We start from the raw sequence: 57,671 nt of genomic DNA, 5'->3' as shown, positions 1-57,671 counted from the left end.
CTCGTTTCGGCTCCGGCTGGGCGTGGCTGGTGCTGAAAGGCGACAAACTGGCTGTGGTTTCTACCGCAAACCAGGATTCCCCGCTGATGGGTGAAGCTGTTTCTGGTGCGTCCGGTTTCCCAATCGTGGGCTTGGATGTGTGGGAGCACGCTTACTACCTGAAATTCCAGAACCGTCGTCCGGACTACATCAAAGAGTTCTGGAACGTGGTGAACTGGGACGAAGCAGCGGCGCGTTTCGCAGCTAAAAAATAATTTGCATTGCCGGTCTGTAGAAGCGAGTCTGATGACTCGCTTTTTTTGTATCCGCCTAAGGAGCAGCAGATGCATTATCCGGTTGACGTGTTCATTGGCAAAATCCGCGATTACGACGGTAGCCGCCCAAGTGCTATCGCTAAAGTGCAGATAGACGGCGAGCTGGAGCTCACCGATTTAGGACTGCTGGGCGATGAACAGGCGGAAAAAAAGATTCACGGCGGCCCTGACCGCGCGCTATGCCACTACCCTCGCGAGCATTACGCCGAGTGGGCACGAGACTTCCCTGAACAGGCCTCTTTATTTTACGCCCCGGCATTTGGGGAAAACTTATCGACAGAAGGCATGACCGAACACAACGTGTTTATCGGTGATATTTATCGCTGGGGTGAAACGTTAATCCAGGTCACTCAGCCGCGCTCTCCCTGCTTTAAGCTCAATTATCACTTTGCCATTAGCGACATGGCCTCGGTAATGCAAAACAGCGGTAAAACGGGCTGGCTGTATCGGGTGATTGCGCCGGGTAAGGTATCCAGCGATGCACCACTGGAACTGGTATCGCGGCTGAGCGATGTGTCGGTGCATGAGGCGGGCGTTATCGCCTGGTCTATGCCGTTTGATGACGAGCAGTACCACCGGCTGCTGGCTGCCGCCGGGCTGTCGGTGAGCTGGAGCAGAACGATGCAAAAGCGCCGCTTAAGCGGCAAGATTGAAGATAATTCCCGAAGATTATGGGGTAAATAGCCGGGGATAGCTCAGCGCTTATTCTGGCTGAAGACAACGCTAAAAAAATCGGCCTGCTTGCGCAGGCCGATATTGTTTTTAGGTTCGCTTATACAGCGGTAGCCAGAGCGTTAATCGCAAACCACCCAGCGGGCTGTCGTCGGCTTTGACCCAACCACGGTGCTGCTGAATGGCGCTTTCAACAATCGCCAGGCCAAGCCCCGTCCCGCCAGACTCGCGATCGCGTGCCTCGTCGGTACGGTAGAACGGTCGGAAAATCTGCTCTCTGTCGTCCGGGCTGACGCCTGGGCCGTCATCATCGACATGGACGGTGATACCGTCTTTATCGACCGAGAAGCTCACCGCAATTTTGGTATGCGAATAGCGCAGCGCATTGCGGACGATGTTCTCCAGCGCACTTTCCAGAGCGTTCGGGTTGCCGTACAGCGGCCATGGCCCTGGCGGATAATCGACGCTAAACGATTTACCCATCTGCTCCGCTTCAAACGCTGCATTGTCCAGCACTTCGCCCCACAGCTGATTGGCTTTTAGCGTCTCGCTCAGTAGCGCATTTTTCTGCTGATTACGCGACATGACCAGCATGTCGTTAATCATGCTGTCGAGGCGCTGCGCTTCCGTTTCGATACGCTCCAGCTCCTTGCTTTCACCACTACGGCGACGCAGCAGGGCGGTACCCAACTGTAGACGCGTCAGCGGTGTACGCAGCTCGTGAGAGATATCGGAGAGCAGACGCTGCTGTGCGGTCATCATTTGCTCCAGCGCCATCACCATCTGGTTAAAGCTCGCGCCCGCCGCTAAAAACTCCTGCGGCCCGGCTTCCAGCTCTGGATGCTGACGCAGGTTGCCCTGGGCCACTTCATCGGCGGCGTTTTTCAGCTTACGCGCCGGTTTCGCCAGACTCCACGCCAGCCATAGCAATAGCGGCGCGCTGACCAGCATCGTGACAATCAGCAATAACAGCGGCCTGTCGAACAACAGGTTGATAAAATCGGACTGTGAGCTGCTGGCTGGGCGAATGAGGTATAACTGGTAGTTATCTTCACCGTCGCGGATAGAAAATGGCCCGACCAACTCTACGCGGCCGTATTTTTTCTTCTGCGGATGATCGGAATTGTCAGATTGGCCGATAAAGTTACGGATAATCTGCATCTCGTTGCGTTCAGCGCCGATCACGCGGCCTTCACTGGTGACCAGCAGTAGACGCTGGCCCGGCGGGGCCCATTTATCAATTGCGCGAAACAGCCGACGCCACCACATCAAATCATTGGGGGGATCGTTCGCCAGCTCTTCTTCAACGTGCTGCTCGATCATCAGACCCTGGCGCTGCTCGCTATCCAGCAGCTCCGTCATCTGGCGTGAATCAAGTTTTGGCAACATTAAAACCAGCATCAACACCAGCGCTAGCGTGAGCCAGAAGATGGCGAAGATGCGTGCGGTTAAACTTCCAATCATGAAGCGGAGACCATCAGGTAGCCACGACCACGCAGGGTTTTAAACCATGGATGACCGTCTTTACGCTCCGGCAGCTTCCGGCGCAGGTTGGAAATGTGCATATCAATAGCGCGGTCGAACGGCGTTAAGCGTTTACCCAGCACTTCCTGACTTAAGTGTTCGCGAGATACCACCTGGCCCAGATGCTGTGCGAGCAGATAAAGCAGGGTAAATTCGGTGCCGGTCAACTCCAGCGTCTGGCCATCAAAGCTGGCTTCCTGGCGGCCTGGGTTCAGGCTCAGGGAATCCACTTCGACAGTTGGCGAACTGGTATCGCTATTTTGCTGCTGTTCGCTCCAGTGTGAACGGCGCAAAATAGCGCGAATACGCGCGACCAGCTCGCGATCGTTAAATGGCTTAGGCAAATAGTCATCTGCGCCCAGTTCGAGGCCCAGAACGCGATCTAGCTCGCTTCCGCGCGCGGTCAACATAATGACGGGTGTCTGGTGTGTCTGTCGTAATTCTTTAAGCGTGTCGATACCGTTCTTTTTCGGCATCATCACGTCGAGTAAAAGTAGGTCGATGCTGTCATCAATCAGCGCTAACGCCTGTTCGCCGTCGTGGGCAACCAGAACGTTAAAGCCTTCCATATCAAGGAGTTCCTTGAGCAGCGAAGTCAATTCCCGGTCATCATCAACTAACAAAATTTTATTCATATTTTAATCCCTCCGAGGCAGAAATTACGTCATCAGGGCTTGCTAATCCATGACTTTACGTTGTTTTACACCCCCTGACGCATGTTTGCAGCCTGAATCGTAAACTGTCTCTCGTTGATTCGCGACACAAAAGTTTTTGGGAGCATGTGATGCGCAATGTTATCGCTGCCGTCATGGCCTCAACGCTGGCATTCAGTGCACTAAGCCAGGCAGATGAAGTCGTCACCAGCGTTAACTGGCACCCGGCGGAAGCTAACCCGCTAAGTAGTGGCCAGGGCCATATGTTCGACGGTATTAGTTTAACCGAACATCAGCGCCAACAAATGCGCGATCTGATGCACCGGGCACGACACGAACGTCCACCCGTTAATGTTAGCGAAATGGAGACAATGCATCGCCTTGTCACCGCAGAAAAATTTGATGAAGCCGCTGTGCGTACTCAAGCCGAAAAAATGGCTGAGGAGCAGGTGAACCGCCAGGTTGAACTGGCGAAAGTTCGCAACCAGATGTATCGCTTGCTTACATCTGAGCAGCAAGCGGCTTTAAACGAGAAGCACCAGCAGCGCATGGAGCAGCTGCGTGATGTTGCACGGATGCAGCAAGGTTCGAGTAAGACCCTGTTTAGTAGCAATACCCGTAGCAACCAGTAACAACCCTGTTTTTCCTTGCCATAGACACCATCCCTGTCTTCCCCCACATGATGTGGGGGTTTTTTTTGTCTTAAATTCGTCACCGCGCACCCCCCATACATTCCGCTATAATACGCAGATCTGAAGGTGGGAGCGTTTATGAATCAATCTTATGGCCGACTGGTCAGTCGCGCGGCGATAGCGGCAACGGTGATGGCGTCGCTGTTGCTGGTGATTAAAATTTTTGCGTGGTGGTACACCGGGTCGGTGAGTATTTTAGCGGCTCTGGTGGATTCGCTGGTGGATATTGCCGCCTCGCTGACCAACCTGCTGGTGGTGCGCTATTCGCTGCAACCGGCAGATGAAGAACATACTTTTGGCCACGGAAAAGCGGAGTCGCTGGCGGCGCTGGCGCAAAGTATGTTTATTTCAGGATCGGCGCTGTTTCTGTTTTTAACCGGTTTTCAGCATCTGGCGCGTCCCACGCCGATGAGTCAGCCGGGTATTGGCGTCATCGTGACGGTGATTGCACTCATCAGTACCTTAATTCTGGTGACGTTTCAGCGCTGGGTCGTGAGAAGAACACAAAGTCAGGCTGTACGCGCAGATATGCTTCATTATCAGTCTGATGTTATGATGAACGGTGCGATTCTTATCGCACTCGGCCTCTCCTGGTACGGCTGGCATCGTGCAGATGCGCTGTTTGCATTAGGAATTGGCATCTATATTCTATATAGCGCGTTACGCATGGGATACGAAGCGGTTCAGTCTCTACTGGATCGTGCTCTACCCGATGAAGAACGACAGGAAATTTTCGACATCGTGACCGCCTGGCCTGGCGTGAGCGGTGCTCACGATCTCCGAACGCGGCAGTCAGGGCCGACCCGCTTTATTCAGATCCATCTGGAAATGGAAGATGACCTGCCTCTGGTTCAGGCACATTACGTTGCCGACCAGGTAGAGCAGGCGATTTTGCGTCGTTTCCCCGGATCCGATGTGATTATTCATCAGGATCCCTGCTCTGTTGTCCCATAGGGCAGCAGAGGAATTTGAACTTTCGCAGTGGTTGTACAAAACGTGAGCTACAGTGGCATTATTTGTATAAATAACCGCCGTTTAGCCTGACCTGAATCAATTCAGCAAGAAGCGCTTGATATACTATCTCTAGATAGAGTCGTTCTCTCCCTCGAGATTGATGGGAGCGCTTCGGGCAGAAGAATTAATTTTTAGCATTCCTAAGTTCAGAGGTAGTCATGATTAAGAAAATCGGTGTGTTGACAAGTGGCGGTGATGCGCCGGGTATGAACGCCGCCATTCGCGGTGTTGTGCGCGCAGCGTTGACGGAAGGTATAGAAGTCATGGGTGTCTATGACGGTTACCTCGGCCTGTACGAAGACCGTATGGTTCCGCTCGACCGCTACAGCGTGTCCGACATGATTAACCGTGGCGGCACATTCCTGGGCTCCGCGCGCTTCCCGGAATTCCGCGACGAAAATATTCGTGCAGTGGCTATCGAAAACCTGAAAAAACGCGGTATTGATGCGCTGGTTGTTATCGGCGGCGATGGTTCTTACATGGGTGCTGTGCGCCTGACTGAAATGGGCTTCCCATGCATCGGTCTGCCAGGCACCATTGATAACGACATCAAAGGTACTGACTACACCATCGGTTTCTTCACTGCGCTGAGCACCGTCGTTGAAGCGATTGACCGTCTGCGTGACACCTCTTCTTCCCACCAACGTATTTCCGTTGTTGAAGTGATGGGCCGCTACTGTGGCGATCTGACTCTGGCGGCGGCAATTGCGGGCGGCTGCGAATTTATCGTGGTTCCGGAAGTTGAATTCAAACGTGACGATCTGGTTGCTGAAATCAAAGCCGGTATTGCCAAAGGTAAGAAGCACGCGATTGTGGCGATTACCGAGCACATGTGTGATATCGACGAACTGGCGCAGTTTATCGAAACAGAAACTGGCCGTGAGACACGTGCTACCGTTCTGGGCCACATTCAGCGCGGCGGCTCCCCGGTTCCTTACGATCGTATCCTGGCGTCCCGTATGGGCGCGTACGCGATTGAACTGCTGCAGCAAGGCTTTGGCGGTCGTTGCGTAGGTATCCAGAACGAAAAACTAGTTCACCATGACATCATCGACGCTATCGAAAGCATGAAGCGCCCGTTCAAGGGTGACTGGCTGGAATGCGCTAAAATGCTGTACTAACTCGCCGCTTGCCCGGTACTGGGCAACGTATGGACGAAAAAAAAGCCTTCTCATTGAGAAGGCTTTTTTATGCCGAACTTACTCGATATCCAGCGGGTCTTCCGACAGGATAATACCGGTGTTATCGGCATAGAGATGGTCGCCGGAGAAGAAGGTCACGCCGCCGAAGTTGACGCGGACGTCGCTTTCGCCAATACCTTCGCCTGCGGAGCCTACCGGAATCGCGGCAATCGCCTGGATGCCGATATCCAGCTCTTCTAAATCATCGACCTGACGTACTGCGCCGTAAACCACAATGCCTTCCCACTCGTTTTGCGTGGCCAGGCGGGCGAGGTCGGCATCAATCAGTGCGCGACGGACAGAACCGCCGCCGTCGACCAGCAGAATGCGGCCCCGGCCGTTCTGTTCGAGCAGATCGTACAGCAACCCGTTATCCTCGAAACATTTTACGGTGATAATTTGTCCACCAAACGACAACCGTCCGCCAAAGTTGGAGAACAGGGGTTCCACGACGTTGACATCTTCCTGGTAGATGTCGCAAAGCTCGGAAGTATCGTATTTCATAGGATTAACGCTCAGTTGCTGCGAGTGATTTTAGTATATCGCGCTCTATGCATTGTTGGCAAAATCATCAATTGTTAATTGATATTTGTCAGTTAAGCCAACGTCTTGCTCAGCACGATCCCGATGACGAACAGCAGGTTAGTTAATAGCGCACCTTTTACCGTCCGCTCGAGCATCGGCGGCATCGCCTGTGGCGAGAGTTCGCGCATCACGTAGCGCGCCTGTTTCACCAGCAGTGGCGCTGCCAGCACGAACAGCCAGCCCCACAGACTGTGCAGGGTGAAAAGGTTAAACAACGCCAGACAGACCAGAGTCCCCATCAGCAGACAAACGTGATACCGGCGGGCATTAATCGGCCCCAAGCGAACGGCCAGCGTGTTTTTACCGTTCTCACGGTCGCTGTCGATATCGCGCAGATTGTTGATATTGAGCACCGCCGTTGCCAGCAGGCCGCAGGCGGTAGCGGGCAGGATAATCGCGCTGCTCAGGCTGTGCGCCTGCAGATACCAACTGCCAATGACGCTCAGCCAACCGAAGAAAATCAGCACTGACACATCGCCCAGGCCAATGTAGCCGTAAGGGCGGGTACCGACGGTGTAGGTAATGGCTGCGATAATCGCCAGCAGTCCGAGCACCAGGAAGCCGATAAAATCGCCCAACGTCTGATAGGCCGTAAACAGCAAAGCCAGGCCAAAGAGGCAGATAAGCGCTACGGTAATCATCAGCGCCCGTTTCATCTGCTCCTGGGTAATCACCCCTTTTTGCATTCCGCGCAATGGGCCGATGCGGTCCGGTTTATCACTGCCTTTCACCGCATCGCCGTAGTCATTGGCGAGGTTAGAGAGGATTTGCAGCAGGCTGGCGGTAATCAACGACAGCACGGCGACGGCGGGATCAAAGTGTCCCTGCCACCAGGCGAGGGCGGTGCCCACGATTATCGCGGCACAGGCCAGAGGTAATGTTTTCGGGCGCAGACTTTCCAGCCAGGCCTGAGTGCGGCTTACAGGTGTATTTGTCATTAGTTATCAGCCAATAAAAATGGGGCTTTTCAGCCCCATCAATTTAAAGATGAAAATGCAGTGTCCGCGATTATAGGATAAAACGGCTCAGATCTTCATCTGCGACTAATGCATCCAGATGTTTGCTCACGTATTCCGCATCAATTGTGATGCTTTGGCCGTTCAGGTCGCTGGCGTCATAGGAGATATCTTCCATCAAACGCTCCAGAACGGTATGCAGACGACGAGCACCGATGTTCTCGGTGGTTTCGTTAACCTGCCACGCCGCTTCGGCGATACGCTTGATACCGGACTCAGTGAATTCGATATTCACCCCTTCGGTTGCCATCAGCGCTTTGTACTGCACGGTAATGGACGCGTTTGGCTCGGTCAGGATACGCTCGAAGTCGCTGGTGGTCAGCGCCTGCAGTTCAACGCGAATTGGCAGACGACCCTGAAGTTCTGGGATCAGGTCAGACGGTTTTGCCACCTGGAATGCGCCAGAAGCGATAAACAGGATGTGGTCGGTTTTAACCATACCGTGCTTAGTGGAAACGGTGCAGCCTTCAACCAGCGGCAGCAGGTCGCGCTGTACGCCTTCACGAGAGACGTCTGGACCGGAAGATTCACCGCGCTTACAGATTTTATCGATCTCATCGATGAACACGATACCGTGCTGCTCAACCGCCTCGATAGCGTCTTGCTTGAGCTCTTCTGGATTCACCAGCTTCGCCGCTTCTTCTTCAACCAGCAGTTTCATCGCATCTTTGATTTTCAGCTTGCGAGGTTTCTGCTTTTGACCGCCCAGGTTCTGGAACATGGACTGCAGCTGGCTGGTCATCTCTTCCATTCCTGGAGGCGACATGATTTCTACGCCCATCGGAGCGGCAGCAAGATCGATCTCAATCTCTTTGTCGTCCAACTGGCCTTCGCGCAGTTTTTTGCGGAATGCCTGACGTGCAGCAGAAGGTTCAGACGGCTGTTCAGACTGGCCCCAGTTGTTTTTAGCCGGTGGGATCAGCACGTCGAGAATACGCTCTTCGGCCATCTCTTCGGCGCGATAGCGATTTTTCTCGATGGAGTGTACACGCACCATTTTGATCGCCGAATCGGTCAGATCGCGGATGATGGAGTCGACTTCTTTACCCACATAGCCCACTTCGGTGAACTTGGTGGCTTCAACTTTGATGAACGGCGCGTTGGCAAGCTTGGCCAGACGACGGGCGATTTCGGTTTTACCGACGCCGGTTGGGCCGATCATCAGAATGTTTTTCGGTGTAACTTCGTGGCGCAGCTCTTCATCAAGCTGCATACGGCGCCAGCGGTTACGTAAGGCGATAGCAACGGAGCGCTTGGCCGCGTCCTGACCGATGATGTGTTTGTTCAGTTCGCTGACAATTTCGCGTGGGGTCATTTCAGACATGGGAGATCCTTACGCCTTAGACGGTAATTCTTCGATGGTGTGGAAATGGTTGGTATAAATGCAGATATCACCTGCAATATTCAACGCTTTTTCAGCAATTTCACGCGCGCTAAGCTCGGTGTTTTCCAGCAGAGCACGGGCTGCGGCCTGGGCGTACGGGCCGCCAGAACCGATAGCAATCAGGTCATTTTCCGGCTGCACGACGTCACCGTTACCGGTGATGATGAGCGAGGCGGTTTCATCCGCGACCGCCAGCAGGGCTTCCAGCTTGCGCAGCATACGGTCGGTACGCCAGTCTTTAGCCAGCTCAACGGCGGCTTTAACCAGATGCCCCTGGTGCATTTCCAGTTTACGTTCGAACAGTTCGAACAGCGTGAAGGCGTCCGCAGTACCGCCCGCAAAACCGGCGATTACTTTGTCGTTATACAGACGACGAACTTTTTTCACGTTGCCCTTCATGACGGTATTGCCCAGCGTGGCCTGGCCATCACCGGCAATTACAACGTGGCCGTTACGGCGAACACTTACTATTGTTGTCACGAGCAGACCCCTTTGTTGCAAATACGGAAATAGAGGCCCCGTACCGTGTACGGGGCAGAATGTAATTATAGATGGGGGGGATTTTGGGGGTTTCAACCCCCTGAAGCGAGCCTAATGCAGTTTGCGTGACCCGCCATCTTCAGGCGAGCAATGGTGCTATCGGCGTTATCCTTGCCTTTGACCGGGCCGATAACCACACGATTCCAGCCGTTATTGGTGGTGATTTTGGAATCAAAGCCTTCAAAGGCCAGCTGTGCGCGGACGGTTTCTGCCTGTTCGGCACCTTTAAATGAACCGCACTGCACCATCCAGCGGCGCTCATCTTTTTTCTCGGTCGCTTTTGGCGGCGTAGTTTCACGCACAACCGGCGCAGCGGCCTGTGTTTTTGGCTGTGTGGCTGCGGTGTGCGCAGGCGTTTGCAGCAGATCCTGATACGCCGAGTTTGCCGCCGTGGATTTTGGCGGCTGCTGAGTTTGCGTTTGACGCGGTTGCTGAACCGGCTGAGGAGCACGCGTTTGCGGCTGTTGCACCGGTTGCGTTTGCGTCCACTGCTGTTGCTGAACCTGCTGTTGCGCCAGGCGTTGGCGCTGTAGCGTCTGCTGACGCTGGGCAGCCGTTTGCTCGTTCCACGGCACTTCAGTCAATTGTGTAGGCTGCTGGCGCATATCTGCCTGCATTTGTGCCAACAGCTGACGCTGTTCGTCGGTGAGCTGATTGGGGTTGATCACTTCCCCGCCAGCAGACGGTTCGGTTGGCGCACGGACGCCCGGCTGGCGGCTTTCCAGCTCTTTAATGTAACGCCAGCGTTCTTCCGGTTTCGGTGGCAGCCCATTCCCCGCGATCTGGCGGTTCTGCAGCGATTCGGACTCTTCTTTTTTGTGATGCGTGATGAAGTATAAACCGCCGATAAAAGCGACCACTACCGCCGCCGCAATCGCCACCATGGCAGGAGAGACCGCCGGAAAATTACTCTGCTTTTTCCGTGTATTCCGTGAAGCGCCGTTCTTTCGCCGCGAAGGTGCCTGCTGGCTGCGGCGTACATAGTCTCGTTGTGCCACTATCGTTTCGCTGTCTTTTTCCGTTAGTTAGCCCGACATGTTACTTAAGCGGCGGGGCTTTGACCAGACGAGCAAGTCCTAAAGCGCCCGGCTTTGTATCATATTTTGCTTGTACTGCCGCGAATAATCAGTTCGCAATCCAGAAGACGCGAACCGCTATCAACAACCTGACCGCTCATCTGGTTCAACAGCAGCAACATCGCTTCCCGGCCGATATCAAAACGTGGCTGGGAAACGGTGGTCAGCGGCGGGTCGCAAAACTCTGCCAGCGAAATGTTATCGAATCCGATAATGGACAGATCGTCAGGGACTTTTAGCCCCCGGCGTTTTGCATAGGAGAGTGCGCCCAGTGCCATGATATCGCTGTGGCAGAAGACGGCAGTTGGTGGCTGCGGTAAGGCGAGCAGCTGTTCCAGCGCCGTGGCTCCGGCTTCAAAGGTGAAGTTGCCGCGAGCGATGTAGTGAGGGTCGACGGTAATACCGCAGCGGCGCAGCGCCTGAACGTATCCCTGCAGGCGATAGTGGCACAGCGGCATCTCCTCGGGGCCGGCGATACAGCCGATGCGCTGATGTCCCAGTTCATGCAGATAGTTTACGGCATCGAATGAGGCGGTGAGGTTGTCGATATGTACCGTGGGTAGCCCCAGCTCGGGAGCAAATTCGTTAGCCATGACCATCGGCGGCAGGTTGCGCTGTTCTTCGATGCTGGCGTCAAATGGGAGACGAGAGCCCAGCAGCAGCATGCCATCAATCTGCTTGGTGATGATTAAATCAATGAAGGTTTTTTCTTGCTGATTCTGATGCGCACAGTCGCCAATCAGCACCAGATAACCCTGGGCTGCTGCGGTGACTTCGATCCCCCGGATCACTTCGCTAAAGAAGGGATCGCAAATATCCGGGACGATAACCAGAATAGTTCGTGATTCATTGCGCTTCATGTTTCGACCCTGCAGCTGCGGGAGATAGCCTACCTCCAGCGCCGCCTGCTCAACGCGGTTGCGCGTGGCTTGCGAAACTTTTTCGGGATTCATTAATGCACGAGATACGGTTGCCGTAGAGACATTCGCTTGTAGGGCAACATCTTTCATGGTTGCGGCAACAACCGGTTTTTTAGCCTTCACCTGATTCTCTCCTCACTTACTGGCGCAGGCACGTCCTGTGTGACCTGACATCTGACACACTTTTATCAGATAGTTAGGGGGATCTGTTACAGAATTTTCATCAAAAGTGTGATGATTGTTTTATTTCACGATCCCGCTCTCAACTCTGCGTTAACCTTCGATAGGGTCAACGTCGAGAACCCACTTCACCTTACGAGATTCCGGGAGCGTATTGATGAGCGCCAGCGTGCCGGTAACAATGTGCTGCAAGCGCACACGTGAGGGATGTTGTAGCAGAATCTGCCAGCGGTAACGGCCGCCGCGCTTTGGCGCAAGAGCCGGAACCGGGCCAAGTACCCACAGCTTATCGTCCGCGAGTGGACTTGCCTGAATCAGGTTACGTAGCTGCTGTAAGAATAGCGGCGCCTGCTGATTGTTATGGTCTTCGGCACGAATCAGTACGTGGCTGGTGTACGGCGGCAGCTGCATGGTCTGGCGTTCCGCCAGCGCCTGCTCGGCAAAAGCGTCATAGCCTTTGTACAGCAGCGTTTGCAGCAGCGGATGGTCGGGATGGTGAGTTTGTAGGACTACCTCACCCTGTTTGCCCGCGCGTCCGGCACGGCCGGAGACCTGGGTATACAGCTGGGCAAAGCGTTCCGCCGAACGGAAATCAGCGGAGAAGAGCGCGCCGTCGACGTCCAGCAGTGCGACCAGCGTGACGTCGGGGAAATGGTGCCCCTTCGCTAGCATCTGGGTGCCAATCAGAATGCGCGCGCCGCCGCGATGCACTTCCGCCAGATGCTGCTCTAATGCTCCTTTACGACTGGTGGTGTCACGGTCGATACGCGACAGCGGTACGCCGGGGAACATCGGCGCCAGCGCCTGTTCAAGCTGTTCTGTCCCCAGGCCAATCGGCACCATATGCGTCGAGCCACAGGATGGGCACTGGCGTGGAATAGGGCGCTGGCTATCGCAGTGGTGGCAGCGCAGATGGTGCTGAGCCTGGTGCAGCGTGTAGTAGCTGTCGCAGCGTGGACATTCCGCAATCCAGCCGCAGTCGTGGCACAAGAGCGTCGGTGCAAAGCCTCGGCGGTTCAGGAATAGAATGACCTGATTATCGGCCTGCAGGTGCTGACGCATGCGGTTAATCAGCGCCGGGGAAAGCCCGGCCTGCAAATGCTGGCCTTTCAGATCGAGCACATGCTGGGTCGCCGGGCGCGCATTGCCCGCTCGGCGGGTTAAACGCAGCATACGGTACTTATGTTGACGCGCGTTGAGCAATGTCTCCAGCGCGGGCGTGGCCGAGCCGAGAATAATCGGGATTTGTTCACTGTGGGCGCGCCACACGGCGAGGTCGCGTGCGTGATAGCGCCAGCCTTCCTGCTGCTTATAAGAGCTGTCGTGCTCTTCATCAATGACGATGACGCCGAGATTTTTAAACGGCGTAAACAGCGACGAGCGGGTGCCGATAACAATCGCCGCTTCGCCATTTTTGGCTTTTAGCCAGGCGGCAAGGCGCTCGCTGTCGTTCAGCCCGGAGTGCAGCACTTCCACCGGGGCGTTAAAACGTTCGCGAAAGCGCGCGATGGTCTGCGGCGTCAGGCCGATTTCCGGCACCATCACCAGCGCCTGTTTGCCCTGTGCCAGCACGTTCTCCAGCACGCTAAGATAGACCTCGGTTTTACCCGAACCGGTGATGCCCTCCAGCAGCCAGGCAGAGAATTCATCGGAGGCGCTGTGGATAGCGCCCACTGCCGTCGCCTGTTCGGTGTTCAGCCGCAGTCGTTCGCCCGGCACGGAATAGGTGGTCCGCCAATCGATGGCTTCCGGTGCAAGGCTGCCCAGCTCACAGTATCCTTTCGTACGCAGCGCCTGCATGGCACTTTCGTTGAACTCCATTTCCGCGACCTGATGACGCCAGATTTTCCCCTGGCGCAGCGCCGCCAGCGCTTGCTGTTGCTTTGGCGAACGCTTCAGGGTGTTGATATCGACCGCCTGCCCCTGTTCGGTGGCAAACCAGAACCATTGCGGCGTGGCGCTGGCGGGTTTCCCCTGACGCAGCAAAATCGGCAGCGCGTGGAACAACACGTCGCCAATCGGATGGTGATAATAGTCCGCCGCCCACAGCAGCAGGCGCCAGACGGCGGAGGAAAATACCGGTTCATCGTCCAGCACTTCGATAACGGCTTTCAGCTCATCGCGCGGCAGTTCGCTTTTTTCGCTGACCGCCACCACAATACCCACGCGCTCCTGGTGTTTGCCAAACGGCACGCGCACGCGGCAGCCTGCTTTGGCGCTGAGGCTATCAGGCAGCAGGTAGTCGAACGTACGGGGCAGTGGAACAGGCAGGGCAACGTGAGCAACGGGCATGTTTTCTTCCTGACTTGAAATCTGGCGAGACAGTATACACATTGTAGGAGTGCGGATCAGTTTGCATCTACTGGTCAAATTCTGTATGATTCGCCGCCTTTGATGCATTTTGGCATCAGGAAATATACTACATTAACATCGCGTGGTGTCTGGCGTTAGGGCTGGAAGAGCGACGCGGCCTTAACCGAGGTTTTCCCCATGAAAAAAGATATCCATCCTAAATACGAAGAAATTACTGCATCTTGCTCTTGCGGTAACATCATGAAAATCCGCTCTACCGTAGGTCACGACCTGAACCTGGACGTGTGCGGTAAATGCCACCCGTTCTACACTGGCAAGCAGCGTGACGTTGCTACCGGTGGCCGTGTTGACCGCTTCAACAAGCGTTTCAGCATCCCAGGCAGCAAGTAAGTTGCCAAGCGAAAAAAGCGCCTCAGGGCGCTTTTTTTGTATCTGAATTTTGTCTCACCAACTATTTTTCGTGATCTTCATCACAAAAATATTGCGCAGTTTCCCAGATAAGCTTATTATTTGCCCATCAAATGACCTTAAAGTAATCATGGGTAAAGGTGTGACTATGCTGACTGCAATCAAAAATGTTTTTGTTTCCTACCTGATCTCTATGTCTGAGCTGCATCCAGAAGTAACGCGTTTCTAATACGCTGAAAAATTTCAAAAAAACCGCTTAACCAAGCGGTTTTTTTATATCGATTCTCCGGGCAGCCACGGGCTGTTAACGCGAATAGTATCCCGATGGCTGTCACCGTTGATGATGTGCAGGGCGCTCAGTCGGCCAATCTCATAGTGAGGGAGCTGCACCGTAGACAGCGGCGGCAGGAATAGATTGCCAATTCCCACCATATTGTCGTAGCCGAGCACGGCCACGTCCTCGGGGATCCTTAGCCCCTGTGCCAGCAGCGTCTGATAAACCATAAACGCGATGCGATCGTTGCCGCAGATAATCGAGTCAAACAGCGGTTTACCCTGAACGATTTGTTCCAGAACACGGGCGGGAATATCGCGATAGTGTTCGTCACCATATTCCATATAGACATGCGTCAGTGCATCAGGGTTAATGCCTGCTTGCCGACAGGCGCGTTCCAGGCCACGGCGGCGGCGGATGGTCGCCAGATGATTTTGTGGTAAATGCAGACACAGCGGGCGAGTGTATCCCGCTGCCAGCAGGCCAGTAACCGCCTCATACTGCCCTTGTTCATCGTCCGGGATATAGCTCGCAATCGGGTGGTGCAGACTTTCACAGTTTGCCAAAACGCACGGCAGAGTCAGGAGTTTGGCTGGCACCGGTACTTGCCGAAGCCCCATGGTGGTATAAATAATCCCGCCGGGACGGTGCGACAGCAGCAGGTCGACAATCGCTTCCGGGCTATCGTCAGAAAACATGTTCACTACGAAGCTGTTCCAGCCGTGGGCCCGCGCCGTTTCCTCTATGGAAAGCGTAATCTCGACCGAGAAAGGCGTAGTCACCGTATCTAACGCCAGCACACCGATGGTTTTTGCCGTGTCGTGCGCGCCGCGAATTTTTTTTGCCGATAGATCGGGGACGTAATTAGTTTGGGCAATGGCAGACTGAACGCGCGCCAGCGTTTCCGGCTTAAGCTGCTCCGGGCTGTTCAGGGCGCGGGAAACCGTCATCAGGGAGACGTTTGCCAACTTTGCCACATCTTTCAAGGATGCCATTTTTTTACTCCACCGTTGCCGCTAAACAACTAACTCACTGATGTTAAAGGATAGCGCGCTATTCTAGCGCACTCTATGCCGTTGGCATGGTATCAAATAGTTGATCATGATCTTACTTTTATTATGTTAACGTTAACTTTTGTGATTAACATCGGATATCGCAGCAAAATCGCATGAGTTATGTTTTTTGTTAACGTTACCATTGTGGCGTTAATCCACGATGAGATAGCCATGATGAAAGAACATCAACCCCGCAGTTACCTGATACTCAGTGCTTTGCTGTTTTTCTTTTTTGTCACCTGGTCCTCTTCCGGCTCGCTGCTGTCTATCTGGCTTCATCAGGAGGTAGGGCTGAAACCCGGCGATACCGGGATTATTTATGCCGTGTTGTCGGTGTCAGCGCTGTTTGCCCAAATTTGTTACGGCTTCATCCAGGACCGGCTGGGCCTGCGTAAAAATCTGCTCTGGTACATCACCGTTTTGCTGATTCTCTCGGGGCCTGCGTTTCTGCTCTTTGGCTATCTGCTCAAACAAAATATCCTGCTCGGCAGTATTTTTGGCGGCATCTATATCGGGTTGACCTTCAACGGCGGGATCGGCGTGCTGGAGTCGTACACCGAGCGCGTTGCGCGACAGACCCACTTTGAGTTTGGTAAAGCGCGGATGTGGGGCTCGCTGGGGTGGGCCGTCGCTACCTTTTTTGCCGGCCTGCTCTTCAATATCAACCCCAAGCTTAACTTCGCGGTAGCGACCTGCTCAGGGCTGGTTTTCTTCTTGTTGATGGTGCGCTTGCGCGTGACAAGCGATGAACAAAGTCGGGTCGCCGAAGAGTCTGGCGGCAAAGTGAAGCTGGAAGACGCGCTGCGTCTGCTGGTGTTGCCGCGTTTTTGGGCGCTGGTATTTTTCGTGGTCGGTACCTGTATTTATAGCGTTTACGATCAGCAATTCCCCGTTTATTTCTCCTCTCAGTTCCCGACGCTGCAGGAAGGCAATGCCATGTATGGCTACCTCAACTCATTCCAGGTATTCCTGGAAGCGGCGGGAATGTTCTGTGCGCCGTGGCTGGTTAATCGGATTGGCGCCAAAAATGGGCTGATTTTCGCCGGCATGGTGATGGCGCTGCGGATGGTGGCCTCCGGGCTGGTGGAAGGGCCGGTGCTTATCTCGATAACCAAACTGCTGCACGGCGTTGAACTGCCGGTGCTGCTGGTTTCCATTTTCAAATACAACAGCGCCCATTTCGATAAGCGACTCTCTTCCACGCTGTATCTGGTGGGGTTTGCCTGCACCAGTTCGGTGATTGCCACCGTGCTGTCGCCGCTTGCGGGCTATAGCTATGAAAAATATGGCTTTGCCGAATCCTATCTGTTCATGGGGGCGCTGGTGTTCTGCACCACCTTTATCTCCATTTTCCTCTTACGCGCCAGCAAGCCAGCCTCCGGCTCGCTCCTGCCGCAATCTTCGGTTGTCTGAATAAAGAGTAATGACTATGACCTTCTCAATTGCCAAAGCTGAACAGGAACTGCAGACCCGACGTGAGGCGCTGAATCCGCGGTGGTATCCGCGCTATCACCTCGCGCCCCGGGCCGGATGGATGAATGATCCCAATGGTCTGGTCTGGTTCGATGGCTGGTATCACGCGTTTTATCAGCATCATCCCTACTCAACAAAATGGGGGCCGATGCACTGGGGGCATGCCCGCAGCCAGGATCTGGTGCACTGGGAACATCTGCCGGTGGCGCTCGCGCCGGAAGGGCCTGAGGATAAAGACGGCTGCTTTTCCGGTTCAGCGGTCGTGGATGGCGATACGCTCGCGCTAATCTACACCGGGCATAAATTTCATGGCGATCCCAGCAGTGATGACAACCTCTATCAGGTGCAGTGCCTGGCGACCAGCCGGGACGGCATTCACTTTGAACGCCAGGGGCAGATCATTGATACCCCGGCGGGTTTGCACCACTTCCGCGATCCGAAGGTCTGGCACGAGGGGGATGATTGGTACCTGGTTGTCGGTTCACGAGTTGGCGATACCGGCCAGGTCCGTCTGTATCGTTCGCACGATCTCCGGGAGTGGCGGGATGAAGGGATCCTCGCCGAAGCAAAAGAGGGAATGGGCTTTATGTGGGAATGCCCGGACTTCTTCATGCTCGACGGCAAACGGGTGTTGATGTTCTCGCCGCAGGGAATGGCGGCGGAGGGCTACCGCAATCGCAATCTTTTCCAGAGCGGCTATTTGGTTGGCGACTGGCAGCCAGGGCAGCCGTTTGTGCCTGACGGTGAATTTATCGAAATGGATCACGGCCATGATTTCTATGCGCCGCAGAGTTTCCTGACGCCGGATGGTCGACGGATTGTTATAGGTTGGCTGGATATGTGGGAATCGCCGATGCCGGAGCAACGCGATGGCTGGGCGGGAATGCTCTCTTTGCCGCGTGAAATTCGCCTGGGGACCGACAACCGTTTGAGAATGACGCCCGCGGAAGAAGTGGCGGCGCTACGCGGCAGCTACTATCCGTTACTGGCGCAGCATTTAAAGAACCAATCTGCGCCGATTCTCGACGATGCAGAGGCCATTGAGCTGGAACTGGTATGGGATACCGGCAACGCAAGCGCTGAATGCTACGGTATCGCGCTGGGGGATGGCTTACGAATCTATGTTGATGCACAGGCGCAACGACTGGTTCTGGATCGCCGCTACGCTCAACTGATGCTGGAGGGGAGCCGCAGCGTGCCGCTGCCTGCCGCCGATCGTCTTTCATTGCGGATTTTTATCGACCGCTCTTCCGTTGAGGTCTTTGTTAATGACGGTGATGCTTGCTTGAGCAGCCGTATCTATCCGCAAGACGATCAGCGTCAGCTCTGCGTATTTGCCAACAATGGCGTCGCAACGTTGAATTCTGGCGGCTACTGGCCTTTGGATAAATAACGAGGAACAACAGCGATGAATATTTGGGTATTGGGTGATGTGGTGGCGCAGTCCAGTTGCTACCGGAATATGAGATAAAAATAAACTCACCCTGAAAACGAAAAAGCCGGGAAACGCAGGCGCTTCCCGGCTTTTATGGGATTAATATTCCCACGTCTCCGGGTCAATCCCCAGCTCACGCATAATCAATTTCGCTGCTTCTGGAATTTCATCGCTGCGCTCTTTACGCAGGTCTTCATCGTTAGGCAACGGTTGACCGGTAAAAGCATGCAGGAACGCTTCACACAGCAATTCGCTGTTGGTGGCGTGGCGCAGGTTGTTGACCTGACGACGCGTGCGTTCATCGGTGAGGATCTTCAACACCTTCAGAGGAATGGAAACCGTAATTTTTTTTACTTGCTCACTCTTCTTACCGTGCTCAGCGTATGGGCTGATATATTCGCCGCTCCATTCAGCCATGAGATACCTTTAATCCTCTAGTCATTAGTTAACAGGCCGGTTCACGACCATGATCGCGCGCAGTTTACCGTACAGGCCCCGTTCTGGCACGAGTTAAGCCTTCGCAGATGTGCGCTAATGCATATAATTTTAACGGCTATTTGCCAATAGCTCAATCTATACGCAAAGAAGTTTAGAAGTCTAGATGTATTGACGGCTATGTAAACTATGTTTACTCTGGGGTCTGACTTTTCACAGACCTTGCCAGGAACGAATCCTCATGACCCGTAAACAGGCCACCATAGCAGTGCGTAGCGGTTTAAATGACGACGAGCAGTATGGTTGTGTTGTCCCGCCTATCCACCTTTCCAGCACCTACAATTTTACCGGTTTTAATGAACCGCGTGCGCATGATTACTCTCGTCGCGGGAACCCGACGCGCGATGTCGTTCAGCGGGCGCTGGCCGAGCTGGAAGGGGGCGCAGGCGCCGTGATGACCAATACGGGGATGTCGGCGATTCATCTGGTGACTACCGTATTCCTGAAACCGGGCGACCTGCTGGTGGCACCGCATGACTGCTACGGCGGCAGCTACCGTCTGTTTGACAGCCTGGCAAAACGTGGCTGCTATCGCGTGCTGTTTGTCGATCAGGGCAACGACGCGGCGCTGAAAGCGGCACTGGCGGAAAAACCAAAGCTGGTGTTAGTCGAAAGTCCAAGCAACCCGCTGCTGCGCGTGGTCGATATCGCTAAAATCTGCGGGCTGGCACGCGAGGCCGGTGCGGTGAGCGTGGTGGATAACACCTTCCTGAGTCCGGCGCTGCAAAATCCGCTGGCGTTAGGCGCTGACCTGGTGCTGCACTCCTGCACCAAATATCTGAACGGCCACTCCGACGTGGTCGCAGGCGTGGTGATTGCAAAAGATCCGGATACCGTCACAGAACTGGCATGGTGGGCGAATAATATCGGCGTCACCGGCAGCGCGTTCGACAGCTACCTGTTGCTGCGCGGCCTGCGTACGCTCTCTCCACGTATGGAAGTGGCGCAACGTAACGCTTATGCGATTGTCGACTTCCTGAAAACACAGCCGCTGGTGAAAAAGCTGTATCATCCTTCTCTGCCGGAAAACCAGGGGCATGAAATTGCCGCGCGTCAGCAGAAGGGTTTTGGTGCGATGTTGAGCTTTGAGCTGGGTGGCGATGAGCAAACATTGCGTCGTTTCCTGAGCGGGCTGTCGCTGTTCACGCTGGCAGAATCGCTGGGCGGCGTTGAGAGCCTGATCTCTCATGCGGCCACCATGACGCATGCCGGTATGGCGCCAGAAGCGCGCGCCGCCGCAGGTATTTCTGAGACGCTATTGCGTATCTCAACCGGTATTGAAGATAGTGAAGACTTAATTGCCGATCTGGAAAATGGATTCCGGATCGCAGCCGAGGGGTAAACATGAGTGTGATTGCGCAGGCAGGGGCGAAAGAGCGTCAGCTGCATAAATTTGGTGGGAGTAGTCTGGCGGATGTGAAGTGTTACCTGCGCGTTGCCGGTATTATGGCCGAGTACTCGCAGCCCGGCGATATGATGGTGGTTTCCGCCGCCGGTAGCACCACCAACCAGCTGATCAACTGGCTGAAGCTCAGCCAGACCGATCGCCTCTCTGCGCATCAGGTTCAGCAGGCGCTGCGCCGCTATCAGTCGGATCTGATTAGCGGCCTGTTACCGGCAGACATTGCTGACGGCATGATTGCCGATTTTATCCACGACCTGGAGCGTTTGGCCGGGCTGTTGGATGCGGGCGTCAATGATGCGGTATATGCGGAAGTCGTCGGCCACGGTGAAGTGTGGTCGGCGCGTCTGATGGCGGAAGTCCTGAAGCTGCAAAATATTGACGCCGCCTGGCTCGACGCGCGCGCCTTCTTACGCGCAGAACGCAGCGCCCAGCCGCAGGTCGACGAAGGTTTGTCTTACCCGCTGTTGCAACAACTGCTGGCTCAACATCCGGGTAAACGTCTGGTGGTCACCGGTTTTATCAGCCGCAGTAACGCGGGTGAGACCGTACTGCTGGGGCGTAACGGTTCTGACTATTCGGCAACGCAAATCGGTGCGCTGGCGGGTGTTTCCCGCGTGACCATCTGGAGCGACGTCGCCGGTGTCTACAGCGCCGACCCGCGTAAAGTGAAAGATGCCTGTCTGCTGCCGTTGCTGCGTCTGGACGAGGCCAGCGAGCTGGCACGTCTGGCGGCACCGGTACTGCACACCCGTACGCTGCAGCCGGTTTCCGGTAGCGACATCGACCTGCAATTACGCTGTAGCTACACGCCGGATCAAGGTTCAACGCGCATTGAACGCGTGCTGGCCTCCGGTACCGGCGCACGCATCGTCACCAGCCATGACGACGTCTGCCTGATTGAGTTTCGTGTTCCCGCCAGCCAGGACTTTAAGCTGGCGTACAAAGAAATTGACCAGTTACTTAAGCGTGCGCAGATCCGCCCGCTGGCGGTGGGCGTTCATGCCGATCACCAGTTGCTGCAGTTCTGCTACACCTCGGAAGTTGCCGACAGCGCGCTGAAAATTCTTGATGAAGCCGGTCTACCGGGCGAACTACGCCTGCGTCAGGGGCTGGCGCTGGTGGCGATGGTTGGGGCGGGCGTCACCCGTAACCCGCTGCACTGCCACCGTTTCTGGCAGCAGCTGAAAGGTCAACCGGTTGAGTTCACCTGGCAGTCGGAAGAGGGCATCAGCCTGGTCGCCGTGTTGCGCGCTGGCCCAACCGAAAGCCTGATTCAGGGGCTGCACCAGTCGCTGTTCCGCGCGGAAAAACGTATTGGTCTGGTGCTGTTTGGCAAAGGCAATATCGGTTCCCGCTGGCTGGAACTGTTTGCTCGCGAGCAGGGCACGCTCTCTGCCCGCACCGGATTTGAGTTTGTGCTGGCAGGCGTGGTGGATAGCCGCCGCAGCCTGTTGAGCTACGAAGGGCTTGATGCCAGCCGTGCGCTGGCCTTCTTCGACGACGAGGCGGTTGAACAGGATGAAGAATCATTATTCCTGTGGATGCGCGCCCACCCGTATGACGATTTAGTGGTGCTGGATATTACCGCCAGCGAACAGCTGGCCGATCAGTATCTGGATTTCGCCAGCCATGGTTTCCACGTAATCAGCGCCAACAAACTGGCCGGGGCCAGCAGCAGCGATAAATACCGTCAGATTCACGACGCGTTTGAAAAAACGGGCCGCCACTGGCTGTATAACGCCACCGTCGGTGCAGGCCTGCCGGTGAACCATACCGTGCGCGATCTTATCGACAGCGGCGATAGCATTCTGGCCATCAGCGGTATTTTCTCCGGTACGCTTTCCTGGCTGTTCCTGCAGTTTGATGGCAGCGTGCCGTTCACCGATTTGGTCGATCAGGCGTGGCAGCAGGGGTTAACCGAACCGGACCCGCGCGTTGACCTTTCCGGTAAAGACGTGATGCGTAAGCTGGTGATTCTGGCGCGCGAAGCGGGCTACGACATCGAGCCGGATCAGGTGCGCGTTGAGTCGCTGGTTCCTGCGCACTGTGAAGATGGCTCCATTGATCATTTCTTTGAAAATGGGGATGAGCTGAACGAGCAAATGCTCCAGCGTCTGGAAGCGGCCCAGGAAATGGGGCTGGTGCTGCGCTACGTGGCGCGTTTTGACGCCAACGGCAAAGCGCGTGTTGGCGTGGAAGCGGTGCGCCAGGAGCATCCGCTGGCGGCATTACTGCCGTGCGATAACGTGTTTGCTATCGAAAGCCGCTGGTATCGCGATAACCCGTTGGTTATTCGTGGTCCAGGTGCCGGTCGCGATGTGACCGCTGGGGCTATTCAGTCGGATATCAACCGTCTGGCGCAGCTGCTGTAATCTTCCTCTTCTTATCCGGCCTGCACATCATCCGTAGGCCGGATAAGCGCTTTCTACTGCTTGGCAAACACCTCTTTCGCCGCAAACAGCCCGTTCAAGGCGGCTGGGAATCCGGCGTAAACCGCCATTTGCATAATCACTTCGATAATCTCCTCCTGGGTTAACCCCACGTGCAGCGCGGCGGCAATATGCACCTTGAGTTGAGGCGCAGCGGTGCCCATCGCGGTGAGCGCGGCGACGGTGGCAATTTCACGGCTGCGTAGGTCCAGACCTGGACGCGCGTAAATATCACCAAACGGAAACTCCAGCAGATAGCGAGCAAAATCCGGGGCAATATCTTTTAGGCTGTCCAGGACTGCATCGCCCCCTTTGCCATCAACCTGTTGCAGCATTTTCTGACCGGTAATAAAGCGTTCTGAAGGCATTGTTCGTTCCTCGTTGATAGGGGTATGGCGTGAGGATAGGGCGTGCAGATTGATTTGGATAATACCGATTCCGTGATACCTTTTTGGTATGACGACTTCCGCACTTCACTCTCTCGATATTCGCCTGCTGCGCTACTTTGCGGTGGTGGCGGAAGAGAACAACATGAGCCGCGCGGCGCAGCGACTGTTTATGTCGCAGCCTCCGCTCAGCCGCCACATCCGCCAGCTTGAAGAGCGGCTGGGGCTGACGCTATTTGTTCGCCATACCAAAGGATTGACCCTGACCGAGGAAGGGCAGCGGGTGCTGGCGATCGTCCGTCCGCTGCTGGCGCAGCAGGATAAAACCTACGCCGCGCTCGGCAGGCTTGCGCAAACTGGCACACAGTCGCTGCGTTTGGGGTTGACCACGGCCTTTGAGCAGGGCGTGTTTAGTGAACTGGAAAGGCATCTTGAAGCCCGATTTGAAGCGTTAAGTATTGTGCGCCACGGTTCGCCGGAGCTGGTGCGCCAGGTCCGCCGCGGGAAACTGGACGTCGCGCTGGTGGCGTTGCCGCTAGAGACTGAGGGGCTTTCCGTCATCCCATGTGCTCTACAGGAGCCGCTGATTGCCGCATTGCCTGCTCACTGGCCGGAGGCCGAGGTTGGGGCGCTGGCGCTTAGCGAACTGAATGCGCGGCCGCTGTTTTGGTTTAAGCGTGAGCGGAACCCCGCCTTTTTTGACTATACGCGGGATATTTTCCGTCGCGCGGGCTACGCGCCAGGCTGTATTGAAGAGCCGCTGGAGCATGACATCCTGCTGGCGCGCATTGCCCGTGGTGATGGATTGAGCCTGTTTCCGGCGTCATTTGCCGCGATACAGCGGCAGGGCGTGGTTTTTCGGCCGCTCAGCGACGACACGCTTAACGTGCGTTCAGGGTTGGTGATGCTGGCAGAAAATGAGGCGCGATTGCGCGGGCTGGCCGAACGGCTTTAAGCCGATTCGCGCGCCACTAATTGGCCGGATAGCGTGATGGACTGGCTTTGCAGCGTCGGCTCTTTGAGTTTGCGGATAATCAGCGTCGCCGCCTGGCGGCCGGTCTCTTCGCTGGCCGAGGAGACATAGCTAAACGCAGGTGACGTGAGGTTGATGTGCATCATGTCCTCAAAGCCAATCAGCGCCACCTGCTGAGTCAGAAACACGTCTTTCCCCACGGTGCGACCCACTTTATGAATCCCATCAATACAGCCGATCATTGCATCCGGCGAGTGGCACAACACAGCGGTGATGGCGTTATTGTTTTCCAGCAGCTGGCGCGTGGCGATACTGGCGGCGTGTGTATCATCGCCGCAAGCCGGGGTAAATTCTTCACGCGGTGTAATGCCGTAGCGGGTGAGGGTGTTGCGAAAACCCTCCAGTCGCTGCTGGCGAATCAGGTTGTTGTTCTGCCCGCCGAGATAGGCGATGTAACGATGTCCGCGTTCAATAAGATAGCGCGTGGCCAGGCTTGCCGCCTGTTGGTTATCGCGCAGCACCAGGTTGCAGGCTTCTTTGATTGGCGATTGTGACACTACCACTAACGGCAGCGGGCACTGGCGTATTTGCGCGGGAAGCGTGTCGCGGTTTACATCCGATGCCAGATAAATAACCCCGGCGACGCCCTGCTGCTTAAACGACAGCAGGCAGCGCTCAAGATGTTCATGTTCGTTGAGCGGCTGACCAAGAAAAACCATAAAGCCCTGTGACTCCAGCTCCTGAACAATGCTCGCCATCACTTTGATGGAGAAGCTGTCGCTAAAGTCTCTTAAAATCAGGCCAATAAGATTGGAGGTGTTGGCGCGAAGGTTAGCGGCGGCAATGTTGTGAACATAGCCCAGCTCATTGATGGCAGCCTGCACTTTTTCGATAGTCGCATCGGAGATTTTGCCTTTCTGGCGAAGCACCAGCGACACGGTAGAGACCGAGACGCCCGCCTTTTTTGCGACATCAATAATGCTGACTTTCTTCAAAATCGCTCCCTGAGCAGACCGCTAATCCACAAAAAACAAGAAGGTTCCCATCAGGGACGGGAACCTCCAACCGCTGACAATCTTATGATTATTTGCCAATCATCGTCGACATGGTTTGCGCGATAAATTGCGCTCGCGCGCCAAATATCACCTGAATACCGTTATCGCCGACGAAAACAACACCGCGTGCGCCGATATTATTCAAACCGTCCTTATCCACCGCCTTTTTGTCTTCAACCTCAAGACGCAGTCGCGTGATGCAGGAACCCACGGAGGCGATATTTTGCTCGCCGCCCAGCAGGCCGATGATATCGGTGGCCAGCTCGGTGTCGCTTTTATCGTTGGCGGTCACCGTGGTTTCCGTGCGGCCCGGCGTTTTGACGTCGAAACGGCGAATCACAAAGCGGAAGGTGAAGTAGTAAATCAGCCCCATCGGCACGCCAACGATAATGGCGTTGAGGAAGTTGGTCTGATAACCGTTAAACGACGGCAGGATACCGAACGAGATGTAGTCGATAAGCCCGGCGGAGAACGACTTGGCGATGTGCGCATGCAGCAGGTACATCACCATGTAGGAGAGACCGGCCATGATGGCGTTAAAGACGTAGAGAATCGGTGCCACGAAGATAAAGGTGAACTCCACCGGCTCGGTGATCCCGGTCAGGAAGCAGGTCAGCGCGGCGGAGAACAGAATACCGGCGGCGATTTTCTTATTCTTGGTATGCGCTTCGTGGTACATCGCCAGACACGCTGCCGGCAGCGCGAACAGCATCAGCGGGAATTCGCCCTGCATGAACTTGCCGGCATCCTGGTAGGTGTCGCTGCTGAAGGATTTCACACCCTCTTCCAGCATTTTGAACCAGATAGTCTGGTCGCCATGAATGACCTGGCCTGCGTGGGTGGTGTAATCGCCAAACGAGTACCAGAACGACGGGTACCAGATATGGTGCAGCCCTAGCGGGATCAGCGCGCGTTCTACCAGGCCGAAGATAAAGGTCGACGCGGCCTGATTATCGCCGTTGATAATCACCGACAGTGCGTCGATCCCCGCCTGAATATGCTGCCAGATGTACGGCAGAATCAGCCCGAGGATAAACGACAGCAGGGCGGTGGCGATGGCGACGAAACGCTTGCCGGAGAAGAAGCCGAGGAACTCTGGCAGCTGCATTTTATGGAAGCGGTTATAGCACCAGGCGGCAAGGATACCGCAGATCAGGCCGCCAAAGACGCCCATCTGCAGAGTTGGAATACCGACCACCATCGCGTATTTCCCGCCTTGCCCCGCCATTTCAGGGGTAATGCTGAGAACCGTACTGATGGTGATGTTGGTGACAAAGACCGAAACGGCCGCCGACAGTGCCGCGATACCAGACTCAGAAGCCAGCCCAACCGCGGAACCGATAGCGAACAGCATCGGCAGGTTGTCGAAAATAATCCCGCCTGCGTTCATCATCAGCGGCAGATGGAATTTATCCCCGAACGCCAACAGCAGACCGGCCGCCGGCAGCAGCGAGATCGGCAGCATCAGCGCGCGACCAATCATCGACAGTTTAGAAAGCGATTTAATAACACTCGATATCAGACTCATACTGATTTCCCCCGAATAGCCGCCTCTGCGTGCGTGCTTTTCTTAACCCTGTTTATAGTGAGTATAACGTTTTAGTAGAACGTTCTACTTATCGTGAAACAACCCATTAACGTCTGCAATAGAATTTTGTTTTCGGCGTGCGGTGTATGAGAAATATGCGATGCACATCGCAATTTTGAATTCACAGAAACAGTGTGGGTAAGCGGCTTTGATTACTTCAGGTGGGCATTATAGTCCCGAGCTAGCGCCTGAATATTGCGAGTCACGCGGCCAGCGCAAAAGCGGGCACTTTGCTGGAATGTTTCCTGCTGTTGAAGCCAGCTTAGGAAAAACCGGCTGGCATTCAGGTTAACTTGAGACCCGTTGTCTAAATGGGTATCGGTTAGCGAGCAGATCATTTTATGGTTCTGGCCTTGCTCCCAATGCTGCCACGGGTTTTGCCACCATCCCAGGAAGGTTTTCCCCTGTAGCCGCCAGTTGCGGGTTTCCTGCTCGTCATGGATATCTTCTTCAACAAACCAAAGCGATCCCTGGCGCTGGCGAAATTGCTCGGACCATACGGTGATTACCGCACCACGTAAGAAACATTCATGAGCAACGATATGGGTCCTGACATTAGGAAAGCGTATTTTAAGCACGCGAAAATGGCCGTGTGCTGTAATCACGGGGCGAAGAATCATCCCGCGGACGTTGCGCTTTAGAGATGATGCCCCGTACTGGACTTCATCAAACTGGCTGCGTTGAAAGAATTGACGTTCATTTTGTGCAACGCGTTGCATGACATCGCGCTGTTTATGGAAGGCAGGTGATAAGCCCTGCCAGCGATAGTGCAGCGATGCACCAGCGGAATGTGGCGTAAAGTTACTGGAAATATGGATAATATTGCCGCGAATGGCATCAAAACTGAGTAAAAAGTAAAGATTCTGTGCCGCCCTCGCTCCCTGGAAGGGGACGATCAGCGGAACGCTGCAAATAGCCTCTGGTGCAGCGATATTCTCGAGAGGCTGCTGCTTCGGTGTCCACACCTTTTTGCAGTACTGGCACTGGAGTCGCTGGTTACCTCCGGGATTATGGCCGTAGCGAATCACTTCGGCATGATAGCAATCCGGGCAAAAGTGGCCGTATTTCAGGGCATGCCCCGACAGATACGCGGAAGCCCAGCCGCGAAACTCAGTGTCGTTGAACAGCGGTGGATAGCTGCCACATGCCTGACAGTGCAGCGCCGGATAACCTAGTCGATAGTCTGGCCAGCGATAGTCCGGTGACGTGGGTTGCCCCAAATTACGGCAACCAAACGTTTTGCAGGTATTAATCGTGAATAGAGAGAGCATCGCGCCACCAACGATTTCAGCAGGTCGTTGATTCTGCTCTGCCACTATCACCCACCGCTGTGATTGCTCTCACATAAAAAAACCTTTCAGAACGTAATTTAGCCATTCCTCATATGACTGAAAGGGATTGATTATGAAATTAAAAATGATTGCGGCCAGCGTCCTGTTAACGCTGCCATTCTGGGTCTGTGCGAAAGACGTCACGCTTATTTATACCAACGATCTCCATGCTCACGTGGAGCCTTATAAAGTGCCATGGATTGCCGACGGCAAGCGTGATATTGGCGGCTGGGCGAATATCACCACTCTGGTGAAGCAGGAGAAAGCCAAAAACAAGGCAACATGGTTTTTTGATGCGGGAGACTATTTTACCGGGCCTTATATCAGCAGCATGACCAAGGGCAAGGCGATTATCGACATCATGAACACCATGTCGTTTGATGCGGTCACCATGGGGAACCATGAATTCGATCATGGCTGGGATAACACGTTGCTCCAGTTGAGCCAGGCGAAGTTCCCGATTGTACAGGGCAATATTTTCTATCAGAACAGCAACAAAATGTTCTGGGATAAGCCCTACACCATCATCGAAAAAGACGGGATTAAGATTGGCGTTATTGGCCTGCATGGCGTGTTTGCCTTTGATGATACGGTGTCCGCGGCGATGCGCGTCGGTATTGAAGCGCGCGATGAGGTTAAGTGGTTGCAGCACTATATCGACGAGTTAAAAGGTAAAGTGGATCTGACCGTAGCGCTGATTCATGAAGGGGTTCCGGCGCGTCAGTCCAGCCTTGGAAATACCGATGTTCGTCGAGCGCTGGATAAAGATATCCAGACGGCGAGCAAGGTTAAAGGGCTGGATATCTTGATTACCGGCCATGCGCACGTTGGTACGCCAGAGCCGATTAAAGTCGGCAATACGCTGATCTTATCGACTGACAGTGGTGGAATTGATGTCGGCAAACTGGTTCTGGATTACAAAGAGAAGCCGCATCAATTCATGGTGAAGCACTTTGAACTGAAGACAATTTTTGCTGATGAGTGGAAACCTGACCCACAAACCAAACAGGCCATTGATGGCTGGAATAAAAAGCTCGATCAACTGGTGCAGCAGAAGGTTGCTCAGATACCCGTTGAACTGACCCGTGCCTACGGCGAATCATCTTCATTGGGAAATCTGGCGGCGGATGCGCTGAAGATTGCCGCAGGTAAAGAAACCCAGTTAGCGCTAACCAACTCCGGCGGGATTCGCAATGAGATCCCGGCTGGTGTGGTGACGATGGGTGACATTATCAGCACCTTCCCATTCCCTAACGATCTGGTAACGATGGATTTGACCGGCAAGCAGCTTCGTAGTTTGATGGAGCATGGCGCAGGCTTAAGCAACGGGGTATTGCAGGTATCTGCAGGTCTGGAGATGCAATACGACAGCTCTAAACCCGTTGGGCAGCGGGTGACTCTGCTGAAGCTTAACGGTAAAGCCATTGATGATGCTGCGGTATATCGCATTGCCACTAACAGCTTCCTTGCTGATGGTGGCGATGGCTTCGCCGCCTTTGCTGAAGGCAGCACGCGCAACATCACGGGGGGCTATGACGTCTCTAATGCCGTTGTCGATTACTTCAAAGCGGGAAATACGCTGACCGATGAGCAACTCCACGGCATGCGCGTGAAGGATGTGAAGTAGCTAACTTGTTCGCCGCAGAGTAGAGACTCTGCGGCGCCAGATGAATTAATTTCACCTTCGCTGAGTATTACTCACTTTTTAAACCGATCTTTCTATTGACGCCTGTCTCCTTTTGCGGCATTTTTACATCCAGACGTCTAAACGGATGGATGTTTACAACACAACAATAATGACACGCGATTGATGAGGTAAGGTATGAGCTTTTTTCACGCCAACCAGCGGGAAGCGCTGAACCAGAGTCTGGCCGAAGTTGGGCAGATTAACGTTTCCTTTGAGTTTTTCCCGCCGCGCACCAGTGAAATGGAGCAAACCCTGTGGAACTCTATCGATCGCCTAAGCAGCCTGAAGCCGAAGTTTGTTTCGGTGACCTACGGGGCAAACTCCGGTGAACGCGACCGTACGCACAGCATTATTAAAGGCATTAAAGACCGTACCGGTCTGGAAGCCGTGCCGCACCTGACCTGCATTGACGCCAGCCGTGATGAACTGCGTGCTATCGCCCAGGACTACTGGAACAATGGCATTCGCCACATTGTGGCCCTGCGCGGTGACCTGCCGCCGGGCAGCGGCAAGCCGGACATGTATGCTGCCGACCTGGTGACGCTGCTAAAAGACGTCGCGGATTTTGATATCTCCGTTGCCGCTTATCCGGAAGTGCACCCGGAAGCGAAAAGCGCTCAGGCCGACCTGCTTAACCTGAAACGTAAAGTGGACGCCGGGGCTAACCGCGCGATCACCCAGTTCTTCTTCGATGTCGAAAGCTACCTGCGTTTTCGCGACCGCTGCGTAACCGCCGGTATCGACGTGGAAATTATCCCTGGTATTTTGCCGGTATCGAACTTCAAACAGGCGAAGAAATTTGCCGACATGACCAACGTGCGCATTCCTTCCTGGATGTCGCAGATGTTCAACGGTCTGGATGATGATGCTGAAACCCGCAAGCTGGTGGGCGCGAATATCGCCATGGATATGGTGAAAATTCTCAGCCGTGAAGGGGTGAAGGACTTCCACTTCTACACCCTGAATCGTGCAGAGATGAGCTACGCCATCTGCCATACGCTGGGCGTGCGCCCGGCGTAACCTGTAAGCAGAAGGTGTTAACGCTTTCTCTTGCGAATCACATCAAGCAGCCCGCGGCGGGCTGTTCGAGATAAAAGCCCTGTTTAGACAGGGCTTTTGCGCAGTATAGTAACGGTCATCACATCACTGTTACGGACCCACCATGTCTACCGAAGGGAAAAGCAATCCGCTGGCGCTTGTCGGCCTGCTCGCGCTGACGCTTATCTGGAGCTACAGCTGGATTGCGATGAAACAGGTGACGCTTTACATTGGCGCCTTCGATTTCACGGCACTTCGCTGCATTTTTGGCGCGATTTTGCTGTTTATCGTGTTATTTCTTCGCGATCGCGGTATGCGACCTACGCCCTTTGGCTACACGCTGGTTATCGCCTTACTGCAAACCTGCGGCATGATTGGGCTCGCCCAGTGGGCGCTGATGAGCGGCGGTGCGGGCAAAGTCGCCATTCTCACCTACACCATGCCGTTTTGGGTAGTCATTCTGGCGGCGCTGTTTCTCGGCGAACGCATGCGTCGGTTGCAATATGGCGCTATCGGCGTAGCGGCGGTGGGGCTATGTCTGGTGATGCAACCGTGGCAGCTCGACCTGACCTCGCTGAAAAGTGCACTGCTGGCGATTCTCTCCGGTATCAGCTGGGGTGCGAGCGCGATTGTCGCTAAACGTCTGTATCAGCGCCACCCAGGGCTCGATCTGCTGGCGCTGACCAGTTGGCAGATGCTCTATGCTGCGCTGGTGATGAGCGTGGTGGCGCTACTGGTACCGCAACGACCTATCGACTGGCAGCCGGGCGTCTTCTGGGCGTTGGGCTATAGCGCTATCCTGGCAACGGCATTGGCCTGGAGTCTCTGGCTGTATGTTCTGCGTAATCTTCCCGCTAGCATTGCTAGTCTGAGTACGCTGGCCGTACCGGTCTTTGGCGTACTGTTTTCCTGGTGGCTATTGGGTGAAAAGCCAGGCAGCCTGGAAAGCTGCGGTATTGTGCTGATTGTCTGCGCATTAGCGATTGTCAGCCTTAAAAAGCGGACTTCTCAGCTACGCAGTACCCGCTGAGGATTAAGTAATTCCTTACATTTTTCATGGGTTATTATTAATTTTCCCTATCGATCACAGTAGATTACCGCGCAATATGTAAGGATAAAGCTGACCTGCGCAGAAATTCCTCTCTGACAAGGGAAAAATAAGAGGAATTAACTATCAAATCCGTGGGTCATTTCAGCTATAACTTATCAGCATGGGTGTATATCTTAATGATAAATACTGTAAGGGAGCATAGTGATGAGCACGCCAGACGATACCCAGAACGCAGGTAAATGTCCTTTCCACCACGGTGGTGGACACGATCAGAGCGCAGGCGCAGGCACCAGTAGCAAAGACTGGTGGCCGAAGCAGCTCCGCGTTGATCTTCTTAATCAGCATTCCAATCGATCCAACCCGCTGGGCGAGGATTTCGATTACCGCAAAGAATTCAGCAAACTGGACTACTCCGCGTTAAAAGGTGATATCCGCGCGCTGCTAACCGATTCTCAATCCTGGTGGCCAGCCGACTGGGGCAGCTACGTAGGGCTGTTTATCCGCATGGCATGGCACGGTGCGGGCACCTACCGTTCACTGGACGGTCGTGGTGGCGCTGGCCGTGGTCAGCAACGTTTCGCCCCGCTGAACTCCTGGCCAGACAACGTGAGCCTGGATAAGGCGCGCCGTCTGCTGTGGCCAATCAAACAAAAATACGGCCAGAAAATTTCCTGGGCTGACCTGTATATCCTCGCGGGTAACGTGGCGCTGGAAAACTCCGGCTTCCGTACCTTCGGCTTCGGTGCCGGTCGTGAAGATGTGTGGGAACCGGATCTGGACGTCAACTGGGGTGATGAAAAAGCCTGGCTGGCGCACCGTGACCCAGAAGAGCTGGCGAAACGTCCGCTGGCCGCGACAGAAATGGGCCTCATTTATGTGAACCCGGAAGGACCAAATGCCAGCGGTGAACCGCTGTCAGCGGCGGCGGCGATTCGCGCCACCTTCGGTAACATGGGGATGGACGACGAAGAGACCGTGGCGCTGATCGCCGGTGGTCATACGCTGGGTAAAACTCACGGCGCGGCGGAAGCTACGCACGTCGGGGCCGACCCGGAAGCTGCGCCAATTGAATCGCAGGGCCTTGGCTGGGCAAACAGCTTCGGCAGCGGCGCTGGCGCGGACGCGATTACGTCCGGTCTGGAAGTGGTCTGGACACAGACGCCAACCCAGTGGAGCAACTACTTCTTCGAGAACCTGTTCAAATACGAATGGGTGCAGACCCGCAGCCCGGCTGGCGCAATCCAGTTTGAAGCGGTGGATGCACCGGACCTGATCCCAGACCCGTTCGACCCGTCGAAAAAACGTAAACCAACCATGTTGGTGACTGACCTGACGCTGCGCTTCGATCCGGACTTCGAGAAGATTTCTCGTCGTTTCCTTAACGACCCGCAGGCCTTTAACGAAGCTTTTGCCCGCGCGTGGTTCAAACTGACCCACCGTGATATGGGGCCAAAAGCGCGCTACATCGGCCCGGAAGTACCAAAAGAAGATCTGATTTGGCAGGATCCGCTGCCGCATCCGTTCTTCCAGCCATCCGCTGATGATATCGAAAGCCTGAAGGCTGAGATTGCGGCTTCTGGCCTGACCGTGAGTGAGCTGGTTTCCGTGGCCTGGGCTTCGGCTTCCACCTTCCGCGGCGGTGACAAACGCGGCGGCGCGAACGGTGCACGTCTGGCGCTGGCTCCGCAGAGAGGCTGGGACGTTAACGCCACGGCGGCACGCGTTCTGCCGGTGCTGGAAGGCATCTATAAGTCGGCGCACAAAGCGTCGCTGGCCGATATTATCGTGCTGGCAGGCGTTGTTGGCGTCGAGAAGGCGGCGCAGGCGGCTGGTGTGAACATCAAGGTGCCATTTGCTCCGGGCCGCGTAGATGCGCGCCAGGATCAGACGGATATCGAGATGTTTGAGCTGCTCAAACCGATTGCCGATGGTTTCCGTAACTATCGTGCAGCACCGGGCGAAGCGACGACTGAATCTCTGCTGATTGATAAAGCACAGCTGCTGACGCTGACTGCACCGGAAATGACGGTGCTGGTAGGCGGCCTGCGCGTGCTGGGCGCGAACTTTGATGAAAGCCAGCACGGTGTTCTGACCGACAACGTGGGCGTACTCAGCACCGATTTCTTTAGCAATCTGCTGGATATGCGCACCGAGTGGAAAGCGACCGATGCCTCTTCAGAACTGTTCGAAGGCCGCGATCGCGCCAGTGGTGAAGTGAAATACACCGCCACCCGTGCTGACCTGGTCTTCGGCTCCAACGCCGTACTGCGCGCGCTGGCGGAAGTTTATGCTTCCAGCGATGCGAAAGAGAAGTTTGTGAAAGACTTCGTGGCGGCTTGGGTGAAAGTGATGAACCTGGATCGTTTTGACCTGCTGTAAGGGTTAAAACGAGATAAAAAAATCCCCGCTTACGCGGGGATTTTTGTTTGTGGCGTTCGGTGAGGGAAAATTACTCCCACTCGTGCAGGAAACGCTGCCCATACTGGTCGGCAACCAGCAGCGCCGCGTAAACGCGGTCAGGATCGGCGCCGCCAGGCATGTTGTGAATGGTCTCGCCTTCCGCGCAGGCGGCTTCCGCCACCAGACGCATTTTCGCCGGGATATCCTCTTTGATATCCAGCTGTGCCAGGGTAATCGGCAAGCCAACGCTGTGGCACAGTGCGGCAACGGTTTCAATCTCATCCACCGAAGCGTTTTCCAGAACCAGCTGGGTCAGCGTGCCAAACGCGACTTTTTCGCCGTGATAGAAGTGGTGTGCGTCCGGGATTGCCGTCATGCCGTTGTGAATAGCATGCGCCGCCGCCAGACCGCCGCTTTCAAAGCCGACGCCGCTAAGGTAGGTGTTAGCCTCGATAACCCGCTCCAGCGCTGGGGTGACCACGTGCTGCTCGGCGGCGAGCATCGCTTTTTCACCTTCTTCAATCAGCGTGTTGTAGCACAATTCGGCGAGTGCCAGCGCGGCCTGAGTGCATTGACCTCCGGCCATGGTGGTGGCTCCGCTGCGCGAGCAAGCGCGAGCTTCAAACCAGGTGGCCAGCGCATCGCCAATCCCGGCAGCCAGCAGACGGGCTGGGGCACCGGCGACAATTTTGGTGTCGACGATAACCATGTTTGGGTTATGCGGCAGCATCAGGTAGCGATCAAATTCGCCGTCATCGGTATAGAGCACGGAGAGCGCGCTGCAAGGGGCATCGGTGGAAGCGATGGTGGGTACAATGGCGACCGGCAGATTCATAAAGTGGGCCAGCGCTTTGGCGGTATCCAGCGTTTTCCCGCCGCCGATGCCTAAAATGGCGCTGCATTTGGCGCTATTCGCCACATCCTGCAGACGGTTGATTTCGTTTTGCGAACATTCGCCGCCAAACGGGGCGATTTCGACAGACAGCCCCGCGCCGGCCAGGCTTTTGCGCAGTTTCTCTTCAGCAAATCCCAGCACAAACTTGTCGCCGACGACCAGCCAGCTGTTGGCCATTGGCGTTAAGTAATCGCCAAGACGCGTGATGACGTCGGCGCCCTGAATATACTTACCTGGTGATTGAATAATGCGATCCATACATTTCTCCCCTACAGGTTTAGATTTCCGAATGCGTTTTTCCAGTCTTGCTCGAACTTCTCTATAGCTGACTCTACCGCGGGCGTGCCGAGCATTTGTTGCGCTACATCTAAAGGAAGGGTGATGGCTTCACATCCTGTTAATAAACAGTCCAGCGCCTGGCGAGGCGTTTTAAAGCTGGCTGCCAGCACTTTGCTGTCAGGCGCGTGCAGCTCCAGCAGAGACTGCAGCTCTTGCACCATGCGGATACCGTCGCCGCCCTGGGCATCAACGCGGTTGACGTAAGGGGCTACGTACTTCGCACCGGCGAGCGCTGCCAGTAGGCCCTGTGAGGCGCTGTATACGGCGGTGCCCAGTGTAGTAATCCCCTCTTTTTTCAGAAGCTTAATTGCGGCCAGACCTTCTGCTGTCACCGGAACCTTGACCACAATGCCAGGAATGGCGTCATGGAGTTTGCGGGCATCGGCGACCATGCCGTCGGCGTCGCGGCTCATGGTCTGGGCAAACAGCGTCCCGTTTTCACCGATGGCGTGTTTCAGGCGTGGCAGCACGTCCCAGATAGACTCGCGGCTGGCGGCGACAATGCTCGGGTTGGTGGTCACGCCGGCAATCGGAAAAATACGGGCCAGGCGTTCAACTTCCTGCACATTGGCGGTATCCAGATACAGTTCCATGCTATTTCCTCTTAAAGTTCCAGTTCATGTTGCAGCAGGCTGGCAATGGCGTCGGCAGAGGCGGCGTTAACCAGAGAGTTGCGGAATTCGGCATGCATGATGCGACGTGCCAGGCGCGAGAAAATGCGCATGTGCTGATCGCCAGCGGCATGTTTATTGAGCGTCAGCATAATAATGAACTGCGCTTCTTCATCGCCCCAGGCGACGGGAGCGGGCAGCCGGGCGACGCTGATGGTCGATTGTTCGATATGCTCGGACTTGCTGTGCGGAATGGCAAAGCTAAAGCCCAGCCCGGTGGAGAAGACGGCTTCACGCGCCCATAAATCGGCTTCCAGCTTGCGCGGGTAGCGGCAGCGCCCGGCGAGCAGCAGGTTGTCGGTCATCCCCTTGATAACCTCTTCTTTGCTGCGCCAGTCGTTATCCAGCGAGATGCAGCGCGGGGTAATCAGCGGCGCATCCTGTTGACTCATGCGGAACTGGGCCAGCAGATGCTCTACTTCCAGCGAGGTGCGACAGGCCATGGCCTGATTGAGTAACTGGCGGCAGGCGCGGCTGTCGAGCTGCGCCAGGCGTGCTTTGGTCGCGGGAATCGACGGTGCGCGCATGCTGATTTCATCCAGCCCCAGTCCCACCAACAACGGCAGCACCGAGCCTTTCGCTCCCAGCTCGCCGCACAGGCCAATCCATTTCCCCTGACGGTGCACTGCCTGCACGGCGAAATCGAGTGCGCGCAGGAAGGCCGGGTTCAGGCTGTTGTAATGGCGGGTCACCTTGGCGTTGTCGCGGTCCACCGCCAGCAAATACTGCGTCAGGTCATTGCTGCCGATGCTAAAGAAATCAATCTCTTCGCAGCACTGATCGATGATAAACATCACCGACGGCACTTCCAGCATGATGCCCAGCGGGATGCGTTCATCAAACGCCACGTGCTCGCTGCGGAGCTGCTGTTTGGCTTCGGCCACTTTCTCTTTAACCCAGAGGATCTCTTCCATTGAGGAGATCATCGGGATCATGATTTTCAGGCTGCCGTGCGCCGAGGCGCGCAGGATGGCCCGTAGCTGAGTGGTGAAAAGCTGCGAGTACTCTTCATAAATACGTACCGCGCGGTAGCCGAGGAACGGATTGTTTTCTGCCGGAATATTGAGGTAGTCCACCGGCTTGTCGCCGCCGATATCCATGGTACGAATAATAATGCTGCGCCCGTCAGCGGATTCCAGCGCCTGACAAAAAATGTTGTACAGCTCGCTTTCGCTCGGCTCGCTGGTGCGATCCATATAGAGCATTTCGGTGCGGAACAGACCTACCGCTTCCGCGCCGTTGCCAAATGCCGCCTGTGCTTCCACCGAATGAGCAATATTGGCGGCCACTTCAAGGCGAATGCCATCGGCGCTGCGCGCTTCTTTGTCTAGCCACTCACTTTGCTGCTCGCGAATCGCTGCCTGTAGGCGCGACTCCTGCTGGTAATAGCGGGTGATGGCCTCGGTGGGAGCAACAACGACAGCGCCAGCGTTGCCGTCGAGATAGACCGTCTGATTCTGCCACGGCGTCAGCGCTGAAATATCCACGCCTACGAGCGTCGGAATATTAAAGGAGCGAGCAAGGATGACGGTATGTGAGGTCGTCCCGCCGCTTTCCAGCAGCAGACCTTTGAGCAGCGTTTTATCCAGTTCGAGGAACTGGCTTGGAGTCAACTCTTCGGCGACGCAGATAGACGGCTGAGTGAGCTGCCCCGGCGCCGGGAAGCGCTGTTCGCCATAAATATGCTGTAGCAGCTGGAAGCCCACGTCGCGCATATCGAGTGCGCGTTCCTGCAAATAGCTGCTGCTGGAGCGGGCAAATTCGTCGCAGAAGTGACGGGTGCTTTCGATGATCGCTTCGGCACAGCTTAGGCCGCCGTTCACACCGGCCAACAAATGCTGACGCAGCGAGGTGTCGGTGGCCAGCGAGCGGTGAGCTTCAAGAATCGCGCTGGCGGTACTGTCGTTTTCCAGCAGGCGCAGCTCCAGCGTTTTGACCAGCATGGTTAAGCCGCTATCGAGAGCGGATTGCTCCTGCTCCGGGTTTTTTGCTGGCGGCAGCTCGCCGAGGTTGTTGAAGTCCAGTGCGGCAAGAGGCGTTAGCACGCCGCCTGCGCTACCGCTACAGACAGGTTGAGCGCGAAAAAGCGTGGGGTTTAAACGGGTTAAGGATTCTGGCAGCGCTTCTTGCTCTACGCTGGCCGCCTGTGCCAACGGCGCGTCGCACAGCGGGAATTCTTCTTTGAGCCATACGGCGAGGTGTTGATGGGCGGCTTGCTCATCAGCACCGCTTATCAGCAGCTGGCAGCTATCGCCCGCCAGCGTGTCGGTGCCGATGATCGCCAGCGCACTTTTAGCGTTGCCCTTACGGTTCGTACGCAGGTTATGCCATTCAATATCGCAGCTAAATGTGTTGCACAGCGTTTCGACATGGCTGGCAGGACGGGCGTGTACGCCATTCGGTAATTCGCAGACAAATTCAACAACCAACGTCATAACCCTATCTCCCAAATCATTCGATATGGGTAACAGAATAGGGGGCTTGTTATCGGCACGGCTATCTGACATTTATGTCAAAAACTGGACAAATGTATGGTTCACTAGAAAATGCGAGCGACCTCACACGTTGCTCTCTCTGCTTATAAATACACAGTTGATGCCAACTTTAGAGGTCGCTCGCATTTTTCTTCGGACATTACAAAAATCCAGTAAATGCACTTTTTATCCACTGTCTGTCCCGCCGCCAATTGCCTATTGTTTGCCACAACACCTTAATAGACATGGGCTCATAAAGCCCAGGAGCGACTGATGAAAGAATTAGTGCAAATACTCAGAAATACCCGTCAGCATTTGATGACGGGCGTGTCGCACATGATCCCGTTTGTCGTAGCGGGCGGTATCTTACTGGCGGTTTCCGTCATGCTGTACGGCAAGGGTGCCGTGCCGGATGTCGCCACCGATCCTAACCTGAAAAAACTGTTTGATATTGGTGTCGCGGGCCTGACGCTGATGGTGCCATTCCTCGCCGCCTACATCGGCTACTCCATCGCCGAGCGCTCCGCGCTGGCACCCTGCGCGATCGGTGCGTGGGTGGGCAATAGTTTCGGTGCTGGTTTCTTTGGCGCGCTGATCGCCGGGATTATCGGCGGTATCGTCGTTTACTACCTGAAGAAAATCCCGGTGCATAAAGTTTTGCGCTCGGTGATGCCTATTTTCGTTATCCCGATTATCGGTACGCTGATTACCGCAGGCATCATGATGTGGGGCCTGGGCGAGCCGGTCGGCATGCTGACCAACAGCCTGACCCACTGGCTGCAAGGCATGCAAGCCGGCAGCATCGTGGTGCTGGCGGTGATTATGGGGCTAATGCTGGCGTTCGATATGGGCGGCCCGGTGAACAAAGTGGCCTACGCCTTTATGCTGATTTGCGTTTCTCAGGGTGTCTATACCGTGGTGGCTATCGCCGCTGTCGGTATCTGCGTACCGCCGCTGGGGCTGGGTTTAGCCACGCTTATCAACCGTAAAAACTTCAATAATGAAGAACGCGAAGCCGGCAAAGCGGCGCTGGTGATGGGCTGCGTCGGTGTGACCGAAGGGGCGATTCCTTTTGCCGCCGCTGACCCGCTGCGCGTTATCCCGTCCATCATGCTGGGCTCCGTATGCGGTGCCACTACCGCTGCGCTGATGGGAGCACAGTGCTACGCCGGATGGGGCGGTTTGATTGTCCTGCCGGTGGTGGAAGGCAAGTTGGGCTACCTGCTGGCGATTGTGGTGGGTGCGGTGGTCACTGCCGTGAGCGTCAACCTGCTGAAAAGTCTGGCGCGTAAGAACAAAAAAGCGGCCGTCGAAAAAGAGGACGACCTGGATTTAGATTTCGAAATTAACTAATTGAGAAGGTAAAGATTATGACCAATATTATTGCGGTAACGGCTTGCCCTTCCGGCGTGGCACACACCTATATGGCAGCGGAAGCGCTGGAAAGCGCGGCAAAATCAAAAGGCTGGAACGTGAAGGTTGAAACACAGGGGTCGATTGGTCAAGAAAATGAGCTGACGGCAAGCGACGTTGCGGCCGCGGACATGGTGATTCTGACCAAAGATATCGGCATCAAGTTTGAAGAGCGTTTCGCGGGCAAAACGATTGTGCGGGTTAATATTAGCGATGCGGTTAAACGTGCCGACGCTATTATGAATAAGATTGAGGCTCACTTATCGCAGAGCGCTTAAGACGAGCTTCGATATCATCAACATACATTACTGGTGGGCGCGAAATTGATTATTTGCGCCCGCCTACGTGTGTTTTCTGCAAGGAGAGGACGATGACGGCAACGAGCGGACGAATGTTAGTAGCGGTAACGGCCTGCGTAAGCGGGGTCGCTCATACCTATATGGCGGCTGAACGTCTGGAAAAACTCTGCCAGCAGGAAAAGTGGAGCATAAAAATTGAAACCCAAGGGGCGCTGGGGATTGAAAACGCGCTGACAGAAGATGATATCCGTCGGGCGGATGCGGTGTTGCTGATAACCGATATTGAGCTTAACGGCGCGGACCGCTTTATCCAGAGTCGCTACGTACAGTCCGGGATTAGTGCTTTCTTACGCGAACCGCAGAAGGTGATGAGCGCGGTACGTAAGCTGCTGTCTGCGCCACAGCATACGCACATTATTCTGCCGTAGTGAGTTGGCTGTGATACTGGCGGCGATACTCAGACGGCGAGCGATCGGTATTTTTGCGAAACAGCCGGCAGAAGTAGTTGCTGTCGACAAAGCCACAGGCATGAGCAATCTCTTTTACCTTCAGGTCATACCCTTTCAACAGCCTTCTGGCGTGCTCCAGGCGGGTATGGTTGAGGTACTCGTTAAACCCCATAATCCCGTTTTTCTGGAACAGATGTGACAGATAGTTGGGTGAAATATAGAACGCCTGCGCCACCGATTCTCGGGTCAATGGTTCGGCAAAGTGGGTATCGATGTATTCGCGGATAGCATCAAACAGCGCCTGACTGCGCGAAGAGGTCTGGATTTGGCTGCTGAGTAGGTCGGCGCAGTGGCTAATCAGGCTGCTGGCAGTCAGCCGGGCGGTTTGTTGATCCTGCGGCTGCATTTGAATCTCGCCCATGGTTTGCAGCAGGAATGAGCCCACACGCGGCCCACGGCGCGCAACGTGTTGCTTCGAGACGTTTCTTAACTGACTTCCATCCCACTGTTGAACGCTAAATCCTAGCTGTTGCTTACCAAACAGTATGCTCAGGGTGGTGGCGGGCTGATCCCATAGCGGATAGTTCCAGCCGCCGGCCGGGACATATAGCGCGTCCAGCCCATTCATTCGCACCTCGTCACCATGAAGCCCAGCGTCCGCCAGTTGCCCCGAAAGCACAATCTCCAGGCGAGGGAACTCGACCTGAAATGCCATCTCCGGCGCTGGCATATGACCTACGGCAAACCAGATTTTTTGCAGCGGAGTGGTGCCTGAGGCAATGTGGGAAAGCAGTGGGTTGATGTCGAAAAACATGAGGCTCCCTGTCGTTATTTACAACGTAGAAACCTTAACCGAGGGTATAAAAAAAGGCCACAAAGAATGTGGCCTTTTGCTGCTGGCTTCACTGTCCCCATGGTATTACTGCTTACGGGGACGGTGTGAATGATTAACCGGTGTTACGCATACCGGCGGCAACGCCCGCGATAGTGACCATCAGTGCCTGCTCAACGTTAGGGTCCGGCTCCTGGCCTTCTTCTTCCGCTTTACGTGAACGGTGCAGCAGTTCGGCCTGCAGGACGTTCAGCGGGTCGGTGTAGATGTTACGCAGCTGGATAGATTCGGCAATCCACGGCAGGTCGGCCATCAGGTGTGCATCATTGGCGATATCGAGCACTACTTTGATGTCGGCTTCCAGCAGGTCGCGCAGTTCGGTACCCAGCGCCCACAGTTCCGGTTTCACCAGACGCTGATCGTAGTATTCCGCCAGCCACAGGTCAGCCTTCGAATACACCATCTCCAGCATGCCCAGGCGGGTTGAGAAGAACGGCCAGTCGCGGCACATGGTTTCCAGCTTGCTCTGTTTACCGTCTTCGACCACTTTTTGCAGTGCGGCACCGGCACCCAGCCAGGCTGGCAGCATCAGGCGGTTCTGGGTCCAGGCGAAGATCCACGGAATGGCGCGCAAAGACTCCACGCCACCGGTTGGACGACGTTTTGCCGGACGCGAACCCAGAGGCAGTTTACCCAGCTCCTGTTCCGGCGTAGCGGAACGGAAGTAAGGGACGAAATCTTTGTTTTCACGCACATAGCCACGGTACATCTCGCAGGAGATATCCGACAGCTCGTCCATGATGCCGCGCCACTCTTCCTTCGGTTCCGGCGGTGGCAGCAGGTTGGCTTCCAGAATGGCGCTGGTGTACAGCGACAGGCTGCTGACGGTAACTTCCGGCAGGCCGTATTTAAAGCGGATCATCTCGCCCTGTTCGGTGACGCGCAGCCCACCTTTCAGGCTTCCCGGAGGCTGGGACAGCAGCGCGGCGTGAGCCGGTGCGCCGCCGCGGCCGATAGAACCGCCGCGCCCGTGGAACAGCGTCAGCTCAATGCCGGCTTTCTCACAGGTTTTGATCAGCGCGTCCTGCGCCTGGTACTGCGCCCAGGAGGCGGCCATTACGCCCGCATCTTTTGCCGAGTCAGAATAGCCAATCATGACCATCTGTTTGCCCTGGATAAAGCCGCGATACCAGTCGATGCTCAGCAGCTGCGTCATCACGTCGTCGGCGTTGTTGAGGTCGTCCAGCGTTTCGAACAGCGGAGCAACCGGCAGCGCGAACGGGATACCCGCTTCTTTGAGCAGCAGGTGTACGGCCAGCACATCGGACGGCGTTTTGGCCATGGAGATAACGTAGGCAGCAACCGAACCCTGCGGGGCATCAACAATCGCTTTACAGGTGTTGAGCACTTCACGGGTGTCGTTGCTTGGTTCCCAGCTGCGCGGCAGCAGCGGGCGCTTAGAATTCAGTTCGCGGATCAGGAACGCCTGTTTGTCGGCTTCAGACCAGCTTTCGTAGTCGCCGATGCCTAGATAGCGGGTCAGCTCGCCCAGCGCTTCGGTGTGACGGGTACTTTCCTGACGCACGTCGATACGCACCAGCGGCACGCCAAAACATTTCACGCGGCGCAGGGTATCAAGCAGTTCGCCGTTGGCGATAATGCTCATCCCGCAGGCTTGCAGCGATTTATAACAAGCGTACAGCGGTTCCCACAGCTGTTCGTTTTGGCTGATAAGCCCTGCCGGTTTTGGCAGGCGCTGACCTTTCAGGCGCGCTTCCAGCCAGGCTTGGGTCGCCATCAGCTGGCCGCGCAGGGTTTTCATCAGGTAGCGATATGGTTCGGTCGCACCGGCTTCACCCACCAGTTCGCGCAGTTCATCGGTACATTCAACCATCGACAGCTCAGAAATCAGCACCTGGACATCTTTCAGGAACAGATCGGTGGCTTTCCAGCGGCTCAGCAGCAGTACGTGGCGGGTAATTTCGGCCGTCACGTTCGGGTTGCCATCGCGGTCACCGCCCATCCAGGAAGTGAAGCGCACCGGCACAAAGTCGACCGGCAGTTTGTAGCCGAGGTTCTCTTCCAGCTGTTCGTTCAGCTCGCGTAGGTAGTTGGGAACCCCTTCCCACAGGCTGTTTTCGACCACCGCAAAGCCCCACTTGGCTTCGTCAACCGGGCTTGGACGGTGTTTACGAATTTCGTCCGTATGCCAGGACTGGGCAATCAGCTGGCGCAAACGGCGCATCACCTGGTTGCGTTCATAGTCGGCAATATCGGTATTATCGAGCTGTTTTAAGCAGTTGTTGATTTCGCCCATCTTGTGGATCAGCGTACGACGGGTAATTTCGGTCGGGTGGGCGGTCAGCACCAGCTCCAGCGACAGGGATTCAACTGCCTGTTTAATGGTGGTTTCGTTGAGATCGGGTTGGTCTTTGAGTTTGCGCAGTGTACGGGCAATCACTTCCGGGTTGCTCGCCGCTTCGCCTTTTGGCGAAATGCTGTGATATTGCTCGGCGGTGTTGGCCAGATTCAGGAATTGGCTAAACGCACGGGCGACCGGTAGTAGCTCATCGTTGGACAGGTTCTGCAGCGTGCTGAGCAGCTCCTGGCGATTGGCTTCGTTGCCCGCACGAGAAGATTTGGACAACTTACGGATCGTTTCTACACGGTCAAGAATGTTCTCACCAAGCGCATCCTTGATGGTATCGCCTAGCACTTTACCGAGCATACTGACATTACTACGCAACGCGGAATATTGTTCGTTCATTAACCCAGACACCCCATCTCATTTTATTTTGTTATATCCCGGCCTCGGAACGGAAGGGCGAGATAAAGACACCTCTTTTATAAAGCCACGTAAAAACCCTTACGTCAATTGCTGCGAAATCGCTTCAGCAAACGAATAAATCGCGGCAATTTACGAAATTTAATTTGCTTCCTGCCAGATAAGAAATGCTTATGAAAATGTGAGGGAGATCGCGGGAATAGACGATGCCGTGATGGCGGATGGGGGCAGGGTTGCGCGCTGTTTTGCCCGGGAACCTTCGGCCACCGGGCAAAACAGATTAATGCCAACAGAAGTGATGGACGACCTGAGAAATTAATTCGCGTGTCGGTTTGATAAAGCGGGTTTCCAGGTACTCGTCCGGCTGGTGCGCCTGGTTAATTGAGCCTGGACCTAAGACGATGGTCGGGCACAGGTTCTGAATAAACGGCGCTTCGGTGCAGTAGTTAACGACTTCGGTTTTGGTGCCGAGCAGTTTTTCCAGCACTTCAACCAGCTGGTGATCCGGCGGGCATTCATAACCCGGAATCGGCGGATGCAGTTCGCTGATGGTCAAACGACCCGGCCACTGGGCACTAACCGGTTCCAGCGCTTCATCCAGCAGGCCATTGAGGTCGTTAAGCGTCATGCCCGGCAGGGGGCGAATATCCATATGCAGCTCGCAGCAGGCGCAAATGCGGTTGGAGGCATCGCCGCCGTGGAGGCTACCCAGGTTGAGCGTCGGGTACGGCACGGTGAAGGCGTCATAGTGATAACGCTCTTTCAGCGAATCGCGCAGCTGCATCACGCGACCAATGGCGTCGTGCATAATTTCAATGGCGTTCACGCCGCGCGCCGGGTCGCTGGAGTGGCCCGACTGGCCGAGCACGCGAATGGCATTAGACATATGGCCTTTATGGGCGCGGACCGGCTGCAATGATGTTGGTTCGCCAATAATCGCGCAGTCCGGGCGCAGCTCGGTGGATTCGGCAAAGTAGCGGGCGCCGGCCATGCTGGTCTCTTCATCGGCGGTGGCCAGAATGTAGAGCGGTTTTTTCAGCGTCGTTACATCGACATCACGAAGGGCGTCGAGGATAAACGCAAAGAAGCCTTTCATATCGGCGGTACCCAAACCGTAGAGCTTGTTGTCATGTTCGGTGAGGGTGAACGGATCGCGGGTCCAACGGCCGTCGTCGAACGGGACGGTATCGGTATGCCCGGCGAGTAACAGACCGCCCGCACCGTGACCGGTGCTGGCGAGCAGGTTGAATTTATTGCGAGTACCAGGGACCGGCTGCACCTCGACCTGGAAGCCCAAAGAGGCGAACCAATCGGCGAGCAGAGTGATTAAAGACGCATTGCTCTGATCGAGCGCTTCTTCGGTTGCGCTGATGGACGGGGTGGCGATCAACGCACGGTAGATCTCGATAAATGGGGGTAAATTGTTTTTCATTGTTGACACACCTCGGGTCGTGATAGTATCAATATTCATGCAGTATTTGTGAATAAAAATACATTATCATTAGGCGTAATAAAACCCACCAACTGTAGGGTGAAGTGATTACGCTTATCAGGCAAACAGACATAAGAAGGTGAACTGCACCGATGTTGAATACGCTGATTGTGGGCGCGAGCGGTTATGCTGGCGCAGAGCTTGTGACCTATGTAAATCGCCATCCTCATATGAACATAACCGCTTTGACGGTCTCAGCGCAAAGCAATGATGCAGGAAAGCTAATCTCCGATTTGCATCCACAGCTAAAAGGCATTGTCGACCTGCCGTTGCAGCCGATGTCCGACATCAGTGAATTCAGCGCGGGCGTTGACGTGGTGTTTCTCGCCACTGCGCATGAGGTGAGCCACGATCTGGCACCGCAGTTCCTGGCAGCAGGCTGCGTGGTATTCGACCTGTCCGGTGCGTTCCGCGTGAACGACGGCACCTTCTATGAAAAATATTACGGCTTTACTCATCAGCATCCGGAGCTGCTGGCGCAGGCGGTGTATGGCCTTGCCGAGTGGAGCGCCGACGCGCTGAAAGAGGCGAAGCTGATTGCGGTTCCGGGCTGTTATCCAACGGCGGCACAGCTGTCGCTAAAACCGCTGATCGATGGCGATTTGCTGGATCTTAATCAGTGGCCGGTGATCAACGCTACCTCCGGTGTGAGCGGCGCGGGGCGTAAAGCGGCTATCTCCAATAGCTTCTGCGAAGTGAGCCTGCAGCCGTACGGCGTGTTTACCCACCGTCATCAGCCGGAAATTGCCAGCCATCTGGGCGCCGAGGTAATTTTCACCCCGCATCTGGGCAACTTCCCGCGCGGTATTCTGGAAACCATTACCTGCCGTCTGAAGCCGGGCGTCACGCAAGCGCAGGTGGCCGAGGCGCTGCAGCAAGCCTACGCCGACAAGCCAATGGTCCGTTTATACGACAAAGGTGTGCCGGCGCTGAAAAACGTGGTTGGCCTGCCGTTCTGCGATATCGGTTTTGCCGTGCAGGGTGAACACCTGATCGTAGTGGCGACCGAAGACAACTTATTAAAAGGCGCTGCCGCACAGGCCGTGCAGTGCGCCAATATCCGTTTCGGCTTCGCTGAGACGCAGTCTCTTATCTAAGGTGTGATGACGATGAATCCATTAATTATCAAACTGGGCGGCGTGTTACTGGATAGCGAAGAAGCGCTGGAGCGTCTGTTTACCGCGCTGGTGAACTACCGCGAATCGCATCAGCGCCCGCTGGTGATTGTCCACGGCGGCGGCTGCGTGGTGGATGAGCTGATGAAACAGCTTAACCTGCCGGTGAAAAAGAAAAATGGCCTGCGCGTTACGCCTGCTGACCAGATTGACATAATTACCGGTGCGCTGGCGGGGACCGCCAACAAAACGCTGCTGGCGTGGGCGAAGAAGCATGATATTGCCTCCGTTGGCCTGTTCCTGGGCGATGGCGACAGCGTGCAGGTAACCAAATTGGATGAAGAATTGGGCCACGTAGGTCTGGCGCAGCCGGGCTCGCCGAAGCTGATTAATTTACTGCTGGAAGGTGGATTCCTGCCGGTGGTGAGCTCCATCGGTGTGACTGCCGAAGGGCAACTGATGAACGTCAACGCTGACCAGGCGGCAACCGCGCTGGCGGCCACGCTGGGTGCGGACCTGATTCTGCTTTCCGACGTCAGCGGCATTCTGGATGGCAAAGGCCAGCGTATTGCGGAGATGACGGCGGCGAAAGCCGAACAGCTGATCGACCAGGGGATTATTACCGACGGTATGATCGTGAAGGTCAATGCGGCGCTTGATGCGGCACGTACTTTGGGCCGCCCGGTCGATATCGCCTCCTGGCGTCATGCCGAACAGCTGCCGGCGCTGTTTAACGGCACGCCAATCGGTACGCGTATTTTGGCTTAATTTTTAGGTACCGGAGGACAGCGATGCCTTCCGGCGATCGGAACAGAACCTGTAAGCCGGATAAGCGCAGCGCTATCCGGCAGTGAAATCGAAGAATTTAAGGAAATTTGTTATGGCACTTTGGGGCGGGCGTTTTACTCAGGCAGCGGATCAGCGGTTCAAACAGTTCAACGACTCTTTACGCTTTGACTATCGCCTGGCTGAGCAGGATATCGTCGGTTCTGTCGCCTGGTCTAAAGCGCTGGTTACCGTTGGCGTGCTGACCGAGCAGGAACAGAATCAGCTGGAAGACGCGCTGAGCGTGCTGCTGGAAGAGGTTCGTGCGAATCCACAGCAGATCCTCGAAAGCGATGCTGAAGATATTCACAGCTGGGTGGAAGGGAAGCTTATCGATAAAGTCGGCCAGTTGGGTAAAAAACTGCACACCGGGCGTAGCCGTAACGACCAGGTGGCGACCGATCTCAAGCTGTGGTGTAAAGACACCGTGGCTGAACTGCTGGCGGCAAACCGTCAGCTGCAAAGCGCGCTGGTGGAGACCGCACAGGCCAACCAGGATGCGGTGATGCCGGGTTACACTCACCTGCAGCGTGCGCAGCCGGTGACCTTTGCCCACTGGTGTCTGGCCTACGTTGAGATGCTGGCGCGTGATGAAAGCCGCCTGCACGATACCCTCAAGCGTCTGGACGTGAGCCCGCTGGGCTGTGGCGCGCTGGCGGGTACCGCTTATGAAATTGACCGTGAACAGCTGGCCGGCTGGCTGGGCTTCGCGTCTGCGACGCGCAACAGCCTCGACAGCGTATCTGACCGCGACCACGTGCTGGAGCTGCTCTCCAATGCTTCTATTGGTATGGTGCATCTGTCGCGCTTCGCCGAAGATCTGATCTTCTTTAATACCGGTGAAGCCGGTTTCGTTGAGCTTTCCGACCGCGTGACCTCCGGCTCTTCGCTGATGCCGCAGAAGAAAAACCCGGACGCGCTGGAGCTTATTCGTGGCAAATGCGGCCGCGTGCAGGGCGCGTTGACCGGCATGATGATGACGCTGAAAGGTCTGCCGCTGGCTTACAACAAAGATATGCAGGAAGACAAAGAAGGGGTCTTCGATGCGCTCGATACCTGGATGGACTGTCTGCATATGGCGGCGCTGGTGCTTGACGGCATTCAGGTGAAACGTCCACGTTGCCAGGAAGCGGCGCAGCAGGGTTATGCCAACGCCACTGAACTGGCGGACTATCTGGTGGCGAAAGGCGTTCCGTTCCGCGAAGCGCACCATATCGTGGGTGAAGCGGTGGTTGAAGCGATTGCCCAGGGCAAACCGCTGGAAGATCTGGCGCTGGCTGACCTGCAGAAATTCAGTGCGGTGATTGGCGATGATGTCTACCCGATTCTGTCGCTGCAGTCGTGCCTGGATAAACGAGCGGCTAAAGGTGGCGTGTCGCCGCAGCAGGTGGCGCAGGCCATCCGCGATGCGCAGGCGCGTCTGAGCTAACTTTCAGCACGAATAAGAGACGATTGAGCCCGGCCGAGCACAGCGACGCCGGGTTTTTTACACGCAAAAAAAAGCGGGCCACGGGGCCCGCAAACGTTCATGTTGGCTTTTGTTAGTCGAGTTCGAGAGAAACTCCGATCCAGTGTGACGACTTCAAGGGTTAAACGAGGGCCACCTGTTTCTGTGGTGTATTATTAAACAGAATCCTTGATAGGGATAATCATTCGTTGCTATTCTATCTATCGCCATGGGCTATCGTGGCGATGGAGGAAGAATAATGAATATTCGCGATCTTGAATACCTGGTGGCGTTAGCTGAGCATCGGCACTTCCGCCGGGCGGCAGATTCCTGCCATGTCAGTCAGCCAACCCTCAGCGGGCAGATTCGTAAACTGGAAGATGAACTGGGCGTGATGTTGCTGGAGCGTACCAGCCGCAAAGTGCTGTTTACCCAGGCTGGGCTGCTGCTGGTGGACCAGGCGCGTACCGTGCTACGCGAGGTCAAAGTGCTTAAGGAGATGGCAAGCCAGCAGGGGGAGACGATGTCCGGCCCGCTGCATATCGGCCTGATTCCAACCGTTGGCCCGTATCTGTTACCTCATATTATCCCAATACTGCATCAAACCTTCCCGAAGCTGGAAATGTATCTGCACGAAGCGCAAACCCATCAGCTGCTGGCGCAGCTCGACAGCGGTAAGCTGGACTGTGTGATCCTGGCGCTGGTGAAGGAGAGCGAAGCATTTATCGAAGTTCCGCTGTATGACGAACCGATGCTGCTGGCGATCTACGAAGATCACCCGTGGGCGGAACGCGATCGCGTGCCGATGTCGGATCTGGCCGGTGAAAAGCTGTTGATGCTGGAAGATGGCCACTGCCTGCGCGATCAGGCGATGGGTTTCTGTTTTGAAGCCGGGGCGGATGAAGATACCCATTTCCGTGCAACCAGTCTGGAAACGCTGCGTAATATGGTGGCGGCGGGAAGTGGAATTACTTTGCTACCTGCGTTGGCTGTACCGCCGGAGCGCAAACGCGATGGCGTGGTGTATCTGCCGTGTATTAAGCCGGAACCGCGCCGTACCGTGGGTCTGGTTTATCGTCCGGGGTCGCCGCTGCGCAGCCGCTATGAGCAGCTGGCAGAGGCCGTCCGTGAAACGATGGACGGCCATTTCGACAAAGCGCTAAAAAAGGCGATTTAAGCCGTTAAGCGCCGCTACCCGATAGGCTTCCGCCATTGTCGGGTAGTTAAAGGTGGTGTTAACGAAGTACTCAATGGTGTTACCACCACCTTTCTGCTCCATAATCGCCTGGCCGATATGAATAATCTCGGCTGCGCGTTCGCCAAAGCAGTGAATGCCGAGGATTTCCTTGGTCTCCCGATGGAACAGGATCTTCAGGCTACCCACGCTCATCCCGACGATTTGTGCCCGCGCCAGGTGTTTAAACTGCGCACGACCTACTTCATACGGCACTTTCATCGCCGTCAGCTGCTGCTCGGTTTTACCGACGGAGCTGATTTCCGGAATGGTGTAGATGCCGGTTGGAATATCTTCAATCAGATGCCCGGCAGCTTCGCCTTTCATCAGCGCCTGTGCGGCGATGCGGCCCTGATCGTAGGCGGCGGAAGCGAGGCTCGGATAGCCGATAACGTCACCGACGGCATAGACGTGCGGCTGAGCGGTCTGGTAGAGGCTGTTCACCTTCAACTGGCCACGGCCATCGGCCTGAAGGCCAATGTTTTCCAGTGCCAGCGGTTCGGTGTTACCGGTACGGCCGTTGGCAAACAGCAGGCAGTCGGCCTTGAGCTTTTTGCCGGACTTCAGGTGCATGATGACCCCATCGTCCACACCTTCAATCTTCTCGTACTCTTCATTGTGGCGAATGACCACGCCGCTGTTCCAGAAGTGATAGGACAGCGAATCTGACATCTCCTGGTCGAGGAATGCCAGCAGACGGTCGCGGGTGTTGATGAGATCAACTTTCACGTCCATGCCGCGGAAGATAGACGCATATTCACAGCCGATAACCCCTGCGCCGTAGATAATGACGTGGCGAGGTTCATGGTGCAGGCTGAGAATAGAGTCGCTGTCATAAATGCGCGGATGATTAAAGTCGACGTCCGCCGGACGGTACGGGCGGGAACCGCAGGCAATCACGAACTTTTCGGCGGTCAACGTTTCGACTGAACCATCCGGGCATTTCAGCGCGATGGTGTGTTCATCGACAAAGTGGGCGTCGCCCTGCAGCATTTCACAGTGATTGCGCTCATAAAAGCCCTGACGCATACGCGTCTGCTGATTAATCACGCTATCGGCATGATTCAGGATGTCGGCGAATGAGGAACGGAGAAGTCGGCTGTGGTCGCTGTAGAGAGGGTTCTGGTTGAATTCGATAATACGGCTGACGGCATGGCGAAGTGCTTTGGATGGGATTGTGCCCCAGTGGGTACAACCGCCGCCGACATTATGATAACGCTCAATAACGGCGACGTGGGCTCCTTGCTTCACCAGACCCATAGCAGCGCCTTCGCCGCCGGGGCCGGAACCAATAATTACTGCATCATAATCGTAGGAATGTGGCATGGTAAGGCTTACCTGTTCTTATACATAAAAGCAACAGAATCATAACATCATCGAAGGAATAACCCAATTATCGTTGGGCTTTTTTCATACGGAATAGCATAAATAGCATGTAAACAATCATTAACAAAGCTGCGTAAGTGGAATCGTTTTAATCTCTGGTATAGTGCCAGCACGGCATATGGAAGGATTCAGTTATCGTGATGGGTGTAAGAGCACAACAAAAAGAAAAAACCCGGCGTTCGCTGGTGGAAGCGGCATTCAGTCAACTCAGTGCCGAGCGTAGTTTTGCCAGCCTGAGTCTGCGTGAAGTCGCACGTGAGGCGGGAATCGCGCCAACGTCCTTTTATCGCCATTTCCGCGATGTCGATGAGCTGGGGCTGACGATGGTCGACGAGAGCGGCCTGATGCTCCGCCAACTGATGCGCCAGGCGCGTCAGCGTATTGCCAAAGGCGGCAGCGTAATACGCACTTCCGTTTCAACCTTTATGGAATTTATCGGCAATAACCCGAACGCCTTTCGCCTGCTGCTGCGCGAGCGTTCCGGCACGTCTGCGGCCTTTCGTGCGGCAGTGGCCCGCGAAATTCAGCACTTTATTGCGGAACTTGCTGACTATCTGGAAATCGAAAACCATATGCCTCGTGCGTTTACCGAAGCGCAGGCTGAGGCGATGGTGACTATTGTATTTAGCGCGGGAGCGGAGGCTTTAGATGTTGGCCTCGAGCAGCGTCGGCAGCTTGAAGAGCGGCTGGTGTTGCAGTTACGGATGATCTCCAAAGGCGCATACTACTGGTATCGTCGCGAACAAGAGAAAAGTCACGTCATTCCGAATAAGGTGGTAGACGAGCAATGAAACAGTCAGGTCAAGATAAAGGTACGCTGTTGCTGGCGCTGTTGGCTGGCTTATCGATTAACGGCACGTTTGCAGCGCTGTTCAGCTCCATCGTTCCTTTCTCCGTTTTTCCGATAATTTCTCTGGTGCTGACGGTTTACTGTCTGCATCAACGCTATCAAAACCGCACGATGCCGGTCGGCTTGCCCGGCCTGTCAGCCGCCTGCTTTATCCTTGGCGTGTTGCTCTACAGCACCGTGGTACGGGCGGAATATCCGGATATCGGTTCTAACTTCTTCCCGGCGGTATTGTCGGTAGCGATGGTCTTCTGGATTGGCTATCGGATGCGCAACCGCAAGCAGGGGATTTCTGAGTGAGATTGTTGGGCCCGGCAGCGCGATGCTGATCGGGCCCGTGACGATATTACTTCTTCGTCAGCAGTACGCCGCATTCCATGTGATGGGTATACGGGAACTGATCGAACAGCGCCAGGCGAGTGACGTTATGCGTCTGGGTTAAAGTCTCCAGATTCTGGCACAGCGTCTCCGGGTTACAGGAGATGTACAGAATATTCGGGTATGCCTGCACCATCTTCTCGGTTTCACTGTCCAGCCCGCTACGCGGTGGATCGACAAAAATCGTCTCGCACTGATAGCTTTTCAAATCGATGCCCTGCAAGCGGTTAAATTCCCGCACGCCGTTCATCGCCTGAGTAAACTCTTCCGCCGCCATGCGAATAATTTGCACGTTGTCGATCTGGTTGGCAGCAATGTTGTACTGGGCGGCAGCAACCGAGGGTTTGGCAATTTCGGTCGCCAGCACACGGTTAAAGTTGCGCGCCAGCGCCAGTGAGAAGTTGCCGTTCCCACAATACAGCTCCAGCAGATCGCCACGTGAATTCTGCGTGGTATCCAGCGCCCATTCCAGCATCTGAATGTTCATCGCCGCATTTGGCTGGGTGAAGCTGTTCTCGACCTGACGGTAGATCATCTCTTTGCCGGCAACCGGCAGACGTTCGTCGATGAAGTCCTGGTCCAGCTCGATTTTGGTTTTGGTGGCGCGGCCAATCAGCTGAACGTTCAGCCCTTTCGCACGCAGCGCATCGCGCAGCGCTTCGGCCTGTTCGCGCCAGGCATCATCGAGTTTTTTATGGTACAGCAGGGAAACCACCGCCTGATTGCTCAGGGTGGTGAGGTAGTCAATCTGAAACAGCTTGTGACGCAGCACCTGATTATCGCGGACGCCGTCGAGCATGGCGGTCATCAGCGTATTAATCAGCTGGCTAGCGGCCGGGAACGAATCGACGCGGATACGGCCCTTGGTCTGCTGGTCAAACATAATATGGTAGAGATCATCACCGTCATGCCAGATGCGGAATTCTGCACGCATCCGGTAGTGACTGACCGGTGAGCGAAACACCTCCGGCGCAGGAGCGCTAAACGGCGTCATCATTGTTTGCAGGCGAGTGACTTTCTCGGCGAGCTGAGCGTCGTACTGATCGGTTGGGAGATGTTCGGGGGTCATGATGCATCCTGAATAGTAAAAGTACGCGGGGATTGTAGGGCTTGTTCAGGGGATGTCCAGCCTCACGCGGGTTAAAATGATAAATAGCAGTCTGGACATCCGTATGTAACTAAATGTAGCATTCGCGTACCGGTCCTGTGAGTTAAAAGGGAACCCAGTGTAAATCTGGGGCTGACGCGCAGCGGTAAGGAAGGTAAGAGAGGAGTGCACCTGGTGCAGACACTGCGGCTTGCCGTGGGAAGTCATCCTCTCTTTTATATCGCCTCCAAGCCCGAAGACCTGCCGGATGACGTCGCATGAGGTTTTATCGTCGCGAGCAACTGATAAAACCTGCGGCATCCTTTATCTATTTCGGATGCTTTTAAAATGATTAAAAAAGTTTCGCTGATGACGGCGTTATCCGTCACGGCATTTTCCGGCTGGGCGCAGGACAATAATTCAGACACGCTGGTGGTGACCGCTAACCGTTTTCAACAGCCGGTGAATACCGTTCTGGCTCCGACAGATGTTGTGACGCGTGATGATATTCAACGCTGGCAGTCAAAAGATCTCAACGATGTGATGCGTCGCCTGCCGGGGGTGGATATCTCCCAAACTGGCGGTATGGGGAATAGCTCTTCTCTGTATATACGTGGCACCGAATCTCGCCATGTACTGGTGTTGATTGATGGTGTACCAATGGCGCGTGCTGGTATTGGCAATGCGATTGATATTGGTCAGATTCCGGTATCTCTGGTGCAGCGTATCGAATATATCCGCGGTCCGCGTTCGGCTGTTTACGGTTCCGGGGCGATTGGTGGTGTGGTTAACATCATAACCATGAGTGATGATGAACGTGCGCAGATTAATGCCGGAATGGGGTCGAATGGCTATCAGACTTATGACGGTACGGTAAATAAACGTTTTGGTGACACGTTGGTGACGGCGGCAGGTGCTTACCAGACGACGAAAGGTTTTAACGTTAAACCGGATTCTCCTTATAGCGGCGATAGCGACCGCGATGGCTATCGTAACAAACTGTTCTGGGGGGCCGTGCAGCACAAGTTCGACAATAGCCTCTCCGGATTCTTCCGTGGCTATGGATATACGGCAAATAACGATTACGATCAGGATACGAAATATGGCTCTCCTGAAGGTAATGATGAAGGCCAGAACTATAACCAATCCTGGGACACGGGGCTGCGTTATAACTCTGGTATCTACTCCACTCAGCTTATCGCAAACTATCAGCACCTTAAAAACTACAATTACAGTAGCAACCTTGGCCGCTATGCGGGTGGCGCCACACTGGATAACATGGAGCAACGTTACATCCAATGGGGTAACAGCGTTGAGGTTGGACATGGCGCGATTAGCGGTGGCGTTGATTGGAAACAGGAAAAGCTGACATCCAGCAGTACAACGAAGTCTGATGTTTATAAACGTGATACCACGGGCCTTTATCTGACCGGGCAGCAGCAGATCGATACTGTCACGCTGGAAGCATCAGGTCGTGAAGACCACGATGAACAGTTTGGCTGGCACGGCACGTGGCAGACAGCTGCAGGTTGGGAATTTGTTGATGGTTACCGTGCAACGCTTTCTTACGGTACCAGTTTCCTGGCGCCGTCTCTGGGACAGCAATTCGGTGCGACACGTTATGCATCGCAATATTATTCAGGTATTGCAGCAAACCCGAATCTGAAACCGGAAGAGTCTAAACAGTGGGAAGCGGGAATTGATGGGATTACGGGACCTCTGGATTGGAAGATTTCAGCGTACCACTATGAAATTCAAAACCTGATCGATTATAAAACCACGGGCAATTTCAACCAGTACGTCAATGTGAAGTCGGCCACCATTAAAGGCCTGGAGTGGACCGGGAACATTACAACTGGCCCGGTAGAACACCATCTGACGTTGCAGTATGTTGATCCGCGTGACGATGAAACCAATCAGGTTCTTGCTCGCCGTGCGAAACAGCAGGTGAAGTATGAGGTAACCGGGCAGGTTTACAGTCTCGGTTGGAATATCGCTTACCAATATATGGGCCAACGCTATGACAACGACTATGACGAGACAACAAACACATCTAGTCGGGTTAAAGTGGGCGGCGTGAGCCTGTGGGATGTTGGATTGTCATATCCAGTCACCTCACACCTGACAGTTCGTGGTAAAATCGCCAACCTGTTCGATAAAGATTACGAGACAGCATATGGCTACCAAACTGCAGGACGGGAATACACCTTGTCTGGCAGCTACACCTTCTAAACCACGTCCCACCGTCCTGGTCTTTGACTCCGGGGTCGGTGGGTTGTCGGTCTACGATGAGATCCGGCATCTTCTGCCGGACCTTCATTATATCTACGCTTTCGATAACGTCGCTTTCCCGTATGGGGAAAAGAGCGAAGAGTTTATCGTTGAACGCGTCCTCGAGATTGTCACCGCTGTACAGCAACGCTATCCGTTAGCGCTCGCAGTTATTGCCTGCAACACGGCAAGCACGGTGTCGCTGCCCGCGCTGCGTGAGAAGTTTGCCTTCCCGGTTGTGGGCGTCGTGCCAGCCATCAAACCGGCGGCACGTCTGTCGGCCAACCGTATTGTTGGGCTGCTGGCAACGCGAGGAACGGTGAAACGCCCTTATACCCATGAGCTCATTGCACGCTTTGCAGATGAATGCAAAATCGAAATGCTGGGTTCCGCCGAGCTGGTTGAGCTGGCAGAAGCGAAGCTGCACGGCGAACCCGTTTCACTGGAAGAGCTGCGTCGTATTCTCCGTCCATGGCTGCGCATGCAGGAGCCGCCGGATACCGTTGTTTTGGGCTGTACCCATTTCCCTCTATTACAAGAGGAGCTTTTACAGGTGCTGCCGGAAGGAACGAGGCTGGTGGATTCGGGGGCGGCAATTGCCCGTCGTACTGCCTGGCTGCTGGAGCATGAAGCGCCGGATGCAAAATCCAGCGACGCTAATTTGGCTTACTGCATGGCATTAACGACAGAAACTGAGCAACTTTTACCCGTTTTACAGCGCTATGGCTTTGAAACGCTCGAAAAACTGCCTGTTTCAGCCTAAATTGAGCAAAAAAGAGACGGTTGAAAAGTTTTTTTAAAACAGGGGTTGTCAACGTCTCAGAACTCCCTATAATGCGCCTCCACTGACACGGAACAACGGCACGCAAGCCGCCGGGTCAGCGG

Annotated in this window: 48 protein-coding genes, 1 pseudogene and 1 riboswitch (1 of these 50 running past the window's edge); of the genes and pseudogenes, 26 read left to right on the top strand and 23 right to left on the bottom strand. The window is 55.1% G+C overall.

The genetic code is table 11. From position 1 onward, the window contains the following. Both sodA and yiiM read left to right on the top strand, forming a co-directional pair. A protein-coding gene (sodA, locus tag LZ634_RS18645) for a superoxide dismutase [Mn] (protein ID WP_234507873.1) crosses the window boundary here: on the top strand, positions 1-254 show its final stretch. The gene continues 367 nt to the left of window position 1, outside the view; only the last 254 of its 621 coding nucleotides appear in the window; the start codon falls outside the window, past its left edge; its stop codon occupies positions 252-254. 6 nt (positions 255-260) lie between these two features. Then, on the top strand, positions 261-998 hold the full coding sequence (yiiM, locus tag LZ634_RS18640; protein WP_234507871.1) for a 6-hydroxyaminopurine reductase: 738 nt from the start codon (positions 261-263) through the stop codon (positions 996-998). Positions 999-1,076: 78 nt separating this feature from the next. Here yiiM and cpxA read toward each other — a convergent pair whose 3' ends face one another. Together cpxA and cpxR are read right to left on the bottom strand one after the other, a co-directional pair. Next, the gene (gene cpxA / locus LZ634_RS18635) at positions 1,077-2,450 is read right to left on the bottom strand and encodes an envelope stress sensor histidine kinase CpxA (RefSeq protein WP_052284212.1); all 1,374 of its coding nucleotides are present in this window, start codon (positions 2,448-2,450) and stop codon (positions 1,077-1,079) included. After that, the gene (cpxR, locus tag LZ634_RS18630; RefSeq protein ID WP_052284213.1) at positions 2,447-3,145 is read right to left on the bottom strand and encodes an envelope stress response regulator transcription factor CpxR; all 699 of its coding nucleotides are present in this window, start codon (positions 3,143-3,145) and stop codon (positions 2,447-2,449) included. The genes cpxA and cpxR overlap by 4 nt, the downstream gene beginning before the upstream one ends. Positions 3,146-3,294: 149 nt before the next feature. On the opposite strand from cpxR, the gene cpxP reads away from it, so the two are divergent. The 3 genes from cpxP (at position 3,295) to pfkA (ending at position 5,990) form a co-directional block, all read left to right on the top strand. Next, the gene (gene cpxP, locus LZ634_RS18625) at positions 3,295-3,795 is read left to right on the top strand and encodes a cell-envelope stress modulator CpxP (protein WP_234507869.1); all 501 of its coding nucleotides are present in this window, start codon (positions 3,295-3,297) and stop codon (positions 3,793-3,795) included. Between the two features lie 138 nt (positions 3,796-3,933). Further along, positions 3,934-4,809, top strand: a complete 876-nt coding sequence (fieF, locus tag LZ634_RS18620) for a CDF family cation-efflux transporter FieF (protein WP_234507867.1) — start codon at positions 3,934-3,936, stop codon at positions 4,807-4,809. Positions 4,810-5,027: 218 nt separating this feature from the next. After that, on the top strand, positions 5,028-5,990 hold the full coding sequence (gene pfkA, locus LZ634_RS18615; protein WP_234507866.1) for a 6-phosphofructokinase: 963 nt from the start codon (positions 5,028-5,030) through the stop codon (positions 5,988-5,990). A 78-nt stretch (positions 5,991-6,068) separates the two neighbouring features. On the opposite strand, the gene rraA is transcribed toward pfkA, so the two are convergent. From rraA to priA, 7 genes are all read right to left on the bottom strand, one after another. Then, positions 6,069-6,554 carry a ribonuclease E activity regulator RraA gene (gene rraA / locus LZ634_RS18610; protein ID WP_052284217.1) on the bottom strand — a complete coding sequence of 162 codons (486 nt, stop codon included), beginning with the start codon at positions 6,552-6,554 and terminating at the stop codon, positions 6,069-6,071. Positions 6,555-6,646: 92 nt separating this feature from the next. Continuing rightward, complete coding sequence (gene menA, locus LZ634_RS18605; RefSeq protein WP_234507864.1) at positions 6,647-7,573, bottom strand: 1,4-dihydroxy-2-naphthoate polyprenyltransferase; 927 nt, start codon at positions 7,571-7,573, stop codon at positions 6,647-6,649. A gap of 70 nt (positions 7,574-7,643) precedes the next feature. After that, positions 7,644-8,975 carry an HslU--HslV peptidase ATPase subunit gene (gene hslU / locus LZ634_RS18600; RefSeq protein ID WP_234507862.1) on the bottom strand — a complete coding sequence of 444 codons (1,332 nt, stop codon included), beginning with the start codon at positions 8,973-8,975 and terminating at the stop codon, positions 7,644-7,646. A 9-nt stretch (positions 8,976-8,984) separates the two neighbouring features. Next, the gene (hslV, locus tag LZ634_RS18595; RefSeq protein ID WP_052284220.1) at positions 8,985-9,515 is read right to left on the bottom strand and encodes an ATP-dependent protease subunit HslV; all 531 of its coding nucleotides are present in this window, start codon (positions 9,513-9,515) and stop codon (positions 8,985-8,987) included. Positions 9,516-9,607: 92 nt separating this feature from the next. Further along, complete coding sequence (ftsN, locus tag LZ634_RS18590; RefSeq protein WP_234507860.1) at positions 9,608-10,573, bottom strand: cell division protein FtsN; 966 nt, start codon at positions 10,571-10,573, stop codon at positions 9,608-9,610. 98 nt (positions 10,574-10,671) lie between these two features. Next, positions 10,672-11,694, bottom strand: coding sequence for a DNA-binding transcriptional regulator CytR (gene cytR, locus LZ634_RS18585; RefSeq protein ID WP_234507859.1), 1,023 nt, complete (start codon positions 11,692-11,694; stop codon positions 10,672-10,674). A gap of 150 nt (positions 11,695-11,844) precedes the next feature. Then, on the bottom strand, positions 11,845-14,043 hold the full coding sequence (gene priA / locus LZ634_RS18580; protein ID WP_234507858.1) for a primosomal protein N': 2,199 nt from the start codon (positions 14,041-14,043) through the stop codon (positions 11,845-11,847). 198 nt (positions 14,044-14,241) lie between these two features. Here priA and rpmE point away from each other — a divergent pair, with 198 nt between their 5' ends. Further along, on the top strand, positions 14,242-14,454 hold the full coding sequence (gene rpmE / locus LZ634_RS18575; RefSeq protein WP_234507856.1) for a 50S ribosomal protein L31: 213 nt from the start codon (positions 14,242-14,244) through the stop codon (positions 14,452-14,454). A 291-nt stretch (positions 14,455-14,745) separates the two neighbouring features. Here rpmE and LZ634_RS18570 read toward each other — a convergent pair whose 3' ends face one another. Continuing rightward, the gene (locus tag LZ634_RS18570; protein ID WP_234507853.1) at positions 14,746-15,741 is read right to left on the bottom strand and encodes a LacI family DNA-binding transcriptional regulator; all 996 of its coding nucleotides are present in this window, start codon (positions 15,739-15,741) and stop codon (positions 14,746-14,748) included. A 231-nt stretch (positions 15,742-15,972) separates the two neighbouring features. On the opposite strand from LZ634_RS18570, the gene LZ634_RS18560 reads away from it, so the two are divergent. Together LZ634_RS18560 and LZ634_RS18555 are read left to right on the top strand one after the other, a co-directional pair. After that, entirely contained in the window at positions 15,973-17,214 is a 1,242-nt protein-coding gene (locus tag LZ634_RS18560) for an MFS transporter (RefSeq protein ID WP_234507852.1), read from the top strand. A gap of 16 nt (positions 17,215-17,230) precedes the next feature. Continuing rightward, positions 17,231-18,667: a glycoside hydrolase family 32 protein gene (locus LZ634_RS18555; RefSeq protein WP_234507849.1), complete on the top strand. Its 1,437-nt coding sequence runs from the start codon at positions 17,231-17,233 to the stop codon at positions 18,665-18,667. Between the two features lie 141 nt (positions 18,668-18,808). On the opposite strand, the gene metJ is transcribed toward LZ634_RS18555, so the two are convergent. Beyond that, entirely contained in the window at positions 18,809-19,126 is a 318-nt protein-coding gene (metJ, locus tag LZ634_RS18550) for a met regulon transcriptional regulator MetJ (protein ID WP_052284227.1), read from the bottom strand. A 259-nt stretch (positions 19,127-19,385) separates the two neighbouring features. Between metJ and metB the strand changes: the two genes are divergently transcribed. Next, the gene (metB, locus tag LZ634_RS18545; protein ID WP_234507847.1) at positions 19,386-20,546 is read left to right on the top strand and encodes a cystathionine gamma-synthase; all 1,161 of its coding nucleotides are present in this window, start codon (positions 19,386-19,388) and stop codon (positions 20,544-20,546) included. A gap of 2 nt (positions 20,547-20,548) precedes the next feature. Beyond that, positions 20,549-22,981, top strand: a complete 2,433-nt coding sequence (locus LZ634_RS18540) for a bifunctional aspartate kinase/homoserine dehydrogenase II (protein WP_234507845.1) — start codon at positions 20,549-20,551, stop codon at positions 22,979-22,981. A 53-nt stretch (positions 22,982-23,034) separates the two neighbouring features. Here LZ634_RS18540 and LZ634_RS18535 read toward each other — a convergent pair whose 3' ends face one another. Next, positions 23,035-23,406, bottom strand: a complete 372-nt coding sequence (locus LZ634_RS18535) for a carboxymuconolactone decarboxylase family protein (RefSeq protein ID WP_234507843.1) — start codon at positions 23,404-23,406, stop codon at positions 23,035-23,037. Positions 23,407-23,494: 88 nt separating this feature from the next. On the opposite strand from LZ634_RS18535, the gene LZ634_RS18530 reads away from it, so the two are divergent. Then, complete coding sequence (locus tag LZ634_RS18530; protein ID WP_234507841.1) at positions 23,495-24,379, top strand: LysR family transcriptional regulator; 885 nt, start codon at positions 23,495-23,497, stop codon at positions 24,377-24,379. On the opposite strand, the gene malI is transcribed toward LZ634_RS18530, so the two are convergent. From malI to LZ634_RS18515, 3 genes are all read right to left on the bottom strand, one after another. Beyond that, complete coding sequence (malI, locus tag LZ634_RS18525; protein WP_234507839.1) at positions 24,376-25,392, bottom strand: Mal regulon transcriptional regulator MalI; 1,017 nt, start codon at positions 25,390-25,392, stop codon at positions 24,376-24,378. The two genes, LZ634_RS18530 and malI, sit on opposite strands and share 4 nt — an antisense overlap. An 88-nt stretch (positions 25,393-25,480) precedes the next feature. Next, the gene (locus LZ634_RS18520; RefSeq protein ID WP_234507837.1) at positions 25,481-26,980 is read right to left on the bottom strand and encodes a PTS transporter subunit EIIC; all 1,500 of its coding nucleotides are present in this window, start codon (positions 26,978-26,980) and stop codon (positions 25,481-25,483) included. 212 nt (positions 26,981-27,192) lie between these two features. Continuing rightward, on the bottom strand, positions 27,193-28,311 hold the full coding sequence (locus LZ634_RS18515; RefSeq protein ID WP_234507995.1) for a cytoplasmic protein: 1,119 nt from the start codon (positions 28,309-28,311) through the stop codon (positions 27,193-27,195). Between the two features lie 133 nt (positions 28,312-28,444). Here LZ634_RS18515 and LZ634_RS18510 point away from each other — a divergent pair, with 133 nt between their 5' ends. The 4 genes from LZ634_RS18510 to katG all read left to right on the top strand — a co-directional run bounded on the left by LZ634_RS18510 (position 28,445) and on the right by katG (position 34,526). Beyond that, positions 28,445-29,998: a bifunctional metallophosphatase/5'-nucleotidase gene (locus LZ634_RS18510; RefSeq protein ID WP_234507835.1), complete on the top strand. Its 1,554-nt coding sequence runs from the start codon at positions 28,445-28,447 to the stop codon at positions 29,996-29,998. A 195-nt stretch (positions 29,999-30,193) separates the two neighbouring features. Then, complete coding sequence (metF, locus tag LZ634_RS18505) at positions 30,194-31,078, top strand: methylenetetrahydrofolate reductase (protein ID WP_166517128.1); 885 nt, start codon at positions 30,194-30,196, stop codon at positions 31,076-31,078. A gap of 142 nt (positions 31,079-31,220) precedes the next feature. Then, positions 31,221-32,126 (top strand): DMT family transporter, encoded by a 906-nt coding sequence (locus LZ634_RS18500; RefSeq protein WP_234507833.1) that lies wholly within the window; start codon positions 31,221-31,223, stop codon positions 32,124-32,126. Between the two features lie 225 nt (positions 32,127-32,351). Beyond that, positions 32,352-34,526, top strand: a complete 2,175-nt coding sequence (gene katG, locus LZ634_RS18495) for a catalase/peroxidase HPI (RefSeq protein ID WP_234507831.1) — start codon at positions 32,352-32,354, stop codon at positions 34,524-34,526. A 70-nt stretch (positions 34,527-34,596) separates the two neighbouring features. Here the strand turns inward: katG and gldA are convergent, their stop codons facing one another. The 3 genes from gldA to ptsP are packed head-to-tail and all read right to left on the bottom strand — an operon-like array spanning position 34,597 to position 38,887. After that, complete coding sequence (gene gldA / locus LZ634_RS18490; RefSeq protein WP_234507829.1) at positions 34,597-35,700, bottom strand: bifunctional L-1,2-propanediol dehydrogenase/glycerol dehydrogenase; 1,104 nt, start codon at positions 35,698-35,700, stop codon at positions 34,597-34,599. A gap of 11 nt (positions 35,701-35,711) precedes the next feature. Further along, complete coding sequence (gene fsa / locus LZ634_RS18485; protein WP_234507827.1) at positions 35,712-36,374, bottom strand: fructose-6-phosphate aldolase; 663 nt, start codon at positions 36,372-36,374, stop codon at positions 35,712-35,714. A gap of 11 nt (positions 36,375-36,385) precedes the next feature. Beyond that, positions 36,386-38,887 carry a phosphoenolpyruvate--protein phosphotransferase gene (gene ptsP / locus LZ634_RS18480; protein ID WP_234507825.1) on the bottom strand — a complete coding sequence of 834 codons (2,502 nt, stop codon included), beginning with the start codon at positions 38,885-38,887 and terminating at the stop codon, positions 36,386-36,388. Positions 38,888-39,199: 312 nt separating this feature from the next. Between ptsP and LZ634_RS18475 the strand changes: the two genes are divergently transcribed. The 3 genes from LZ634_RS18475 (at position 39,200) to LZ634_RS18465 (ending at position 41,066) form a co-directional block, all read left to right on the top strand. After that, positions 39,200-40,279: a PTS fructose transporter subunit EIIC gene (locus tag LZ634_RS18475; RefSeq protein ID WP_234507822.1), complete on the top strand. Its 1,080-nt coding sequence runs from the start codon at positions 39,200-39,202 to the stop codon at positions 40,277-40,279. Between the two features lie 17 nt (positions 40,280-40,296). Further along, complete coding sequence (locus LZ634_RS18470) at positions 40,297-40,617, top strand: PTS fructose-like transporter subunit IIB (RefSeq protein ID WP_061284431.1); 321 nt, start codon at positions 40,297-40,299, stop codon at positions 40,615-40,617. A 92-nt stretch (positions 40,618-40,709) separates the two neighbouring features. Then, entirely contained in the window at positions 40,710-41,066 is a 357-nt protein-coding gene (locus LZ634_RS18465) for a PTS fructose-like transporter subunit IIB (protein ID WP_234507820.1), read from the top strand. Here LZ634_RS18465 and LZ634_RS18460 read toward each other — a convergent pair. From LZ634_RS18460 to argE, 3 genes are all read right to left on the bottom strand, one after another. Further along, entirely contained in the window at positions 41,053-41,901 is an 849-nt protein-coding gene (locus LZ634_RS18460) for a helix-turn-helix transcriptional regulator (protein ID WP_234507818.1), read from the bottom strand. The genes LZ634_RS18465 and LZ634_RS18460 overlap by 14 nt on opposite strands. 133 nt (positions 41,902-42,034) lie before the next feature. Continuing rightward, complete coding sequence (gene ppc, locus LZ634_RS18455) at positions 42,035-44,686, bottom strand: phosphoenolpyruvate carboxylase (RefSeq protein WP_234507816.1); 2,652 nt, start codon at positions 44,684-44,686, stop codon at positions 42,035-42,037. Between the two features lie 298 nt (positions 44,687-44,984). Beyond that, complete coding sequence (argE, locus tag LZ634_RS18450) at positions 44,985-46,136, bottom strand: acetylornithine deacetylase (protein WP_234507813.1); 1,152 nt, start codon at positions 46,134-46,136, stop codon at positions 44,985-44,987. A 152-nt stretch (positions 46,137-46,288) separates the two neighbouring features. On the opposite strand from argE, the gene argC reads away from it, so the two are divergent. From argC to oxyR, 4 genes are all read left to right on the top strand, one after another. Continuing rightward, on the top strand, positions 46,289-47,293 hold the full coding sequence (gene argC, locus LZ634_RS18445; RefSeq protein ID WP_234507811.1) for an N-acetyl-gamma-glutamyl-phosphate reductase: 1,005 nt from the start codon (positions 46,289-46,291) through the stop codon (positions 47,291-47,293). A gap of 12 nt (positions 47,294-47,305) precedes the next feature. Beyond that, complete coding sequence (argB, locus tag LZ634_RS18440; RefSeq protein ID WP_061284437.1) at positions 47,306-48,079, top strand: acetylglutamate kinase; 774 nt, start codon at positions 47,306-47,308, stop codon at positions 48,077-48,079. Positions 48,080-48,191: 112 nt separating this feature from the next. Continuing rightward, complete coding sequence (gene argH / locus LZ634_RS18435; RefSeq protein WP_234507809.1) at positions 48,192-49,565, top strand: argininosuccinate lyase; 1,374 nt, start codon at positions 48,192-48,194, stop codon at positions 49,563-49,565. Between the two features lie 277 nt (positions 49,566-49,842). Beyond that, the gene (oxyR, locus tag LZ634_RS18430) at positions 49,843-50,760 is read left to right on the top strand and encodes a DNA-binding transcriptional regulator OxyR (protein WP_234507807.1); all 918 of its coding nucleotides are present in this window, start codon (positions 49,843-49,845) and stop codon (positions 50,758-50,760) included. On the opposite strand, the gene sthA is transcribed toward oxyR, so the two are convergent. Beyond that, complete coding sequence (gene sthA, locus LZ634_RS18425) at positions 50,743-52,143, bottom strand: Si-specific NAD(P)(+) transhydrogenase (protein ID WP_234507805.1); 1,401 nt, start codon at positions 52,141-52,143, stop codon at positions 50,743-50,745. The genes oxyR and sthA overlap by 18 nt on opposite strands. Positions 52,144-52,340: 197 nt before the next feature. Between sthA and fabR the strand changes: the two are divergent. Both fabR and LZ634_RS18415 read left to right on the top strand, forming a co-directional pair. Beyond that, a pseudogene (fabR, locus tag LZ634_RS18420) lies at positions 52,341-52,975 on the top strand (HTH-type transcriptional repressor FabR). A gap of 15 nt (positions 52,976-52,990) precedes the next feature. Beyond that, positions 52,991-53,350, top strand: a complete 360-nt coding sequence (locus tag LZ634_RS18415; protein WP_112202425.1) for a YijD family membrane protein — start codon at positions 52,991-52,993, stop codon at positions 53,348-53,350. 46 nt (positions 53,351-53,396) lie between these two features. Here LZ634_RS18415 and trmA read toward each other — a convergent pair whose 3' ends face one another. Then, complete coding sequence (trmA, locus tag LZ634_RS18410) at positions 53,397-54,497, bottom strand: tRNA (uridine(54)-C5)-methyltransferase TrmA (protein WP_234507791.1); 1,101 nt, start codon at positions 54,495-54,497, stop codon at positions 53,397-53,399. A gap of 113 nt (positions 54,498-54,610) precedes the next feature. Then, positions 54,611-54,799, top strand: a riboswitch (cobalamin riboswitch). Between the two features lie 64 nt (positions 54,800-54,863). Here trmA and btuB point away from each other — a divergent pair. Together btuB and murI are read left to right on the top strand one after the other, a co-directional pair. Then, a complete protein-coding gene (gene btuB / locus LZ634_RS18405; RefSeq protein WP_234507789.1) occupies positions 54,864-56,747 on the top strand; it encodes a TonB-dependent vitamin B12 receptor BtuB in 1,884 nt (627 codons plus the stop codon). Then, positions 56,692-57,549, top strand: coding sequence for a glutamate racemase (murI, locus tag LZ634_RS18400; protein ID WP_234507787.1), 858 nt, complete (start codon positions 56,692-56,694; stop codon positions 57,547-57,549). The genes btuB and murI overlap by 56 nt, the downstream gene beginning before the upstream one ends. The last annotated feature ends 122 nt before the right edge of the window (positions 57,550-57,671 follow it).

It is taken from the genome of Kluyvera intermedia (genome assembly GCF_021440345.1).
Lineage (GTDB): Bacteria > Pseudomonadota > Gammaproteobacteria > Enterobacterales > Enterobacteriaceae > Kluyvera > Kluyvera intermedia_A.
This window is presented reverse-complemented; position numbering and strand designations above follow the sequence as displayed.

What these genes read in the sequence shown, in the direction of transcription:
- ppc (WP_234507816.1), bottom strand. Translation starts at nt 44,686, where the DNA reads ATGAACGAACAATATTCCGCGTTGCGTAGTAATGTCAGTATGCTCGGT.
- LZ634_RS18475 (WP_234507822.1), top strand. Translation starts at nt 39,200, where the DNA reads ATGAAAGAATTAGTGCAAATACTCAGAAATACCCGTCAGCATTTGATG.
- gldA (WP_234507829.1), bottom strand. Translation starts at nt 35,700, where the DNA reads ATGGATCGCATTATTCAATCACCAGGTAAGTATATTCAGGGCGCCGAC.
- LZ634_RS18465 (WP_234507820.1), top strand. Translation starts at nt 40,710, where the DNA reads ATGACGGCAACGAGCGGACGAATGTTAGTAGCGGTAACGGCCTGCGTA.
- LZ634_RS18535 (WP_234507843.1), bottom strand. Translation starts at nt 23,406, where the DNA reads ATGCCTTCAGAACGCTTTATTACCGGTCAGAAAATGCTGCAACAGGTT.
- fieF (WP_234507867.1), top strand. Translation starts at nt 3,934, where the DNA reads ATGAATCAATCTTATGGCCGACTGGTCAGTCGCGCGGCGATAGCGGCA.
- LZ634_RS18570 (WP_234507853.1), bottom strand. Translation starts at nt 15,741, where the DNA reads ATGGCATCCTTGAAAGATGTGGCAAAGTTGGCAAACGTCTCCCTGATG.
- rraA (WP_052284217.1), bottom strand. Translation starts at nt 6,554, where the DNA reads ATGAAATACGATACTTCCGAGCTTTGCGACATCTACCAGGAAGATGTC.
- metF (WP_166517128.1), top strand. Translation starts at nt 30,194, where the DNA reads ATGAGCTTTTTTCACGCCAACCAGCGGGAAGCGCTGAACCAGAGTCTG.
- btuB (WP_234507789.1), top strand. Translation starts at nt 54,864, where the DNA reads ATGATTAAAAAAGTTTCGCTGATGACGGCGTTATCCGTCACGGCATTT.
- murI (WP_234507787.1), top strand. Translation starts at nt 56,692, where the DNA reads ATGGCTACCAAACTGCAGGACGGGAATACACCTTGTCTGGCAGCTACA.
- argC (WP_234507811.1), top strand. Translation starts at nt 46,289, where the DNA reads ATGTTGAATACGCTGATTGTGGGCGCGAGCGGTTATGCTGGCGCAGAG.
- LZ634_RS18460 (WP_234507818.1), bottom strand. Translation starts at nt 41,901, where the DNA reads ATGTTTTTCGACATCAACCCACTGCTTTCCCACATTGCCTCAGGCACC.
- rpmE (WP_234507856.1), top strand. Translation starts at nt 14,242, where the DNA reads ATGAAAAAAGATATCCATCCTAAATACGAAGAAATTACTGCATCTTGC.
- menA (WP_234507864.1), bottom strand. Translation starts at nt 7,573, where the DNA reads ATGACAAATACACCTGTAAGCCGCACTCAGGCCTGGCTGGAAAGTCTG.
- priA (WP_234507858.1), bottom strand. Translation starts at nt 14,043, where the DNA reads ATGCCCGTTGCTCACGTTGCCCTGCCTGTTCCACTGCCCCGTACGTTC.
- argB (WP_061284437.1), top strand. Translation starts at nt 47,306, where the DNA reads ATGAATCCATTAATTATCAAACTGGGCGGCGTGTTACTGGATAGCGAA.
- trmA (WP_234507791.1), bottom strand. Translation starts at nt 54,497, where the DNA reads ATGACCCCCGAACATCTCCCAACCGATCAGTACGACGCTCAGCTCGCC.
- oxyR (WP_234507807.1), top strand. Translation starts at nt 49,843, where the DNA reads ATGAATATTCGCGATCTTGAATACCTGGTGGCGTTAGCTGAGCATCGG.
- hslU (WP_234507862.1), bottom strand. Translation starts at nt 8,975, where the DNA reads ATGTCTGAAATGACCCCACGCGAAATTGTCAGCGAACTGAACAAACAC.
- argE (WP_234507813.1), bottom strand. Translation starts at nt 46,136, where the DNA reads ATGAAAAACAATTTACCCCCATTTATCGAGATCTACCGTGCGTTGATC.
- LZ634_RS18415 (WP_112202425.1), top strand. Translation starts at nt 52,991, where the DNA reads ATGAAACAGTCAGGTCAAGATAAAGGTACGCTGTTGCTGGCGCTGTTG.
- argH (WP_234507809.1), top strand. Translation starts at nt 48,192, where the DNA reads ATGGCACTTTGGGGCGGGCGTTTTACTCAGGCAGCGGATCAGCGGTTC.
- metJ (WP_052284227.1), bottom strand. Translation starts at nt 19,126, where the DNA reads ATGGCTGAATGGAGCGGCGAATATATCAGCCCATACGCTGAGCACGGT.
- sthA (WP_234507805.1), bottom strand. Translation starts at nt 52,143, where the DNA reads ATGCCACATTCCTACGATTATGATGCAGTAATTATTGGTTCCGGCCCC.
- LZ634_RS18540 (WP_234507845.1), top strand. Translation starts at nt 20,549, where the DNA reads ATGAGTGTGATTGCGCAGGCAGGGGCGAAAGAGCGTCAGCTGCATAAA.
- LZ634_RS18555 (WP_234507849.1), top strand. Translation starts at nt 17,231, where the DNA reads ATGACCTTCTCAATTGCCAAAGCTGAACAGGAACTGCAGACCCGACGT.
- LZ634_RS18520 (WP_234507837.1), bottom strand. Translation starts at nt 26,980, where the DNA reads ATGAGTCTGATATCGAGTGTTATTAAATCGCTTTCTAAACTGTCGATG.
- fsa (WP_234507827.1), bottom strand. Translation starts at nt 36,374, where the DNA reads ATGGAACTGTATCTGGATACCGCCAATGTGCAGGAAGTTGAACGCCTG.
- LZ634_RS18470 (WP_061284431.1), top strand. Translation starts at nt 40,297, where the DNA reads ATGACCAATATTATTGCGGTAACGGCTTGCCCTTCCGGCGTGGCACAC.
- LZ634_RS18530 (WP_234507841.1), top strand. Translation starts at nt 23,495, where the DNA reads ATGACGACTTCCGCACTTCACTCTCTCGATATTCGCCTGCTGCGCTAC.
- LZ634_RS18515 (WP_234507995.1), bottom strand. Translation starts at nt 28,311, where the DNA reads ATGCTCTCTCTATTCACGATTAATACCTGCAAAACGTTTGGTTGCCGT.
- pfkA (WP_234507866.1), top strand. Translation starts at nt 5,028, where the DNA reads ATGATTAAGAAAATCGGTGTGTTGACAAGTGGCGGTGATGCGCCGGGT.
- cpxR (WP_052284213.1), bottom strand. Translation starts at nt 3,145, where the DNA reads ATGAATAAAATTTTGTTAGTTGATGATGACCGGGAATTGACTTCGCTG.
- ptsP (WP_234507825.1), bottom strand. Translation starts at nt 38,887, where the DNA reads ATGACGTTGGTTGTTGAATTTGTCTGCGAATTACCGAATGGCGTACAC.
- LZ634_RS18500 (WP_234507833.1), top strand. Translation starts at nt 31,221, where the DNA reads ATGTCTACCGAAGGGAAAAGCAATCCGCTGGCGCTTGTCGGCCTGCTC.
- metB (WP_234507847.1), top strand. Translation starts at nt 19,386, where the DNA reads ATGACCCGTAAACAGGCCACCATAGCAGTGCGTAGCGGTTTAAATGAC.
- LZ634_RS18560 (WP_234507852.1), top strand. Translation starts at nt 15,973, where the DNA reads ATGATGAAAGAACATCAACCCCGCAGTTACCTGATACTCAGTGCTTTG.
- LZ634_RS18510 (WP_234507835.1), top strand. Translation starts at nt 28,445, where the DNA reads ATGAAATTAAAAATGATTGCGGCCAGCGTCCTGTTAACGCTGCCATTC.
- cpxP (WP_234507869.1), top strand. Translation starts at nt 3,295, where the DNA reads ATGCGCAATGTTATCGCTGCCGTCATGGCCTCAACGCTGGCATTCAGT.
- katG (WP_234507831.1), top strand. Translation starts at nt 32,352, where the DNA reads ATGAGCACGCCAGACGATACCCAGAACGCAGGTAAATGTCCTTTCCAC.
- cpxA (WP_052284212.1), bottom strand. Translation starts at nt 2,450, where the DNA reads ATGATTGGAAGTTTAACCGCACGCATCTTCGCCATCTTCTGGCTCACG.